Source organism: Methanoregula sp. (assembly GCF_003170075.1).
Taxonomy (GTDB): Archaea; Halobacteriota; Methanomicrobia; order Methanomicrobiales; family Methanospirillaceae; genus Methanoregula.
In genome coordinates this window covers 1-57,671 of sequence record NZ_PMZU01000051.1, presented here as the reverse complement: position 1 = coordinate 57,671, position 57,671 = coordinate 1, and the positions used below count along the sequence as shown (strand labels likewise).

At 53.1% G+C, this 57,671-nt stretch carries 54 protein-coding genes and 1 tRNA gene (1 of these 55 running past the window's edge); 14 read left to right on the top strand and 41 right to left on the bottom strand.

The annotated features are described in order from the left end of the window. The 22 genes from QZN75_RS06600 to QZN75_RS06495 form a co-directional block, all read right to left on the bottom strand. A protein-coding gene (locus tag QZN75_RS06600; protein WP_292426373.1) for a VIT1/CCC1 transporter family protein crosses the window boundary here: on the bottom strand, positions 1 to 193 show its start. It extends 683 nt beyond the left edge of the window; only the first 193 of its 876 coding nucleotides appear in the window; its start codon is at positions 191 to 193; the stop codon falls past the left edge of the window. A gap of 244 nt (positions 194 to 437) precedes the next feature. Continuing rightward, positions 438 to 779 (bottom strand): hypothetical protein, encoded by a 342-nt coding sequence (locus QZN75_RS06595; RefSeq protein ID WP_292426370.1) that lies wholly within the window; start codon positions 777 to 779, stop codon positions 438 to 440. A gap of 109 nt (positions 780 to 888) precedes the next feature. Next, the gene (locus QZN75_RS06590; RefSeq protein ID WP_292426367.1) at positions 889 to 1,644 is read right to left on the bottom strand and encodes an RNA-guided endonuclease TnpB family protein; all 756 of its coding nucleotides are present in this window, start codon (positions 1,642 to 1,644) and stop codon (positions 889 to 891) included. A gap of 461 nt (positions 1,645 to 2,105) precedes the next feature. Then, positions 2,106 to 3,845, bottom strand: a complete 1,740-nt coding sequence (locus tag QZN75_RS06585; protein WP_292426364.1) for a DUF2070 family protein — start codon at positions 3,843 to 3,845, stop codon at positions 2,106 to 2,108. Further along, complete coding sequence (locus QZN75_RS06580) at positions 3,845 to 4,501, bottom strand: diphthine--ammonia ligase (RefSeq protein WP_292426361.1); 657 nt, start codon at positions 4,499 to 4,501, stop codon at positions 3,845 to 3,847. Before QZN75_RS06580 ends, QZN75_RS06585 begins: the two co-directional genes overlap by 1 nt. Positions 4,502 to 4,505: 4 nt before the next feature. Continuing rightward, on the bottom strand, positions 4,506 to 5,402 hold the full coding sequence (locus QZN75_RS06575; protein ID WP_292426358.1) for a carbohydrate kinase family protein: 897 nt from the start codon (positions 5,400 to 5,402) through the stop codon (positions 4,506 to 4,508). Continuing rightward, entirely contained in the window at positions 5,399 to 5,737 is a 339-nt protein-coding gene (locus tag QZN75_RS06570) for a DUF555 domain-containing protein (RefSeq protein ID WP_292426356.1), read from the bottom strand. The genes QZN75_RS06575 and QZN75_RS06570 overlap by 4 nt, the downstream gene beginning before the upstream one ends. A gap of 34 nt (positions 5,738 to 5,771) precedes the next feature. Beyond that, entirely contained in the window at positions 5,772 to 6,299 is a 528-nt protein-coding gene (locus QZN75_RS06565; protein WP_292426353.1) for a nitroreductase family protein, read from the bottom strand. Next, a complete protein-coding gene (locus QZN75_RS06560) occupies positions 6,286 to 6,642 on the bottom strand; it encodes a hypothetical protein (RefSeq protein ID WP_292426350.1) in 357 nt (118 codons plus the stop codon). The genes QZN75_RS06565 and QZN75_RS06560 overlap by 14 nt, the downstream gene beginning before the upstream one ends. Before the next feature lie 168 nt (positions 6,643 to 6,810). Beyond that, on the bottom strand, positions 6,811 to 7,152 hold the full coding sequence (locus QZN75_RS06555; protein ID WP_292426347.1) for a DUF5350 domain-containing protein: 342 nt from the start codon (positions 7,150 to 7,152) through the stop codon (positions 6,811 to 6,813). Between the two features lie 90 nt (positions 7,153 to 7,242). Beyond that, entirely contained in the window at positions 7,243 to 7,971 is a 729-nt protein-coding gene (locus QZN75_RS06550) for a class I SAM-dependent methyltransferase (protein WP_292426343.1), read from the bottom strand. Beyond that, positions 7,968 to 8,990 (bottom strand): AAA family ATPase, encoded by a 1,023-nt coding sequence (locus QZN75_RS06545; protein WP_366652803.1) that lies wholly within the window; start codon positions 8,988 to 8,990, stop codon positions 7,968 to 7,970. Before QZN75_RS06545 ends, QZN75_RS06550 begins: the two co-directional genes overlap by 4 nt. Beyond that, entirely contained in the window at positions 8,953 to 9,684 is a 732-nt protein-coding gene (locus tag QZN75_RS06540; RefSeq protein WP_292426340.1) for a 4-phosphopantoate--beta-alanine ligase, read from the bottom strand. The genes QZN75_RS06545 and QZN75_RS06540 overlap by 38 nt, the downstream gene beginning before the upstream one ends. Beyond that, positions 9,681 to 10,547, bottom strand: coding sequence for a pantoate kinase (locus QZN75_RS06535; protein WP_292426337.1), 867 nt, complete (start codon positions 10,545 to 10,547; stop codon positions 9,681 to 9,683). The genes QZN75_RS06540 and QZN75_RS06535 overlap by 4 nt, the downstream gene beginning before the upstream one ends. 84 nt (positions 10,548 to 10,631) lie before the next feature. Then, positions 10,632 to 11,798: a bifunctional phosphopantothenoylcysteine decarboxylase/phosphopantothenate--cysteine ligase CoaBC gene (gene coaBC / locus QZN75_RS06530; protein ID WP_292426334.1), complete on the bottom strand. Its 1,167-nt coding sequence runs from the start codon at positions 11,796 to 11,798 to the stop codon at positions 10,632 to 10,634. Then, positions 11,795 to 12,673, bottom strand: coding sequence for a class I SAM-dependent methyltransferase family protein (locus tag QZN75_RS06525; RefSeq protein WP_292426331.1), 879 nt, complete (start codon positions 12,671 to 12,673; stop codon positions 11,795 to 11,797). The genes coaBC and QZN75_RS06525 overlap by 4 nt, the downstream gene beginning before the upstream one ends. A gap of 14 nt (positions 12,674 to 12,687) precedes the next feature. Continuing rightward, positions 12,688 to 13,728, bottom strand: a complete 1,041-nt coding sequence (locus tag QZN75_RS06520) for a 60S ribosomal export protein NMD3 (RefSeq protein ID WP_292426328.1) — start codon at positions 13,726 to 13,728, stop codon at positions 12,688 to 12,690. Between the two features lie 3 nt (positions 13,729 to 13,731). Beyond that, positions 13,732 to 14,025, bottom strand: a complete 294-nt coding sequence (locus QZN75_RS06515; RefSeq protein WP_292426326.1) for a DUF424 domain-containing protein — start codon at positions 14,023 to 14,025, stop codon at positions 13,732 to 13,734. 69 nt (positions 14,026 to 14,094) lie between these two features. Continuing rightward, a complete protein-coding gene (locus tag QZN75_RS06510; RefSeq protein ID WP_292426324.1) occupies positions 14,095 to 14,922 on the bottom strand; it encodes a TatD family hydrolase in 828 nt (275 codons plus the stop codon). After that, complete coding sequence (locus tag QZN75_RS06505; protein WP_292426322.1) at positions 14,894 to 15,271, bottom strand: dihydroneopterin aldolase family protein; 378 nt, start codon at positions 15,269 to 15,271, stop codon at positions 14,894 to 14,896. The genes QZN75_RS06510 and QZN75_RS06505 overlap by 29 nt, the downstream gene beginning before the upstream one ends. 13 nt (positions 15,272 to 15,284) lie before the next feature. Then, the gene (locus tag QZN75_RS06500; protein WP_292426319.1) at positions 15,285 to 17,396 is read right to left on the bottom strand and encodes a minichromosome maintenance protein MCM; all 2,112 of its coding nucleotides are present in this window, start codon (positions 17,394 to 17,396) and stop codon (positions 15,285 to 15,287) included. A 7-nt stretch (positions 17,397 to 17,403) separates the two neighbouring features. Further along, the gene (locus QZN75_RS06495; RefSeq protein WP_292426316.1) at positions 17,404 to 18,372 is read right to left on the bottom strand and encodes a replication factor C small subunit; all 969 of its coding nucleotides are present in this window, start codon (positions 18,370 to 18,372) and stop codon (positions 17,404 to 17,406) included. Between the two features lie 169 nt (positions 18,373 to 18,541). On the opposite strand from QZN75_RS06495, the gene QZN75_RS06490 reads away from it, so the two are divergent. From QZN75_RS06490 to QZN75_RS06470, 5 genes are all read left to right on the top strand, one after another. Beyond that, entirely contained in the window at positions 18,542 to 19,558 is a 1,017-nt protein-coding gene (locus QZN75_RS06490) for a DUF3821 domain-containing protein (RefSeq protein ID WP_292426314.1), read from the top strand. Positions 19,559 to 19,583: 25 nt separating this feature from the next. Then, positions 19,584 to 20,117, top strand: coding sequence for a hypothetical protein (locus tag QZN75_RS06485; RefSeq protein ID WP_292426310.1), 534 nt, complete (start codon positions 19,584 to 19,586; stop codon positions 20,115 to 20,117). Positions 20,118 to 20,312: 195 nt separating this feature from the next. After that, positions 20,313 to 21,086 carry a hypothetical protein gene (locus QZN75_RS06480; protein WP_292426309.1) on the top strand — a complete coding sequence of 258 codons (774 nt, stop codon included), beginning with the start codon at positions 20,313 to 20,315 and terminating at the stop codon, positions 21,084 to 21,086. Then, positions 21,083 to 21,871, top strand: a complete 789-nt coding sequence (locus QZN75_RS06475; protein WP_292426307.1) for a metallophosphoesterase — start codon at positions 21,083 to 21,085, stop codon at positions 21,869 to 21,871. The genes QZN75_RS06480 and QZN75_RS06475 overlap by 4 nt, the downstream gene beginning before the upstream one ends. Continuing rightward, positions 21,852 to 24,557, top strand: coding sequence for a DEAD/DEAH box helicase (locus tag QZN75_RS06470; RefSeq protein WP_292426303.1), 2,706 nt, complete (start codon positions 21,852 to 21,854; stop codon positions 24,555 to 24,557). Before QZN75_RS06475 ends, QZN75_RS06470 begins: the two co-directional genes overlap by 20 nt. A 184-nt stretch (positions 24,558 to 24,741) precedes the next feature. Here QZN75_RS06470 and QZN75_RS06465 read toward each other — a convergent pair whose 3' ends face one another. Then, positions 24,742 to 25,296 carry a TATA-box-binding protein gene (locus tag QZN75_RS06465; RefSeq protein WP_292426300.1) on the bottom strand — a complete coding sequence of 185 codons (555 nt, stop codon included), beginning with the start codon at positions 25,294 to 25,296 and terminating at the stop codon, positions 24,742 to 24,744. A 191-nt stretch (positions 25,297 to 25,487) separates the two neighbouring features. On the opposite strand from QZN75_RS06465, the gene QZN75_RS06460 reads away from it, so the two are divergent. The 5 genes from QZN75_RS06460 (at position 25,488) to QZN75_RS06440 (ending at position 32,162) form a co-directional block, all read left to right on the top strand. Next, a complete protein-coding gene (locus QZN75_RS06460; protein ID WP_292426296.1) occupies positions 25,488 to 27,155 on the top strand; it encodes an AMP-binding protein in 1,668 nt (555 codons plus the stop codon). 977 nt (positions 27,156 to 28,132) lie between these two features. Further along, positions 28,133 to 29,962, top strand: a complete 1,830-nt coding sequence (locus QZN75_RS06455; RefSeq protein ID WP_292426293.1) for an AMP-binding protein — start codon at positions 28,133 to 28,135, stop codon at positions 29,960 to 29,962. Between the two features lie 69 nt (positions 29,963 to 30,031). After that, positions 30,032 to 30,116: transfer RNA gene (locus QZN75_RS06450), tRNA-Leu, on the top strand. A gap of 72 nt (positions 30,117 to 30,188) precedes the next feature. Further along, positions 30,189 to 31,475: a tyrosine-type recombinase/integrase gene (locus tag QZN75_RS06445; RefSeq protein WP_292426290.1), complete on the top strand. Its 1,287-nt coding sequence runs from the start codon at positions 30,189 to 30,191 to the stop codon at positions 31,473 to 31,475. A gap of 372 nt (positions 31,476 to 31,847) precedes the next feature. After that, positions 31,848 to 32,162 (top strand): hypothetical protein, encoded by a 315-nt coding sequence (locus QZN75_RS06440; RefSeq protein ID WP_292426287.1) that lies wholly within the window; start codon positions 31,848 to 31,850, stop codon positions 32,160 to 32,162. 544 nt (positions 32,163 to 32,706) lie between these two features. On the opposite strand, the gene QZN75_RS09980 is transcribed toward QZN75_RS06440, so the two are convergent. Next, complete coding sequence (locus QZN75_RS09980) at positions 32,707 to 33,432, bottom strand: hypothetical protein (RefSeq protein WP_366652804.1); 726 nt, start codon at positions 33,430 to 33,432, stop codon at positions 32,707 to 32,709. Positions 33,433 to 33,655: 223 nt separating this feature from the next. Here QZN75_RS09980 and QZN75_RS06430 point away from each other — a divergent pair, with 223 nt between their 5' ends. Next, complete coding sequence (locus tag QZN75_RS06430) at positions 33,656 to 34,843, top strand: archaellin/type IV pilin N-terminal domain-containing protein (RefSeq protein ID WP_292426282.1); 1,188 nt, start codon at positions 33,656 to 33,658, stop codon at positions 34,841 to 34,843. A 140-nt stretch (positions 34,844 to 34,983) separates the two neighbouring features. Here the strand turns inward: QZN75_RS06430 and QZN75_RS06425 are convergent, their stop codons facing one another. Both QZN75_RS06425 and QZN75_RS06420 read right to left on the bottom strand, forming a co-directional pair. Then, positions 34,984 to 37,005 (bottom strand): type II/IV secretion system ATPase subunit, encoded by a 2,022-nt coding sequence (locus QZN75_RS06425; RefSeq protein WP_292426279.1) that lies wholly within the window; start codon positions 37,003 to 37,005, stop codon positions 34,984 to 34,986. Positions 37,006 to 37,157: 152 nt separating this feature from the next. Continuing rightward, positions 37,158 to 38,117 (bottom strand): PKD domain-containing protein, encoded by a 960-nt coding sequence (locus tag QZN75_RS06420; RefSeq protein WP_394339494.1) that lies wholly within the window; start codon positions 38,115 to 38,117, stop codon positions 37,158 to 37,160. A gap of 516 nt (positions 38,118 to 38,633) precedes the next feature. On the opposite strand from QZN75_RS06420, the gene QZN75_RS06415 reads away from it, so the two are divergent. Beyond that, positions 38,634 to 39,269 carry a hypothetical protein gene (locus tag QZN75_RS06415; RefSeq protein WP_292426275.1) on the top strand — a complete coding sequence of 212 codons (636 nt, stop codon included), beginning with the start codon at positions 38,634 to 38,636 and terminating at the stop codon, positions 39,267 to 39,269. Between the two features lie 540 nt (positions 39,270 to 39,809). On the opposite strand, the gene QZN75_RS06410 is transcribed toward QZN75_RS06415, so the two are convergent. The 8 genes from QZN75_RS06410 to QZN75_RS06375 form a co-directional block, all read right to left on the bottom strand. Then, positions 39,810 to 41,870, bottom strand: a complete 2,061-nt coding sequence (locus QZN75_RS06410; RefSeq protein ID WP_292426273.1) for a PKD domain-containing protein — start codon at positions 41,868 to 41,870, stop codon at positions 39,810 to 39,812. A 287-nt stretch (positions 41,871 to 42,157) separates the two neighbouring features. Beyond that, entirely contained in the window at positions 42,158 to 44,866 is a 2,709-nt protein-coding gene (pstA, locus tag QZN75_RS06405; protein WP_292426271.1) for a phosphate ABC transporter permease PstA, read from the bottom strand. Continuing rightward, on the bottom strand, positions 44,863 to 45,780 hold the full coding sequence (gene pstC, locus QZN75_RS06400; RefSeq protein ID WP_292426269.1) for a phosphate ABC transporter permease subunit PstC: 918 nt from the start codon (positions 45,778 to 45,780) through the stop codon (positions 44,863 to 44,865). The genes pstA and pstC overlap by 4 nt, the downstream gene beginning before the upstream one ends. Before the next feature lie 62 nt (positions 45,781 to 45,842). Continuing rightward, entirely contained in the window at positions 45,843 to 46,997 is a 1,155-nt protein-coding gene (locus QZN75_RS06395) for a substrate-binding domain-containing protein (RefSeq protein ID WP_292426266.1), read from the bottom strand. Positions 46,998 to 47,281: 284 nt separating this feature from the next. Further along, positions 47,282 to 48,109, bottom strand: coding sequence for an exodeoxyribonuclease III (locus tag QZN75_RS06390; protein WP_292426262.1), 828 nt, complete (start codon positions 48,107 to 48,109; stop codon positions 47,282 to 47,284). Positions 48,110 to 48,224: 115 nt separating this feature from the next. Further along, entirely contained in the window at positions 48,225 to 48,563 is a 339-nt protein-coding gene (locus QZN75_RS06385; protein WP_292426259.1) for a hypothetical protein, read from the bottom strand. Between the two features lie 99 nt (positions 48,564 to 48,662). Next, on the bottom strand, positions 48,663 to 49,343 hold the full coding sequence (locus tag QZN75_RS06380; RefSeq protein ID WP_292426257.1) for a hypothetical protein: 681 nt from the start codon (positions 49,341 to 49,343) through the stop codon (positions 48,663 to 48,665). A 662-nt stretch (positions 49,344 to 50,005) separates the two neighbouring features. Further along, complete coding sequence (locus QZN75_RS06375) at positions 50,006 to 50,452, bottom strand: hypothetical protein (protein ID WP_292426254.1); 447 nt, start codon at positions 50,450 to 50,452, stop codon at positions 50,006 to 50,008. Between the two features lie 251 nt (positions 50,453 to 50,703). Here QZN75_RS06375 and QZN75_RS06370 point away from each other — a divergent pair, with 251 nt between their 5' ends. Continuing rightward, on the top strand, positions 50,704 to 51,315 hold the full coding sequence (locus QZN75_RS06370) for an RAD55 family ATPase (RefSeq protein WP_292426251.1): 612 nt from the start codon (positions 50,704 to 50,706) through the stop codon (positions 51,313 to 51,315). A 254-nt stretch (positions 51,316 to 51,569) separates the two neighbouring features. Here QZN75_RS06370 and QZN75_RS06365 read toward each other — a convergent pair whose 3' ends face one another. After that, a complete protein-coding gene (locus QZN75_RS06365; RefSeq protein WP_292426248.1) occupies positions 51,570 to 52,058 on the bottom strand; it encodes a sensor histidine kinase KdpD in 489 nt (162 codons plus the stop codon). A 113-nt stretch (positions 52,059 to 52,171) separates the two neighbouring features. Between QZN75_RS06365 and QZN75_RS06360 the strand changes: the two genes are divergently transcribed. Next, positions 52,172 to 52,678 carry a response regulator gene (locus QZN75_RS06360; protein WP_292426246.1) on the top strand — a complete coding sequence of 169 codons (507 nt, stop codon included), beginning with the start codon at positions 52,172 to 52,174 and terminating at the stop codon, positions 52,676 to 52,678. 56 nt (positions 52,679 to 52,734) lie between these two features. On the opposite strand, the gene QZN75_RS06355 is transcribed toward QZN75_RS06360, so the two are convergent. The 6 genes from QZN75_RS06355 to QZN75_RS06330 form a co-directional block, all read right to left on the bottom strand. Continuing rightward, the gene (locus QZN75_RS06355) at positions 52,735 to 53,106 is read right to left on the bottom strand and encodes a hypothetical protein (protein WP_292426244.1); all 372 of its coding nucleotides are present in this window, start codon (positions 53,104 to 53,106) and stop codon (positions 52,735 to 52,737) included. Positions 53,107 to 53,207: 101 nt separating this feature from the next. After that, positions 53,208 to 54,572, bottom strand: a complete 1,365-nt coding sequence (locus QZN75_RS06350; protein ID WP_292426242.1) for a type II secretion system F family protein — start codon at positions 54,570 to 54,572, stop codon at positions 53,208 to 53,210. Positions 54,573 to 54,578: 6 nt separating this feature from the next. Continuing rightward, the gene (locus QZN75_RS06345; protein ID WP_292426241.1) at positions 54,579 to 55,481 is read right to left on the bottom strand and encodes a type II secretion system F family protein; all 903 of its coding nucleotides are present in this window, start codon (positions 55,479 to 55,481) and stop codon (positions 54,579 to 54,581) included. 391 nt (positions 55,482 to 55,872) lie between these two features. Continuing rightward, positions 55,873 to 56,061 carry a hypothetical protein gene (locus QZN75_RS06340; RefSeq protein WP_292426239.1) on the bottom strand — a complete coding sequence of 63 codons (189 nt, stop codon included), beginning with the start codon at positions 56,059 to 56,061 and terminating at the stop codon, positions 55,873 to 55,875. 107 nt (positions 56,062 to 56,168) lie between these two features. After that, positions 56,169 to 56,696 carry a hypothetical protein gene (locus QZN75_RS06335; RefSeq protein ID WP_292426237.1) on the bottom strand — a complete coding sequence of 176 codons (528 nt, stop codon included), beginning with the start codon at positions 56,694 to 56,696 and terminating at the stop codon, positions 56,169 to 56,171. A gap of 432 nt (positions 56,697 to 57,128) precedes the next feature. Further along, entirely contained in the window at positions 57,129 to 57,581 is a 453-nt protein-coding gene (locus QZN75_RS06330; RefSeq protein WP_292426235.1) for an arsenate reductase ArsC, read from the bottom strand. Positions 57,582 to 57,671 lie beyond the last annotated feature (90 nt).

The following is a 57,671-nucleotide window of genomic DNA, read 5'->3' as shown; positions in this document are numbered from 1 at the left end:
GCGCGATCTCTTTTGCCGTATACTGCTTCCAGATAGTATAGTGATTATACTCCTCAGTGGCGATCCGGGTCAGGACCTCACGATTATGGGGTTCCGGTGTAACCTCTGCAATTTTGAGGTATATGTGGTGCTCGGTGATCTCGTTTCTCTGAAGCGCGGATATCTTGTTGAGAATTTCTTCTGTCAGCTGCATTATGTACCTCGCTATGGGTGTACAGAAATTTTGCCGAAGATTACGGGCGCCATACCTTTAAGCACCGGATGATTTGCCACCCGGTTCTCCGTACCTTGGGTATACCTGCCCGTGTCGCAAACAATACCCTGAAGTGTATGCAATATCCGGTCAATAAGTGGATCGTCCGGTCTATTTCGGGGCTTCATTGACATGCATAAATGTCGGGAAGATAATAGGTTGTCCCGTTGATAAAGGTCATTTTTTATGGCTCCCGGTCCAGCTTCTTCTTGATCTCCCGTATAGTGTTGAGCATCTCTTCAGAGTACGGCGTGAACCGGTAGCTGAGGTTGTTCTCGATCTGCCAGAACCCGATCTTCTCATCGTAGTGCCCGATAATGTAGCAGATGAGGATATAACAGGGAACCGCAAGGGCGATGACCATGGGCAGGGTGAGCCCAAGATGGATGTAAAAGAAGTCCTCGAACAGCTTGGCGTTTGCCGTGATGATACCAAAGTTTATGAGAATCTGAGTCCACGATGTCCCCCTGGTGTACCGCTGCTTGAATAATGCAAAATCATAGAGGAATCCTTTTTGTTCGGTCATATAGAGATATTTTAATCGAAAAAACAGAAATGCTTTCTCCACTTCCGGTAAATTCTCCCCCAGGTACCTGACGCTACACCCATCACATAAAAAAGTAGGGTTACCTTCACTATTCTAGCACCGCAAGCAGGTTCCCGGACGGGACCTGTGCCGCGACACCCGGGACACCGGGATGCGGAGTAAATATCTCTTCGCGTGCGCGCCGGCGCATCTGCTTCTTTGAAAGCCGAACCCGTTCTTTCTGCTCTTCCTGTCGGAAATTCAGGACCGCAGACCTGCGGGATGCAAGCGCGATGTTGAACGCGGCATTCACATCAGCATGTGCGACAAACCCGCAGTGCGGGCACTCGAACCGTTTCCTGCTCCGCCGCCCCATGCACCCGCACCGGCTGCATCTTTTCGAGGTATAGGCCGGGTTGACGTAGATGACGGGGATGCCCCGGCGGAGCGCCATCTTTTCCACCAGCCGCTGGAGCGAGAAGAACGATCCGTTCCCAAACGAGAACTCAATAAAACCCGCAGCATCATGGGAGTGCGAGTAACGACTGGAAAAGAGCTTTTCAAACTTGATACCCGAACCGAGCGATTCCGCGAAGGATACGATCTGCCGGGAGATTTTATTCAATGCAGCCTTGAACGCCCTGCGTTCACGGCTCTTGTCTTTTTTTAGTTTCCAGAGTTTTCCTTCCCTGTAGAGTTTCGTGCAGTTTTTGGTAGAGTTGCTGCGGACATAGTGTGTATTTTTCCCCATTTTCAGGATTTTCCCGCTGTCCGGTTCGGCGGCGACTGCCGCGTGGCCGGTCGTGTTGAGGTCAACACCGATCCAGCGGGCAGGTATGTGTGCGAATTGATGAACTTCAATCACCTTTTCCTACCCAAGTTCGCCTGCGGTACAAACTGCCTTTACACGGTAACTGTTTCTCCGGTGTTTTGTTCCTCCTGTCCTTGTTCGTGATTATGCACCCCGTTCCTTTATATCTTGCGGTAGAAAGACCCGGATTTGAAAAAGAGATGATTAATCGTGCGGGATTATGTATAGGGGGAATATTTTGGGGGAATTGGGGGTACCCCCCTCTTTACTCTAGAGAGGGGGTGCCACTCTTTTTTTGGGGGGTACCCCCAAGGGCCGGATTTTTTCCGGAATTGTCAGCCCGTAAGTTGGGTAGCATGCCTCTGGCTTTGGCAGATTTAGAGGATGGAGGCTGACACCCACATCCCCCCGAGAGATGAGTCCTCTCGCACCTCAGGAGGTGCCCGTGCGGCGGGGGTGAAACCCCGAGAGCACGCTTGTCTGAACTATCCAAAACTAGCCCGGGAAAACCCGGGTCACACCATCAGGAGGTAAGCCAGAAGCGAGAGCAAAAACGCCAGCAGCAGCATCGCAAGCGAGAGCGGCGCCACGAAGATCAGCATCGCGTTCACGGTGCTCGCGAGCTGGGAGATCCGGTTGGAGCCAAAGACAACCACATGCTCGCACTGCGCCGTTGTTGCCGCACACTCGGCAGACTCAAGGTCGTCGATGGCTGCCTGCACCGTGCTGATGACCTGAGGGAGGAATATTTCTGAGGGAATTGCTAAGCCCACCGGGTTCTTGCCGGTGATCGTGTTGACCACGTGGGAGTCTGTCGTCATCACTTCTGCGGCATCAACAAGGGTAAGGATCTTCTCAAGCAGGATGTCGCGGACTCCGGTCGCCATGTTGTTGCCATCGAACAGAACGTAGGCGGTCTTCTGGCCGGCTGTCTCCACAACCATCACTTGCATGCCGAGATCACCGAATCCCTCCTCCCGGGAGTAGGGAAGGTGCTGGCAGGCATAGCCGACCGAGAACGGTTTGAGGTCTGCCTTGCGGCAGGCCTCCATCGCCTGAATCGCACCGTGCTGGTACTCAAGGGCCGTCTGGGTTGCCTGGAGCACGGGGGAGGAGAGATCGGTCATGCAGTTGTGGCCGTCGACAAACGCGACATGGGGGAACCAGCGGTGCCCTTCAGCCATAATGCTCATACCGATCGAGAAATCGAGATCCTCGGTCTTCTGCGGCGATCGGGTCGTCACGATCAGCATCGCCTCACCAAAGCGCTGGTAGAGCACCTGCACGGAACCGCACGAGAGCCGGGCGGAACGAGTCGCACCCGGGGTATACGTGCGATCCTTTTTGGTGCGCTCGATCGCGTCGATCACTTTCTCGATCTCGCTCTCGGAGACAAGGTTGAAATCGTGCGTGGCGCACCCGTGGGCAACGAGCGTCTCCTCTTCCATCCGGTCGTGGATGACCCGGGGCAGGTTCCCACCCCCGATCTCGCCCATCGGGCCGGGGTGAAGGTTGGGGACAGTGAAGAGTACGGGTTTTTTGGATGTCCGACGGAAAAAGAGGCAGACCTGAGGGACGAAAATTTCTTCACCAATCTCGCGGAAGAAGTGCTCCATACCCTTTGACGAACCGTCAGTCATATGGGCGATAAATGCGTTGACAAATGCAAGTCCCCGTATATGGAACGCACGGTGCAGCGGCCGCTCGATCAGCCAGATGAGGATCGCAAAACCGAGGCCGAAGACGATATGGAGGACGAACGCAAAACCGGCCCATTCCGGCGAGAAGAGAAAAAATCCCACAAGGACGCCGACAGCGCTCTGGGTAACAGCCGGCAGGATCATCCGGGGCACACGGTAATCCGCAATCGCAACGAGCACAAAGAGACGCAGGCCAAAGACAAAGCCTAGGGAGATCCCGTAAAAGAGCGGGAGGTATTTTATTCCCCCGGCAAGCGAGGCGAACGTAATAATAACCGCAAAGACCGTGCAGGAGAGCGCAAGGAGCGCCGACCGGTTCCAGGTCATCGTCTTCCCGGAGTACTCGATGATCGGTTTTGTCAGGAGAAATGCGGCAATCGCCGGGAGAGTGAAGGCAAGCGTGCCCGAGAACGGGAAGTAGACCCAGGCGCGGGCGCTTGCGCCATCGATGACGAGGCCGAGGATAACGAGGATCAGGAGCGATACCGGCCATGATGGTGCCGTAAACAGGTATTTCGTGAGCTGCCCGAGTTTGACATCGCTTCCGGTCGCCATCAGGCAAAGCCCCCGAGGATCAGTTCCGACCGATCGGTACCCGCACGGATCACCGAGGTCGTGTAGGTCAGGGCACGCGAGTAGAAGGGGGCGTTTAACGTGAGGCTCTCGTATTCCCCGCCCTCCCCGACAAGGTTAATACGGTATTTTACTGCGACGGACTTGAGCCGGCCGATCAAGCACTCGTCAATATGGGCGCCAAGGAAACTCTCGTCAAGCCCCTCTGCTGCCGTCACCACGAGGATCGCATCCATACGCCCGGCCACTTCGTGGAGCAGGGCCTCCGTATCCTGGTGCCAGAGCGGGGTACAAAGGCTAATGCCCAGCCGGTCGGTGATCGCCTTTACCCGGTCGGCCTGGTAGGCTGAGGCAACCGCACCGGCCGTAACGCCTTCAATATCGAGCCCGGCGAGCCCGGCCTCAAGATCGGCGAGCTCCTCCTCCTTTCTCCCGTGGGTCGTGATCTCCACGTACTCCATACCGGCAATCCGGGCGATGACCGGCACCGCGTCGAGATTCGCCGAATGGAACATGTAAGACTCGGAATTCTTCGGCCTGACTGTCACCAGGTACCGGACATCCTTCCCTGCATCGATCGCTTTCTGGCAGGCAAGCATCGAGTCCTTGCCTCCCGAGGTAAGTGATGCCCAGCTCATCGTGTTACACCTTCACCGGCAGCGATTCTGGCGTACCGAAGTTTGCACGGTACCGCTCAAGCATCTGCGTCCATGTGGGCAGGTGCGTCTGGCAGCCGACGTGCTCCACGACATAGGAAGCGGTGACCGTCCCAATCCGGCAGCAGGAAAGGGGCGTATAACCCCGAACATACGCGGAGAGGAACCCGGCCCGGTATGCATCTCCCGCGCCGGTCGGGTCAGAGAGCGTAACCGGCACCACCGGGATGAAATACTCCCTACCGCCTATGTACAGCGTGCTCCCGTCACCGCTCATGGTAAAAATCGCCATAGTGACCTGTTTTGTGAGCACCTCCCTTGTCACCCCGAGCGTCGTGCACATCTGCTGCACCTCGTGCTGGTTGGCAAACAGGATGTCGGTGTTAGAAATAATAGATTTGAGCTGCTCTTTTGTGTACCAGAATACATCCTGCCCCGGGTCAAAGGAGACAAACTCGCTTTTTTCCGCCACCCGACAGTTGAAATCAGGATCGGCTGTCGCCATATGGACAAGGGGCAGCGCCGGGGCCTCCGCCATCGCAAACGCCTTTGAAGCCCCCCATTCAAAGAAGGTCATCTGGCTGCCGGCCTCATCCGTAAACATGAACGCAGTCGGCGTGTGGGTCCCCGGTACCTCAAAGAACTGCCGGTGAATGCCTAAGTTGTCCATCCACTGCTCGTAGTCGCTGCCGGCAAAGTCATCGCCAACGCAGGAGTGGAGCGTGACCGCTTCACCGAGTACGGCAATCCCCGCTGCGATATTTGCCGCCCCGCCGCCGAAAAAGACCTGCCTGTCGGTGATGTGCGTCGACTGGTTGGCCTTGGGAAGGTGGTGCACGCGGGAGATGTGATCGACTGCCGTATGCCCGACGATATGGATCATAGTTCCTGCACGTCCAGCTGTTTTAAGGGAATCTCGTGGAGGGCTTTACCGATCACCGACTTTGCGATCCGTGCGGCATGCTCCTTGGATTCAGCCCTGAATACTTTCATCTCGAGTACGAGGCCGACAAGCGCGGTGTCAGCAATTACGATCGCGCTTGAGAGCGGCTGATCGCAGAACGGGCAGGCGAGCATACCTGCCTCAACTTCCACAAATTTTGCCGACGGGTTGAGCCGTTTTCCCGCTTCGCTGATCGCGATCCCGATGGCATCGTCAAGCGACTTTGCTTCCTTGATGTACCACGCTGATTCCAGTGTCACCAGATAGTCCGGCATTTTTGTATCTCCCTTGTAAGTATTCCCGCCCGGTTTACCATACGTCGCGGTGGACGTGCTCCCCGGTATCCATGCGCTCCGCCAGGTGTCCCGGCGGGTGACCGTGCCCTGTGGCAAGAATCGCAAGCGGCCGGATGTGCGGGGGCAGCCCGAGAACTTCCCGCACTTCATCCTCGTCAAACGCCCCGGTCCAGCAGGAATGGAGGCCACGGGCATGGGTAGCGAGCATCATGTACGTGCAGGCAATGGTTGCATCCTCCACAGCGTAGAGGATGCCCCGTTCGCCGTACTGCGACATTGAGCGCACATAGTTGGCGCAGACCACAAAAAGGGCGGGCGCTTCCCCGACATGCAGCTGGCCGAATGCCGCTTCGGCAAGCGCGAGCCGAACCTCCTCATCCGTCACCACCACGACGTCCCATGCTTCAAGATTGCCGGCGCTTGGCGCAGTGCTCGCACAGGACATGATATAATTGATCTCGTCATCCGCAAGCGGCGTTTCCTCGTATTCCCGCACCGACGACCGGCACGAGAGAAATCCCAGAAAATCAGAGGAGTTCATGATCCGAGAGTACCTGCCATGCTGCCTGCGCCGGGGTGGTGGACGCGCTGATGGCCGCGGCGAGCTTCTCTACGGCCTGTTCGGGCTGGTCGCTCTCGACAAGAGAGATTGCATCATTTAAGAGATTTACCGCCCGCTCGAAATCCCTCTCGCCAGTGCTCTTTACTGCGAAGAGCACTTCGCTCCTGACCTGCTCCATGAGGAGAAGCAGCATTTTCCTGCCGCCGCTCTTCTGGTTTTCGGCAAAACCGGTGAGCGCCATACAGAGCTGGGAGACGACAATCAGTTCGGATTTTGCCCGTTCTCCGAACTGGTAACTTTTCACTGCGGTTGGAAGATCCATACTCACCATAGTCACTGGAGATAAATGATAATTATGATTGGAGCCGCTGAAACAAAAAACACACAGCACATGCTCCGGTAAACGGGTCAAAAAATTGCTTGCGGGGCAGGATCATGCCCCGTTCATTATCCACCGATCACGGGCCAGTCGTAAGGAAATGCTGTCGGGTTACCGTGCGGCCTTTGCCTTCGCGCCAAGCATGGAGACTTTCGCACGGCGCATGCGCCTGCGGATGAGCGGGCTTGCAGTAGATTCATTCAGGCCCGAGCCGCCGGACCGGTCGCCACCGCGTCTTCCACCACGGCCCCGGCTGCCGCCGCGCCGTGCACCACCCCGGCCACCGCGCTGCTCTTCAGCTGCTGCCTGATCGATTTTCTTTAAGTTGATGCTTGATTTGAATCTCTGGTTTGGTCCCGGGCTCTTGCGTTCGCCTTCTTTTTTCGGGACGAGCCGGATCTGGCCCTTGACGCCCTTCACCTGTGACCAGAGGGTTGTACCTGTCTTGCCCATGTGTTAAAACTCCTTATCTAATTCTGCCGTGCGACTGATAAAGGTTGGGGAGGGGGTTCTCCCCCCTTACGCACAAAAAAACGCGCTCAATCACATGGGTTTCCTTGCATCCACACAGATGTTATACGCCAGCTGTGGAAGCCGGCGCTCGATAAAGGGTTCAACCCGCTGCGCGAGATGGAAGAGCGGATCGATCATATCGATATGCGCAAACGAGCACCAGCTGACCCGAACATCGTAAAACCCGGCCTCACAGAAGAGATCATACATCTCATTCTCGTCGTAGTAGTGCTCGCCGAAATCCTTCATCACGACATGCCTGACTCGAATCTTCTCACTGATATGGTAGATGGCCGGGATGCCGGAGGTGAGCAGTTTTTTCCCGAGCGTACAAATCGAGATCGCTCCGCCGGGACGCAGCACCCGGTAGGATTCCCGGAGCATGGCTACTGGATCACGCAGGTAACTGAAGACAAGGATGCTTGAGATCACGTCAAAGGAGTTGTCACGGAACGGGATGGATTCACCGGTTCCGAGAGTGAAATCGCAGCACGCGCAACGGCCCCGTGCCCGCGCTATCATGTTCCTGCTCAGGTCGATACCTACGGCAGTCCCGCCATTATGGAGATATTTCTCGACAAAGAGGCCGGTGCCGCACCCGATATCGAGAAGTGCGCCGCCACTTGACAGGGTGTCCATCACATGACGACTGATATGCGTATGGTAGCACCGCCCGCGCGGGTAATCGTAGTGAGTATCATAGACTTCGGCAATCGCATCGTAGTGCTGCTGGATCTTCTCCTGTTTTGCCGTGCTCATGAGAGGATCTCCTTTACATTGGTTGCAAAGGCATCGATCTGAATATACTCGCTGTTCGCGTGCCCGATGCGGGCATCTGCCTCTGCGAGGGCAAGCGCAAGCTGCGGGTGGTTGTACTCCCGTTGGGCAATAGTCCGGATCTCAAAGAGGACTTCCCGGCCCGAGAGCCCGTAATCGATCATCAGCAACTCGAGCTGGCGAATACCACCCCGCAGGTCTCCTGCCTTCAACAGGTTGAGGGCCGAGGCAGCGACCGTGCCGGTCTCCGACTGTGACAACTCGGCAAGGTTGCTGCACGAGCCGGCTTCAAAAGCGACCTGGAGCATCAGGATTGCCCGTCGCACATCCCCCTGCGCAGCCTCGGCGATCAGCTCGAGGTCGTCGTTTGTGCAGGTGAAATGTGCGCCCTGCTGCTCCCGCTCCCGGATCGCCGCAAGCTGCGCAATAAGCACATCTGATGCAACCGGTGCAAAGAACAGCGGAAGACAGCGCGAGCTGATCGCAGGGATGATCGCACTCTGGTTGGTGGTAGAGAAAACAAAACGGCAGGTGCCGCTGTACTGCTCCATGATCCTACGCAATCCCTGTTGTGCATCGCGGGTGAGGGCATGCGCATCCTCAAAGACCATCAGTTTGAAGTCCGCATCGAGGGAACGCATCGAGGCATACCATTTCAGGATGTACTTAAAGTTCACAATCAGGCTTTGGCCCTTATGGTACAGGTGGGTATACCGCTCGTCCTCTTCAAGCAGTTTTTTCCCCTGTGAAAAAAGGTCGGCGGTCTGGAAGATCGATGTGTTTGCCTCCCAGTTCTCACCATACAGCCGCTCTGCGAAGCACCGGATCGCCGCGCTCTTGCCGGTCCCGTGCGGGCCGGTGAGCATCAGATGCGGGATCGTTCCTGAGGCCGCACATGAGGTAAGAAGCCGAATGACCCGGTCCTGTCCCCGTATATCTTCAAGCCGCGCCGGGCGGTAACGTTCAGTCCAGAGCATGCCAAAGCCTCGCTGCCATCTCATCCCGTGCTTCCTTAAGGAACGAAGGGTTATCCAGCGCCGCGACAAGTGCGCGGCACTCCTCATCCATGAGCGCCTTGCAGGCATCTGCAATCACCGGGAGAGCCCGGGTCACTTCATCCACGACGGTCAGGGTCGCCTTCTTTGCGGTGCGGGAGAGAGGATTGAGATCGATCGAGATCACCTTTTTTCCCATCCCGACAAGCACCTCGCACCGGTCGCCGTCTTCGAGCGGGACGAGCACCACGTCCGCTGAATACATCCCCTCGCGCCGGCAGAAGGCCCGGTCGTGCGAGAGGGGGAGCAGGCGCTCGGCCTCGCCCGAGAAGACATCGGCCCCCGCCTTGCGGAGCAGGGATTCGATCTGCTGCACGCGTTCCGGGGTCCGGTGGAAAAGGTTGACCTCGACAAGTGCACCGCTTGCCTTCTGGAGGAGTGCGATCTCATGCGCTGCAAGAGCGGCGGTGTTGCCGTTCACTGAGATGACCGGGCGACTCGCGGTGCGGAGCAGCGCGGCTGCCGTACGTTCGGCCCTGCGGGCGCTCTCGCTGGTCTTTTCACCGAGCAGGTAATCAAATGCCTCACCGCGCCCGTGAGAGGTAAGACCTTCCCACGAGACGATGCCTTTTCGTGCGCAGTCTGCGAGGTGTTCGCGGGTGACAAGCGACTTGTACCGGGGGTGATCTCTGGGGATCATGCGGTAACCTCCATGATGCGTACACCGGCATCGGCCATGCCCATTTCGTAAACTTCGCCAAACGGACGGAGCACGTCGCGGGCCTGGTTGCCGTATGCAAATACCCCTTCACCAAGCATCGTCATGGCCACCGGAATGTGGTGCCGATCGCATTCGGCAAGCACCTGCTGCACCGCCGGCGTCTCCAGCCCACTTCCAGCCGAAAATTCCCGGCAGCAGGCAAAAAAGTCCGTAAACGTTTCAGGCTGCCGTGCGGGAAATGCCGCTGCCACCCGTGCCATCTGTGGAGGTGAACCGAGCACGTCCGGTGTATGGATCGGGCCGAAACTGACAGCACAGACCGGGGCATCGAGGTCGAAACTGCGAAAGATCGTGCCGTGGATGCCGGGGCCGGTTCTCACCACGCGCCCGCCACCCTGGCACGCGGCGACATCCCCGAGGCCGGTGCGGAAGGTCACCTCTGTCTCGTGGGCCACTTCGGCGATCTCATCGGCCGGCAACCCGAGATCGAGAAGCCGATTTGTAGCAGTGAGCGTGGCAAGCAGCGCTGCTGCCGAGAGGCCAAAGCCGGCGCCGATGGGAAGCCTGCAGACCGTCTCCACCGCGGCGGCGACACCCAGCCGGTCAAGCGCCGAACAGAGTGGGGGGGACGTGCGGGAGACTTCCCGGGGCACTCCTTCCGTAGACCGGATCCGTACAACCACCGATGACCGGCCAGCAGGTCTCACGGTCGCCGTCACCCCCTCGCTTATCACAATACCGGCGCCAATGCTCCCCGTTGTTGCCGGATCGCGCCCGTCAACTCTCCGGAAATACCCGGAGATATGGCCGGGACAGAATGCTGTTACGGATGCAGGTGTCATTGCAGTCTGGTACCTGTCATACATTGTTGGACGTCAGGCTTTTTTAGGAGTTGTGCTCACCGGGGTGTGCGGAGCAGACACCGGTCAGGAGTTATCGGTTTTTCTCATACCCGATAAGATCTCCTGCCAGATCAGAGCAGCAATCTCCTCTTTTGTCCCTGTGACGGGTTTGCCGGTCTTTGTCTTTTTAGTCAGGACCCGGTACGAGCCAGTGGCAGTACCCATACTTTCTGGAGTGTTGGTCACCACCATCCATGCGCCGCGTGCGAGCAGCGCTTTTGCCTCCGGCAGTGGCGTTCTCCCGATCTTAAAAGCGATGACCCTGGTTGTATTTTTCAGGACATTATCGATCAGTTTCGGGAGCGGGAAGAGGTCAAGCGCGACCGGCTTCCCGCTTACGATCTTTCCGTCAACCTTCTTCGGGGCAAAATCCGAGATGGCAGCCGCACTGATATAAATGTCGGGACTCCCTTTTTTCAGATATTTCCTGACAGCTTCGCGCATCTCCCCCGATGTCTCAACCGGCACGTTCTGCACACAGGGAAGGGTATCATTGTGGACAACCGTGACATCGGCACCGAGCCGGTATGCTTCGAGCGCGAGTTCCTGCCCCATCCTGCCGCTCGACCGGGTGGTCAGCACCCGCACGTCGTCCACCGGTTCGCGGCAGGCCCCGCTCGTGACAAGCACCGTTTTCCCGGCAAGCGGTCGGCCGAGAACCACCTGTTCGCACCGGAGTACGATCTCACCGATCTCAGCGATCTTTGCCTTCTCTTCCTCGATCCTCGGGCCGACAAACCCGATACCCCATGATTCAAGGGTTTTGATATTCCGGACAACCGCCGGGTGCCGGTACATGCTGTGGTGCATCGCAGGTACAACAAGTACCGGCATCCCGCTCCCGATCGCCGTAGTCGCAAAGGTCGTGACCGTGGTGTCGTCAATGCCGTACGCGATCTTCCCCATCGTGTTTGCCGTGCAGGGCGCAATGAGCAGGAGCGAAGCGCTCCCGCAATCGCCACAGTAGGTTACATGCTCTACCATGCCCGAAAGCCGGGTGATCGTCCGCCTCCCGCTTGCGTATGTCAGGGCATCGGGATGGATAATCCCCTGCGCCGCTGAACTCATGACCGGTTGGACAATCGCACCTTTCCTGCGCAGCACATGGATCAGTTTTACTGTCTCGACAGCCGCGATGCTCCCGGTCACGCCGATAACGATCTCTTTTCCGGAAAGGGTCTGTACGGTCATGCGAGGGTCACGTCCTGCACGATATGCCATGTGTGCGGGCGGTATTTCTTAACTTTATGTACATGGATGGAGGCAGAAAAACCTGCGCCTTCAATGCAGTTCCGGATCACATCAGTCGCAGCGCCGATGCTATGCACGTGGAGGACACTTCCCGCATGCACGTAAGAAAAGACTGCGGGCAGGATTTTTACGGCATCGAAATGCCCCATGATGACCCGGTCATAGTCGCCGGAAAGGAGCGTGCTGCAGTCCCCGCAGACAGCCTCCACCCGTTCTTCAAGCCCGTTTTCCGCAATGTTGCGTTTCAGGTACTCAAACGCGACCGGGTTTATCTCCATCGCGTGGACCCGGGCCCCGCTTCCCGCCATCGGGATCGTGAAGTAGCCGATACCGGCAAACATGTCTGCCACCCGGCAATCCTTTTGCCCCTCGCGGATGAGCCGGGCCATCCGCATCTTCTCGTCCCGGTTCCCCTGCGCAAACATCACATTTCGGGGATCGAGATGGTAGGTATACCCGCTCTCCCGGTGGCACACCTCCCCGACTTCACCCCAAAGGCACTCCGTTTCCGGGGTGCGTGTCACATCGGTGATCGCTTCGATCCAGAGTATGCCGCGCGGGTGGCGGAAACTAACGATCTCGTCGACTTCCTGCGCAACAGGCCGGGTCCCGTGGATGACCGCCACATCGCCCAGCATGAAAAAACCGCGACCGCTGTACGCGTGCCGGTCCGGAAACTCGCGCTCGAATGAAAATCCTTTCTTCACCGGCACCCATGCCGTTTCCCCTTTCACGTAAGGGCGCCGGGTCACATCGACCCAGTCTGCATCACGGATCGCTGCCAGTTGATCCGTCCTGACTGCCCGCGCTCGCATAATGTCCCGGAATGTTACCTCATCACGACAAGGATGTCCCCGTCGCGGAGTACCTGCACATTCTCCCCGGCAACAATTGTCTGCCACGGCTTTTTTGGGTATTCTTTTGTCACGCCGGTCTCCGGGTCGAGGATGCCCATCATCCCGCCCGCAATATACGCGACAAGCGCCGGTTGTGCATTCCGCGCATTGCCGATCTTCCGGCGGATCTCGTCCTCCTTTATAGAACGGCTCCGGCCCTCGGACAGGTCGAAGACCCGCACATGCCGGGAGTCCGTCTGCTCCACCTCAACGTACACACGGTCAAGTTTGACTACATCATGTCGCTGGTACCGGGGCAGGCGGACAAGGTAGGTGATCCTGAAGATCTGCCGACCGTTTTTCTCGCCGACAAGTTTCGGGTGAGTCGAGTACCGCCCGCCAAACTGCGCGGTTATACCCTGCGCGATTAAGAGGCCGATATGCTGCGAGCCGACCGTGATGTCAAGGCCGTCCCGGTTCTCGGTCATATCGGAGATAAACGAGAGCCGCTCGCCCCCTGCGATGAGGGTGTCCTCAATCTGGGTCGCAATGGTTGCTGCCGACTGCAACTCAAACGGGCTTAAATCGCGCTCGTCCGCACGCACCTGCACGATCCCCTCGTAGTAACTACCGGTGATCCGGTTGCACCGGTCGCACTGCTCCTTGTGCCAGACCAGTTCGACCGTGCAGGTCTTCTCCATGGAAAGCCCGTATAGGGTACCAGTGATCGTGAGGTAGGCCCGGGACCGGTTGGGGCTGATGTTGCGCACTTCCACGGCAATCGAACGTTTCTTCACGTCAGGGTAGAAGTGTACCGCACTCCGTGCAAGGTCGGGCGCAAGCTCCTCCTGATCACGTTCCGTATCCGTCCATGTGTTCACCTGCTTGGTCGCACCGCAGCTGGGGCAGTGGGTGATTGCCACCCGCGTATCGCATACGGCCCACGGGGTATCTGCTGCCCGGCAGCTCATGCAGAGTCCGTCTGTCTCTGAAGGTTTGCCACATTTCGGGCAGAACCGGTCCTGGATTGTCATGGTTTAAAACCTGTAGATCTGGACATGCGGCACACTGCCGACCATAATACAGTCCGCCCGGGCGATAAGTCCCAGTTTTACCGCAACTCCAACCGAGCGTTCACCAATGAGATTGACGTTGTCACCCTTGCTCAGGGCTTCTGTGACTACCGCCTCGTCCACAAGAGTGGTGCCGTAGAAATATTCAGATACGGTTACTTTGAGGTTACCGTCGGTAATGGTCGTATTGAGCAGTTCGCGGTCGCAAACCGCAACCACGTCACCCGTTCCGGGCGACCGGTGGATTTTGAGATACATTGATCAGCTGTTTTGCCGAGCCACCAGATAAAAGATGGGAGCGGGAACAAGGTATGCAGGTGGTGCCGGTTACAGGGTGATCCTGACGCCATACACTTTTTCCGGGGTCTCTGCATGGATGCGCCAGCAGTCCTCCTCGGTGATCTCTCCAGATTCAAGGAGTTTCTTTGTGATCCTCGGGACGGATTTGGGGCCGGTCACGGCACCGGGCCGCGAGTTCTCGTCCATGAAATCGCTCTCCATAGTAAACGGCCGGCGCTCACGCGCAAGGACCGGTACCGCCTCGTGCCGGGCGACAAGCGAGGGGTGGAGCGGTGTCTCGGGCGAACCGTAGTGCTTGACCACGCGCCCGACCGGCATACCGACAGCATCGGCCATCCCCACAACATCGGCGCACGGCCCGCTCTCCGCGTGGATCTGAAGGGCGCACCGGTATCCGGCTGCAAGTTCGAGCGCGTGGGAAAGCACTTCGTTTGATGCCGCAAACACCTCGGGGCTCACCTCGTAATGCGGCCGTCCGCTCTTGAGCGCCACGGCACGGCCGTCCCTGACATAGCCCGCGGCACAGTCAAGCCCGCCTTTCATCACCTCGACCGCTTCGGAAAGCGGCATGCGCTCGGCGAGCCGGCTGATCTCGGCAGGGTGCACGCCGAGAATGGGAAAAACGATAAGCCCGGTTTCCCGGATCATTCCTGCAACCCGGAGCGTCTCGTCAAAGACTTTCACGTAATCGGCACCACAGGTCGGTACGATCCCAAGTGACCACGAAGGTTTCGAGACAAGGAAGATGTGCGTCCCGCCCGCGTGCAGGAAATCCTTTGCCGCTTCGACCCCACGCCCGTTCACCGGATCGAAATGGATATGATCGTCAGTTATCGGAAAGAGGCGCGATCTCATGGCACTCCACGATCCTCATAAGCGGATAACCATTCTCCGGTGCAAGAGCGGCCCGGCAATACGAAAATCCCACCCGGGTCACGATCTCCACATTAAACATCAGACCGGAGAGTTCGCTGTACCCGAATACATTCTTTTTCATTACGGAACGGTCGAGCCTCACCATGATCTCCTCGACAAAAGGCTGGAGGATCACGGCTTTTTCGATGGCCGCTTCCACGCTTCCCGCCGATTCCTGCGAGATGGGTGTCCCGACCCACTGGTGGTAGAGCGCCCCGAGTTTGATCCCGGCTTCGAAGATAGCCTGTTCGCGATCGCTGTACTCACCGTTTCTGTGCCCTTGTTTCATCCCGTTCACCCCGTTAGATCAGCTGGATGATCCCCTGCTTTGGCTCCATGGCCTCGCCATGCCTCAGGAGCATATCGATCCCTTCCCGCACCTTGTCCTGCGCAAAGCCCTTTGAGGCGACTGCCTCGATCACCTGCTCGATGGCAGCGCGCCGTCCCTCGCCGCCGATATCCCGGATCGCATCCTTGATCACCCGGACGATGTCGCGCTTCTCTTTTGATATACCCGTCGCCACCTTGTCGATATCGAAGTTGCCGGTCTTTGCATCGTAGGCAATCTGGCGCAGACAGGCATCCACAATATGAATAACGCGCTCTGCGTCGCCCGCCTCGATCTTGTTCGAAAGCCGGATCCTAGCGCTCGCCTCTGCAAGCCGGACAAGTGCTTCCAGTTGCCGGGCCGTTACCGGGACCGGCTTGTTGGGTTCCGCGATCCCCCTGAGTTTGAGGTAGTAACCGACAAGCGCCTCTTTTGCCTCCGCAGAGAGGATGGGAAAACAGGTGCGCTTGGAGTACGCGACGTACTTCCTGAAAAGCGAGGGTTCGATATCCGGCATGACCGGCTTGAGCTGCTGGTCGATATACTCCTGCGTGACCCCGGGGATCGGCGTCTTTTTGTGCTGGACGATGAGCTCCCCGATGGCGTGCGCCTTGAGGATATGCTCGGCGATTGCCAGGTCCCGTTTCTGCTCCGGCTGGTCGGTCATGATGAATATCAGGTCGAACCGAGAGAGGAGCGACGGGGGCATATTGATCTGGTCGGCGATGTCGCCGTACATGTCGAACCGCCCGTACTTAGGGTTGGCCGCCCCGAGGAGCGCGCACCGGGACTTGAGCGTCGCGGTGATGCCGGCCTTTGCGACGCTGATGGTCTGCTGCTCCATCGCCTCGTGCAGGGCCGAACGGTCTTCCTTCTGCATCTTGTCCATCTCATCGACGGCGGCGATACCCATGTCGGCGAGCACAAGGGCTCCCGCCTCAAGCGTCCAGCGTCCTTCCCCAAACTCATCCTTGACCGCAGTCGCGGTGAGACCGGCGGAGGTCGACGACTGGCCGCTCGTATAGATCGCACGCGGCGAGCACTTTACAACGTAGCGCAACAGCTGGCTCTTTGCGATACCCGGGTCGCCGATCAGGAGCACATGGATATCGCCCCGCAGGTGGGTCCCATCCGGCATCTCCTTTGCGATCCCACCGAAGAGCTGGAGGGTGATTGCCTCTTTGACATCCTCGTTCCCATAGATTGTGGGGGCGATTGAATGGGTGACCATCCGGTAGATCATCGGGTCGCAGGACAGTTTTTTGATCTCATCCTCCGCCTTCTCATCGATCTCGACCTCCTCGAACTCCTTTTCTGCGATCTCGATCGAGTTGCATTCAAGGAAGATATCAAAGACCGTGCTCTTCTCGCCTCTCACGATCCGCTGCATGGAACGGAGAATACCGTTGACGATGACCCGGTCTCCCGGCGCGACCTTGCCCGTGAGATCGTCGGTCACATCGATATCGAGCGTCTGCGGCTGTTCGCCGCCCCGCAGTCCCTCAGGGGATTCCTGCACCCGGAGTTTCTGGGAGTCGACAAAGGTGGAGCGCTTGGGAACCAGATCCAGTTTCTTGAACGTGCAGCCGTCTGTTGCACAGCCCTCCGGTTCGATGAACTTGCCGTACTTCTGGACCTTTCTCGTGAAGTGGCCGGCCGGGCACTTGAAGACCGCGTCCACAATCCGGGGTCGCACCTCGGTGGTCTTCCGCAGGATGCCCTCGACCGAGACAAACATGTTGATATCATCGGAACGGATCTCGCGGATAGCGGTCTTTTTGGGGAGGTTCGTGAACCGGATATTGACGCTCTTTGGCTCTTTTCCGTCCTTCGTGCGGATCAGCTGGTTGTTTTTGATCGCATCCCAGACATCTTCGAGCACCTTGCCGGGGTTCTCCAGCAATTCATCGGCAAGAGTGATACCCGCCTTACCGAACCGCTCGATCTGCCGGTAATCGATTAAAAGCGAGCGCTTGTGCGGGTACAGGCGCGAGATCTCGCCGAGTTCTTTCTTGTACCGGCTTTTGAGAAACCGGCCCCAGTCATCGGTCCGGTCTCCCTGGTGCAGTTCGGGTGCCTTCTCCATATCTGCCTCAACGCTTTTTTGTGCTCGAAAGCACGAACCGGGCGATCAGCGCCTCCATCTGGATGTCGCTGCTTGCCCCCTCAGAGAGCCGGAAATCAGTCTCGCCAAGGGCATCGATCAGTTCTACCTTGAGCGCCCGTTCCATTCCGCGCTTCACGAGCGCCCGGTAGCACTGGTTGATCAGCTCGTTCGGGGCAATCCCCCGCTCATGGAGCAGGTGCATAAGCAAGGATTCGGCCCCGTCAAATTCCCCGGCAAGGGCGAGCCGGAGGAGTTCCTCGATCTCGTCCGGTCGGGCATTGGAAGTGATCGCATAGACCATCGGGGCCTCGATTGTGGTACTAATGATCGCGGCACCCTGCAGGGCGTTGATCGCTTTGCGCATATCTCCCTGCGCGATATAGATCATCGCATCCATCGCATCGGGCGTGACCTTCAGGTGTTCCTTTGCCGCGATCCGGCCAATCTCCTCTTTTACTGCCTGCGGGGCGAGCGGCCGGAACCGGTAGATCGCACACCGGCTCTGGATCGGGTCGATGATCTTCGATGAGTAGTTGCATGAGAGGATGAACCGGCAGGTCTTCGCATAACTCTCCATGGTCCTGCGCAGCGCGGCCTGTGCATCGGTCGTAAGCGCGTCAGCTTCATCCAGGAAAAGGATCTTGAATGTTGCATCCCCGAGGGGAGTCGTGCGGGCGAATTGCTTGATCTGGTTGCGCACCACGTCAATCCCGCGTTCGTCTGATGCATTGAGCTCGCGGAAGTTCATCTGCCAGGACTCGCCAAAGAATTCATGGGCGAGGGTAACAGCTGCGGTTGTCTTTCCCACACCGGCGCTCCCGGTAAAAAGGAGATGAGGGAGGTTACCGGACTTTACGTAGGATGAGAGCCGCTCGACTATCTCGTCCTGCCCGACAATATCCGCAAGTTTTGCCGGCCGGTATTTCTCTATCCAGATGGTGTGGTTTTCGTCCATGCTCAATCATCCCGCTTTGTATTGACTAGATTGTCTTTTGACTATGTTGTTTTTTCCTGCACAAAGTGTCCGGTGCATACGGGGACAATCCTACCCGGCCCGAAAAATGTCCTTTTGCTATCACTAGAATGTAATAATCTTTATCATAAGAGTTTTAAAATTACTTTTCATGATACCGAGCCGAATCCCTCTTGTTTTTCTCCTGCTCCTGTGCCTCATTCTGGTCCCGGCCACGGCAAGCCTGACCAAGGTCGCCAACGATGCTCCGATCTTTATCGGTGAGCGCAACCTAGACCTCACGGCGTGCCTGAACGCGCACACGGTGATCGCATGGTGGCCGGCCGGTTCGGACCGGAGCGGCGAACCGTCAAAGACTTTGACGATCTCCGGAGATGTAACGTCGTTCTATGTTGATCCTGATATTTTCACTGGATATACCGGCACCTGGTATTCCCACGATATCAAACCGGATATCCCGGTCCTTCAGGTATACCAGCCACAGATGGATCTCTCGATCTGGGATGTGGATGCCAATAAGGACATCACCGGCCAGTCAGTTCCGATGTCCGCGAATATCACCTACCATATTGATACGAACCTGTACATGGCGCTTGATTATTCAAAGCGTCCCAACTATAACCCCTCAGACAGTTTCTTTACCGTGAAACTCATGTCTCCCTCCGGGACGAACATTCCCCAGATCTATACCGGGAACCTGGGAGCGTCGACCACCCAGATCATCAACTTTGATAGCAATCCGTTGATCAAGTCCTCACCGTATATCTGGAAAAACGGCCCGGCATGGGATCGAAACGCTAAAAGCACTGACGGGAGCAGCGTTTACCCGACAGGAACCTATACCTTTGAGGTCACGCAGGACCTCAACCATATGAGCAGCAGTTACAATGGCACTGCGGCGTTCGGAACGATCACGAGCGGGGACAAAATAGTCACCTTTATTGCCGACACGTTTACCACCTCCCCGACAGTGCTGCCGTCCCTGACAGCACCGGTTGAAACGGTGGCCACAACAGCAGGAACAACGATGCCGACGCAGCAGGTGACCGTACAACCTAAGGCAACAACCGTCCCGAAAAAGACGACCTATTCCCCGCTGCCCGCGGAAATCGCCCTCATGGGTCTTGGCATCGCGGCACTTGTAATTGCGATGAGACGGAAGTATTAATCATCCAACTCCCTTTTTTTAACAGATGAATCAGAACAGCAGCAAAAGCCGGAAAAATGTGCCGGAGAAAAAAAAGGTCTCGCGAAAAACTGTTGTTGTAATAGGTATCGTGCTTGTCATCTGCATTATAATCGCTGCCGGTGTTGTTCTCCTGCGGCAGGGTCCTCTTGCCCCGGCGACGGCTGCGAATGCCAAGGATCCCTTTACCACGGCGGGTGCATATTATTGTACAAGCGTTGATCTCGCTTATGCCGGGAATTATAATGAGGCACTTCAGAACGCCGATCTTGCTCTTGCACAAAATGTGAGTTCGCTAACTCCAATCATCCAGTCGAACCGTGCGGGGATCCTTGTGGAACTGGGCCGGAACGATGAGGCGATTGACGCGGCAGATGTGGCGATCGATGCGCAGGGGAACCTGACAGCCCTGAAAACTATTGCTTGGTACTGGAAGGCACGCGCACTTCAGGCATTGAACAGGACTGCAGATGCTGCAGCAGCTTTTGCCAATGCATCAGCCCTCGATCCGACACACCAGAATATCCCGGATCATCTATAGATGAACGCAAAACAGTAGTGCTGCATAAACAAATTCATCGGCGTTGAAACAGACACTAAAAATCTATAATGCAATTCTTTTTGAGACCTTCCTCGTTTAAAATTCCTGCGGCATCAGTTGTGTAGTCACAAATCCCGGCCGTTTATCAACGCCTATACCTTGAATACCTCTCTTTTGCAAATAATAATCACAATCATGGAAGGTTCAGCGCGGGTATTTGCCGGAGATTTTTCCGGCTCGACACTTTCAGTGCCGGCTGATGAGGCAGGAAGCCCTGCATGGGTCGTGACCCCGGGTGGGGCGTGGTGCCGGTCGCTGTACCTCTGCGGAGCGCTCACCGAGGTCGTGGAGATCACCGATGTGCTGCACTGCCGGGTGGCCGACCCGACCGGGGCACTCGATATTGTTTCCGGCGGGAGGCGGGCCGCGATCACGGAGCAGATCCGCGCAATCCCGGTGCCCTCCTTTATCGCGGTTACCGGTACCGCCCAGCTGTACCGCAGGAATGGCAGCGATGCGGTCTCGATCCGACCCGAGTTTATTCAGGTGATCGACCGGGCCATCCGCGACCGTTGGATCACGGTCACCGCTGATATGACATTTGCCCGGCTTGAACTGCTGCTTGCCGCACTCGATGGGAGCACCGGAGACACGCGGGCATGCAGTGTCGTCCGGCACTACGGGATCACCCGGGAACGGCTCCGCGGCATGGCCTCAATGATCGAAGGTGCACTTGACAGTGTCCGCACTGCTCCAGCGGCACCCCCGGCTGCAGAGGCCGACATCAGCGCTATTGTCATGGAGATCATCCGCGCAAAAAGCGGCCCCCGGGGTGTGGCCGTGCGGGACGTGATCGATGAGGCGGGCGCCGGGGGATATACAGAAGACGCCGTGCTTGCCGCGGTAAGGACGCTTGTCGCAAACGACGACTGTTACCAGCCCCAGAAAGGATACATCAAACCGCTATGAAACTGGAGTTTGTAAAGGATGGCCCGGCGCTTGTTATCGAGAACACCGAGCGCCTGCTCATCGTTGCCGACCTCCACTTCGGGATCGAAGCCGATCTCGCCGCACACGGTATACATTTCAGGAGCCACACAAAAGAGCGCCTTGCCCGGCTCATGCAGACAATTGACGCGACAGAGCCGGACCGGCTTGTCCTTCTGGGGGACATCAAGCACAGTATCCCTTCGCTCACCAGGCAGGAATGGGCAGAGATCCCGGGCATTCTCGATACGATCCGGCGCCGCATCCCGATCCTTGTCTTCCCGGGAAACCACGACATCGGCATTGAACGGTTCCTCAAGATAGGTGAACTCCAGCAAAAAGAGGGTGCGGTCATCGATGACGTCGCATACTTTCACGGCCACACATACCCGGCCCCGGATCTCGGCGGCCATCTGATTGTCACCGGCCACCACCATCCGCAGGTCAGCCTGCACGATGAGGTGGGCTGTTCCCTTCAGGCACCGGCATACCTGCGGGTGGCCATCGATACAAAGGCGCTCGGCCTCAAAACACCGAGCAGCGCCGGCCCCACACCTGCCCGGGCGCTTTTGGTGCCTGCGTTCAACGAGATTGCCGGCTATGATATCATAAAGATCGCCCGCGACCCGTTCTCTCCGATCTCGCGGTGCATGAAGCAGGACGACGCGGAGATCATCCTTGCCGACGGGACGTACATCGGCCCGCTCGCGATGCTGCTGAATGACGCTGCGGATGAGGTGAAAGGAGGTGGCGGTCGTGGTGTTTGAGCTGCTTGACAACCATGTCCGTGAGTGTATCAAAAAGCGGGGCTTTACCCGGCTCTCCCTTGCGCAGGAACAGGCGATCCCCCTTATCCTTGCTAAGAAAAACCTCATCCTGATCGCGCCAACCGGTACCGGCAAGACCGAGAGCGCGATGTTCCCGGTCTTTGATGCGCTCCTCAAAATGCCAGCCGGGGGAGGATTCAAGGCAATCTATGTTACGCCCTTACGTTCCCTCAACCGGGATATTCTCGCGCGGATGGAATGGTGGTGCCATGAACTGGGCCTGACCGTGGGTGTCCGGCATGGGGATACCCCCATGGGCGAGCGGCGGAAGCAGGCGCTCTCGCCGCCCGACCTGCTCATTACGACCCCGGAAACGCTCCAGGCGCTTTTCATGGGAAAGCGCCTCCGCAAGCATCTCGAGCACGTGCAGTTCGTGATCATCGATGAGATCCATGAGATGGCCGGGAGCAAGCGGGGGGCACAGCTCGCGGTCGCGCTCGAACGCCTTGCGGAGTATGCCGGGGAATTCCAGCGCATCGGGCTCTCTGCGACGGTCGGGAACCCGGAGACGATCGGCCGGTTCCTCTGCGGGGAGCGGCCCTGTGAAATTGTGCAGGTCCCGGTAGCAAAACAACTGGATATTACCGTCAGTTTTGTCGGCGACAACTTCAAGCACCAGGTGCAGGCACTCGAACGTGCGCTCGACCGGGAAGGCTCGACGCTCGTCTTTGTCAACACCCGGGTAACCGCCGAGGCGCTTGGCCATGCCCTGTATGCCCGGGGCGATGTGGAGGTGCACCACGGCTCGCTCTCAAAGGAGATCCGGATCGATGCCGAGGAGCGGTTCAAGAAGGGCGAGATCCGCACCCTCATCTGCACGTCGTCCATGGAACTCGGGATCGATATCGGCAGGGTCGACCACGTGATCCAGTTCGGCTCTCCCCGCGAGGTCGCCCGGCTGGTACAACGGGTCGGCCGGGCCGGTCACCAGCTCAACACCATCTCACGCGGCACGATCCTTGCCACCGGCTTTGACGATCTTTTAGAGTCGCTTGTGATCGCCCGGCGGGCAAAGGCAAACGAGATCGAGCCGGTGGTTCCTGACACGAATGCGGGTGACATACTCGCCAACCAGATCGCGGCAATGGCCGTGGAGTACGGCGAAATCGAACGGTCCCGGATCCGGAAGATCGTGGAGCGCACCTCCCTTTTTGCCGGGTGCGGCACACTCCTTGACGATGTCTGCATCCAGCTCGAAGAGCACCGGCTCATCAGGATCGATGGCAGCCGGATCGTCACGACCGCCCGGGCCCGGCGCTACCTTTCGGGCAACCTCTCGATGATCCACGATGAGCGCAAGATCCCGATCTTCGACATGGTCTCGCGCCGGACCGTGGGGACGCTGGACGAATCGTTTGTTGTCGGCTGGGTGCACACCGGTGCGGTCTTCATCACCAAGGGCCAGCTCTGGCGGGTGCTGGAGATGAGCGACGGCCGGCTCACGGTCGAACCGGCAAAAAAAGCGATCGGCGAACTCCCGTCATGGGAGGGGGAGCAGATCCCGGTCCCATTTGCGGTCGCACGGGAGGTCGGGGCGATCCGGCGTGAACGCACCACGGGGAACTATACAAAAGAGAAAGAGAGCATCGCGTTTGCCGCCCACATCCTTTCCGAGATGGAGAAGAACCGGTGCAGGATCCCGACCGACCGGCTCATCACCTTCGAGAACATCGATGATGGCGTGGTCTGCAATGTCTGCGCCGGCCACAAGGCAAACGAGGCCCTGGGCCGCGTGCTGTCGATCCTGATCTCCGCACGGTATGGGACAACGGTCGGGATCGAACTGGATGCGTACCGGATCCTGCTGCGCCTGCCCTCCGCGATCCGGGCAGCGGATGTCCGGGAGTTCCTGTTGTCCCTTGAACCCGCCCACATGCCCGGCATCCTCAAACTTGCCCTCAAGCGCACGGCGCTTTTCAAATGGAAACTGGTGCAGATCGCAAAGAAATTCGGGGCGATCGACCCGGATGCGGACTACGAGAAGATCAGCATCCAGCGCCTGCTCGACTATTTCGACAACACGGTCGTCCAGCAGGAAGCATACCGCGAGCTGTTGTCCGGTTATATGGACGTAGATGCCGCAGCGCAGATTGTCGGCATGATAAAAGAGGGCACCATCGAAGTCGCCATCGGCCCCCATTCGATCATCGGGGCGGACGGCATCCTCTCCTCCCACGACCAGATCCCGCCGCCGACCGCAGATCAGGCCGTGCTTGCAACCCTGAAACGACGGCTTGAACAGGACGAGGTCGTACTTGCCTGCATGAACTGCCGGAACTGGAAGAGCCGCACGGTCGTCTCGCGGGTGCCAGACTTACCCCAATGCCCGAAGTGCGGCGCCCGACTGATTGCCGCGCTCAAACCGTATGAGGCGGATGCCTACGCGGTCGTTGTTTCAAAAAAGAAGAAAACTGAAGAGGAGCGAGTCATCGAGCAGCGCCTGCTCAGGAATGCCAATATCGTACTTTCAAGCGGGAAAAAAGCAGTGGTAGCACTCTCGGCACGGGGCGTCGGACCTGAGAACGCGTCCCGTATCCTTGCGACGCTCGCGGACGGCGACGCATTCTACCGCGAGATCCTCAAAGCAGAGCGGAACTTCATCCAGACGCACCGGTACTGGGCGTAACTTTTCCCTGCAATTCCCGAAGAAGGCCATGAAAACTTCCCGTTATAAAGAAACGCTTTTATTTGAAATGTGCAGTATAACGGGAGGTCTGCCCAGGATATGGTGCAGGAATGAGGAGCGTGAATTTCTTTGGGTAATAAGTAAAAAAAAAGATCGTGGTGCGGGTACGATACCGACACCCGTATTACATAATGCTTTCAAGTTTCTGTTCGAGGAAATCGAGGCCCTTCTTGATATCTTCGACGGTTTTCCCACCGGTCAGAATGATTTTTCCGGAAGAGAAGAGGAGCGCGACAATCTTTGGATCCTTGATACGGTATACAAGGCCCGGGAACTGCTCGGGTTCGTACTCGATATTTTCGAGATTGAGGGTGACAACGACCTTATTGAGGTTGATGTACTTGCCGATATCATAGGAACAGACGATATTGGTAACCGCAACCCTAGGAACTTTGAGCGTGTCGACACCGGCTTCCTTGAGGGACTTGATAATGATCGCAAGCCCGTCTTTTAATGCCTTGTCGTCACGGATACCGGTGAGCACTACCTTCCCCGACGAAAAGATCAGGGATGCAATTTTCGGTTTCTCGATACGGTAGACCGCCCCGGGGAACCTTTTCGTATTGAGATCGCAGCCCTTGATCTTGCTAGATACATCGTTGAGATCAATGGACTCGGCGATAACTCCGGAAGCCACGATATTCTCAATTTTCAATGAATCGTACCGTTTGTCAGCCATCCTGTATACTATGCAGTCTGTCCAATCATAATACTAATGGAGAATCTTTATGGTCTAATCTGTATCCTCTGACGGGGAATGGTAGGGTGAACGGCAAAAATCGATCGTTGTGCAGAGTGATTTTTGTGTGACTAAAAGACAGATTAAAATGGAAATACCCTCAATATTCTCGCAATAATCAGGCTGATTCTATGGGTGAAGACCAGCATAACATGGAAAATTACGAACAAGTGAAGGCAACATTCTCAATCGAGGTTCCCAAGTACTTCAACTTCGGTTTTGATGTCGTAGATGCCTGGGCAAAAAAAGACCGAAACAAGCTTGCCATGATCTGGGCAAATCAGCAGGGTGAGGAAAAGAAGTTCAGCTTCCTCGACATGTCCAACCTCTCCAACCAGGCAGCAAACGTGCTCCTGAAGTACGGGATCAACAAAGGCGACCGGGTCCTCATCATGCTTCCCCGGATTCCCGAGTGGTGGATCTTCGTTGTCGCGCTCATCAAGCTTGGCGCGGTCTTTTGCCCCTGCCCGACCATGCTCACCCCACGAGACATAAAATACCGGGTCAACAAGGGCAAATTCCGGATGGTCATTACCAATCTTGAAAATTCGAGCAAGGTCAAGGAGATTTGCAACGAGTGCCCGACGCTCACCTGCCGGTTTGTTGTCGATGGTGAACTCGAAGGCTGGGCAAGCTGGCCCTACGAGCTGCTCTACCCGGCGCCGGTTTCGCACCATTCCGTAAGCATCCCGGACCAGCAGCGCACGAAAAACACCGACCCGATGCTGATCTATTTTACCTCCGGCACCGTGGGGGAGCCAAAGATGGTGCTCCACAACCACGCCCACCCGCTCGGCCAGATCGTCACCGCCCGGTTCTGGCAGGACATTCGGCACAACGACCTGCACTTCACGGTCACTGATACCGGCTGGGCAAAATGCGGGTGGGGTAAGATCTTCGGCCAGTGGATCGAAGGCGCCTGCCTCTTTGTGTACAACTTTGTCGGGAAATTCAACGCGACCGAGATACTCCCGCTCCTTGAGAGATACCAGATTACGACGTTCTGCTGCCCGCCTACAATCTACCGGATGCTGATCCTTGCCGATCTCGATAAGTTCGATCTCTCCTCACTGCGCCACTGTACGAGTGCGGGCGAACCCCTCAACCCGGAGGTGATCCGGGTCTGGAAGGCAGGCACCGGCCTTACTATCCACGAAGGCTACGGCCAGAGCGAGACGTGCTGCTGCGTCGCCGCGTTCCCGTGCCTTGAGGTAAAACCCGGCTCAATGGGGAAACCCTCGCCCGGCTGGAATGTTGAAATCCATGACGATGCGGGAAAACCGGTCGGCGTCCGCGAGGAGGGACGAATAGCGATCTCCTGCAACCCCCCGCCACCCGGCCTTCTTGTGGAGTACATTGATAACCCCGAAGAGAACAAAAAATCATTTATGAACGGCTGGTATTACACGGGAGACAAGGCGTACAAGGACGAGGACGGTTACTTCTGGTTCATCGGCCGCGACGATGATGTGATCAAATCGTCCGGCTACCGGATCGGGCCGTTCGAGGTTGAGAGCGCGCTCATCGAACACCCGGCCGTGCAGGAAGCAGCAGTCGTGGGCGCACCGGACCGGATCAGGGGCCTGATCGTCAAGGCATTTGTCGTCTTAAATAAGGGCTACGAGCCGTCAGAAACGTTGGTAAAAGAGATCAAGTCCTACGTGAAACGCACCACGGCGCCGTACAAGTATCCGAGAGAAATCGAATTTGTCACCGAACTCCCAAAGACCCATTCCGGCAAGATACGGAGGGCCGAACTGCGCGAGAAGGAACTGCGGAAGTACCGGGAATTCAAGTAATCCGGTGGCAGGCCGACCAGGGTCAACGCACCCTGATTGGATTATTCACAGAGGCAGGCAGGGAGATTCACGTTCCTGTTTTTCCGGCCCGCATGCGTTTTTTGTCCGGAAATATTTCCGCTGCCTGATTTTTGTTTGCTAAAAATACCGGTCTGCGTTATTCGGCCGAAAAAATTTCGAACAAAAAGATTTCCCGGACAACCTGACACCAGTGATCCACGCCCGACCGTGTTTCCAACGCTAACTGCACCCAGCCCGGACATGCATGTTCTGGCTCCACAGTTTCAAACCCGAAATTTTTGGCCCATAAAAGTTTTAGTTTCAAAAATTTACAGCACAAAAATTTTAACCGCAAAACTTCCCGGTTATAAAAATTTCATGCCGAAGATTTTCCCAGCCGTAAACTTCCAGACCGAAAAAAACCGACCTTATAATTTTTACAGGGTCCGGGTGCCGAAGGGACCGGTCATACAACAACGCGGACTTGTGACAGGTCTCCAACGGTACAATACGGGAAACCCGTGAGATTTTCCGGATTTTGCCATGATCGATCGGAGATTTTCAGGCACGAAAACTTTTGCATCGGAAAATTTTCCGTTTGAACTTTTTTACGGGCAAAATGTCCGGGGCCGTTTCAGATTTCCAGCGCAGGAAAATAACCGACCATGTGCTCAATCGCGAACACGTGCACAACCAATTTTTGCTCCGCGCGATCTGGTGCACCGGTTTCAGGAACGCACACGAACCCACCTGCATGTCAGGACCCTCCCTGCTATTTCCTGCCAAGCACCCAGAGTTGCCTCACTGACATTTTTGTTCGGAGCAAGGCCTGTTGCAGGGTGGTACACTGATCCCTGTATCGTACATTCATGAGAGAAACTGGATGTTAAAATACCTGTTTCATATCAGATGACAAATATACGTGGTGCAGAAAAAGAACAAAATGATGATAAAGTGCACCATCTAACAGATCCGGCATGGTGCGATATTCTGTTTCCATGGATGATACCTTAACGAACAATATTGACAAGATCTGCGAAGAACGGAAGATCTCACGCTCGGACTGGATTGCGGAGGCCTGCACCGGCCATCTTACCCCCAATGCACCAACCCTCGCGTGCACACCCACTGCACCCGGCGCAACCGGGACCAACATGCAGGACTACGATGCGATATACCGGGACTTCCATATTGCTGTCCCCGAGTACTTCAACTTCGGGTTTGACGTAATCGATGCTTGGGCAAAGAAAGACCGGAACAAGATTGCGATGATCTGGACCAACCAGAAGGGTGCGGAGAAGAAATTTACCTTCTGGGACCTGATGCGGCTTTCCAACCAGGTCGTGAACATGCTCATTAAATACGGTCTCAACAAGGGTGACCGGGTCCTCATCATGCTGCCCCGGGTGCCGGAATGGTGGATCGCAACCATCGCTCTCATTAAGCGTGGTGCAATCTACTGCCCGGCCCCGACCATGCTCACGCCCCACGACCTGAAATACCGCATCAATGCCGCAGAGATCAAGATGGTAATCACCACGGAAGATCAGGCCGACAAGATCGATTCCATCATCAGTGAGTGCCCCTCCCTGACCTGCCGGTTTCTGGTGGACGGTAAGCGTGATCACTGGATCAGCTATCAGGTCGAACTCGATTACCCGGCTCCGGTCTCGTCCAAACTGGTCAACCTTCCCGGCATGAAAAAGACGAAAGCCACCGACCCGATGGTGATCTTTTTTACATCAGGAACCACCGGGGAGGCAAAGATGGTAATGCACAGCCAGAGTTACGCGCTTGGCCATATCACCACGTCCCGGTTCTGGCATGATATCCACACAAACGATCTCCACTTCACGTTCTCGGACACCGGGTGGGCAAAGAGTGCATGGGGGAAACTGTACGGGCCCTGGCTTGAGGGTGCTGCAATTTTTGTCTACGATATCCGGGGCCGGTTCAACGCGACCGAACTTTTGCCGCTTATTGAAAAATATGGTATCTCGACATTCTGTGTCCCTCCCACGATCTACCGGATGCTGATCCTCGCCGATCTCGACAAGTTCGACTTCACCGAGCTCCGGCACTGCGTGAGCGCCGGCGAGCCGCTCAACCCCGAGGTGATCAAGGCATGGAAGGATGCAACGGGCCTGACCATCTACGAAGGGTACGGCCAGACCGAAACCGTGCTCTGCATCGGGACATTCCCCTGTATGGAGCCACGGTTCGGGTCGATGGGCAAACCTGCGCCAGGCTGGGTGATCGATCTCCATGATGAGAACGGGAAACCGGTCGGCGTCCATGAAGAGGGCCGGATCGCGATCAAAATTGATCCAAAGCCGGTCGGGATGTTCATGGAGTACTTTGAGAACCCCGAAGAGAACAAAAAATCGTTCATAAACGGGTGGTATTACACCGGTGATAAGGCCTACAAGGATGAGGACGGGTATTTCTGGTTTATCGGCCGCGATGATGATGTAATCAAGGCATCCGGCTACCGGATCGGGCCGTTTGAGGTGGAAAGTGCACTCATCGAGCACCCGGCCGTGCAGGAGGCGGCCGTTGTGGGTTCACCGGATGATATCCGGGGCATGGTCGTCAAAGCGTTTGTGATTCTAAAACCAGGTTTTACCCCATCGGAGGCACTGGTCAAGGATCTCCAGACCTATGTAAAGAAGGTCACGGCACCGTATAAGTACCCGAGATTAATTGAGTTTGTCGATTCCCTCCCAAAAACCATCTCCGGCAAGATCCGTAGGATCGATCTGCGGGAGCGGGAACTTAAGCGGTACGCGAACGGGCAGAAGCAGTAATTATCGCTTCCCACCCTCTGTACCATTTTCCCCTACCTTTATTAAACCGGGAACATAATCTATACAGGCGCGAGGGTAGCCAAGCCAGGTCAACGGCGCCAGGTTCAGGGCCTGGTCTCGCAGGAGTTCTTGGGTTCGAATCCCATCCCTCGCATTCCCACTTCTGGTCAGAAGCCCGAACGTCGGAACCAGAACATTTATAAGTACTCCTCCGACTGGCATAGCCATGCAGAGTACTGTGAAAAACCGACTGCCTGCCGGTAAGGTTCAACGCACGGTTGCCCCGAAGCTCAAGGAGTGCAGCTTCCATCTCATAAAACCGGAGTACGCAGGCAATGCATTATCACGGGCATTACAATCCGGCCTGATATCGAAAGACGATAGCGATCTCATCAACCAGTTTATCCTTGAATCCAAGGGAGAGCATATTTTCGGTGTCGGTCACGCCAACAAGATCACCTACGATCTTATCCGGTGGCGGAATTATCTCGGTGAATACCGGAAGAACACGTACACCGATATCTTGAAGGCAATCGATACCATCCAGAAAGCTCCGGTCAGGACTGCCCCGCATGAAGGCGAGCACTACAAGAAGAACACCTTGAAGGATCTGATCGCGATCTTGAAAAAATTCCTCTTATGGCTCGTCGATAACGAGATCTCCGCGTGCAAGCGCGAGAAGATTCTCAAGATCAAGATACCCCACGGCGATTTGATGACCAAAACCGCCGGGCAATGTTTCTCGGAGACCGAGATCCTGGCCATGATCCAGGCGTGCATCCGGCCCATCGACAAGGCACTGATCGCCGTTCTCTACGAGGGCGGATTACGCATCGGGGAATTGGCCACGCTGACCTGGGGGCAGGTCAAGGTCAACGAGTATACGATAGTGATAAACACCGACGGGAAGACCGGCAAACCCCGTAAAATACCGCTCACCCTTGCCCGGCCCTACCTCCTCCAATGGAAATCTGACTATCCGTTCCTGATCAGTGACGACGCCCTGGTGTTCATGAACCGTGATTGCAAACCCCTCAAGCATGCCGCAGTAACAAAACACATCCGCGAGATCGTGGTGCGTGCCGGCATAACAAAACACGTGACTGCCCATCTCTACCGGCACTCACGGGTAACCGACCTGGCCCGCAAGGGGTACAGCGAGACCACAATCAAGGACATGATGTGGGGAAACCGCGGTTCGAAGATGTTGGAGACGTATAACCACATGAATTTCGAGGATGTCGAACGCGAAGTCATGAAGAAAAACGGTATCAAACCGGCAGCCAAACCGAAGGACCCGCTGCTGGTCCAGCAATGCCGGTACTGTGCGACCGTGAACACCCCTACGTCACATTACTGCGCAAAATGCGGGCATCCGTTGTCTGACGATGAAATGGCGACGATCGAACAGCTCACGTCCGAGATAGAGGCGCACCCTGTGTACAAATACATGGCACAGCAGCTGGAATCTATGAAGAAACAGATCGCCAGCGGTGCGATAACGATCGGTTAACCATTTTTTCTCTTTTTTCAACGACGGAAAACGAATCTATATAGATATTAAAATACAAATAATAAAGTGCATAGCAATAATTCAACGATTTAATCGTTTTTGGCGAGTGTGGTCACGACAGTAATGTCGGGACTGACACGCAATTTGGGGTGTGCTATGTTCGCGCACGAACGTGCTGTGATAACTCCTGACGAAGCGGAGCAAACATTTCCGCGGGACGGGACTATCAATGCACCTGCGAAAAATAACGGAAGAGCAACTCCACCATTTACCGTCGGAGTTGCATAAAACGGTCGCCCAGATCCTTATCGATAAGGGCGAATGGATCATACAAGAGAACACCACCTCCGGCAATTGCACGGAGGTGGCTGCATGAACATCTCCATCCCCGCGCGCCGGGGGGCAGTCTTTCGCGGGGGAGGGCTATATAAAAAGCCCATCCTTGGCAGCCTTATGGAGTGCTTCGGCACGGATACCTTCACGTACCGGGAAGCGTGCAGCAGGATAAGCGGATTTTCCCGCGCGGTCTGCTGGGACCTCCTGGACGCCGGCCTGATCGAAGCAGTGACCACCACCCATCCTTTTTTGTACCGGGTGCATGTGGCACGGCCGACGCATAAGCTTACGGAGAGGGAGAAAATTCTCCGGACGCGCAGCAAATATCAGAACACGGGTGCGGCTGCATGACCGCACCCATTTTTCTCGCGCTGTTCCTGAATGGCAGGAACCGGGCCACAGCAGAGGGACGCCCGTGACGGATGCAGGTTGTCTTACTGTACGGGATGTTCCTCTCTCCCAATGGACTGATGCAAAGCTCGCGGATTGGATCAACAGCTGTCTCAAAGAAAGCGGGAAGTACCAGATTAGGGGCCAGACCCTTTCCGTATGGATAGGGATCTTGCGGGTCTTCGATATATGCGGTACCCCGATGACCGTGCGGCAGGTGTTTTACCAGCTGGAGACCCGGGGGTTTGTGCCGAAGACCGAGAACGGGTACCGGCAGACAGCCAAGCATCTCCTGAAAATGCGGAAGATCGAGGTCATCCCCTACCATTTCATCACGGATAACACGCGCTGGATCCGCAGACCACGGACCTACCAGGACCTCGATGATTTTCTTGCCATCTCCAAGGAAACGTACCGGCGATCAGTCTGGGTGATGCAGCCGGTCTATGTTGAGATCTGGATTGAAAAAGAAGCCCTGATCGGGGTCATTATCGACACCACCAGCTCATACGATGTGCCGCTGGTGCCCTGCAAAGGATACCCCAGTGAGACGCTCCTGTATGAAGCGGCAGAAGAGATCCAGCAGCAGCATAAACCTGCATTCATCTACTACTTCGGGGATTACGACCCGACAGGACAAGACATCCCCCGGCATATTGAGAAGACCCTGCGCAGTTTTGGCGCGGATTTCACCTTCAAGGTTGTGGCCGTAACCGAGGAAGGTAAAGAACGGAATGGCGAGAATAAAACAGATCGCCGCCGCCGTGATCTGGATGATAAGCAATGCGTAGATAGTATTCCCGCTTATCTCGGCAAGTTTTCCGATTGCGACCTGCATAGTATCCGGGAGCGGGTACATCAGTGCATCCCAGATTTTTTCACCGTAGAAAAGGAGCATAGAGAGAAGGAGAAAGAAGATGACGATCTGGAGCCCGAGGAGAACCGGGCTCGATCCCGAGGGGGTGACTGCCTGAAGTAACATCTGTACGATAGTTTGGGGCATGTTGTTCAGCTGTGTTTCCGAGAGTGGGGGGAGGAACGTGGCTAGGCCAGTGTGTCCAAAGCCCCGTGTAAGGGAGGTGGCAATGGTACCGATATACTGGATATTAAAATAGATGACGTTTGCCACCGCAGAGAGGATAAGGAGAACGCCGAGGAGTACCCAAAGAGTAAGAAACGTGGCAGAAGTAGCCGGGCTGACAATTTTTGACAGCCGACGATGAAAGGGCATCAGCGCTACGGCAACGGCGGTGGCCCAGACAACGACGGTCATGAGTGGCAAGAAAGCAATCAGCTCTATGTAGCGATTCGCCCTCCGTGCGAGGCCAAAAAATTCCGGCTCTGGGTCAAGAAGAACTAAATAAATATAGAGATATGGGGATATAGTATAGTCAGATATATAAAAACTAGGTAAGTAATTTATCCGAGAATGATCAATATCCTGATGATATACCATGACCCAGCAGTTGAACGATCAGGGAGTTTCAGTAATCATCGGGACTCTTCTGCTCATACTTATAACCGTAACTGCCGCCGCTGCTCTTGGGCTCATGATCTCGCAAATGCAAAAAACTGCGATGAACCAACAGACACATATTGCAGCGGTAAAAGCCGAGAATGTCCAGTTCGCCAGCGTTAATTTCCAAAACGACCCCGTCGTTTGGAACCAGACCCCGTATAACATTACCAATTCAGAAAATTGGAGTTCAGTCACCATACACTTGGTGAACCTGAATACTGATGATGTTAGAATCGTCGGGATAGCCGTATCAAGCTCCGGATCAAGCAACGCACAATATGTCAGTAATATTTCTGTATTCAACACAACACTCAACGGCCAACCGCAACAACAAAATATTACCCCGTCCTCCCTAGGTACCTTCAATCTGGATATCCCGGGAACCCAGAGCCGGGAAATTCAGATTAATTTTACTGATGGTTTCCCAAATTCCCCGTTGTTCATCGGTACCAACGAGCAGGTCAAGATCGTGATTATGACATCACTCAACAACTTCTTTCAACAAACATTTAAACCCCCCAACCCTGTTATCCAGTCCAGTATCGCAACAGAAAATCTCGGAGTGCTACAACGGGATGTACTGGTACTGGACGGGTCGCAATCCACCTCGGATAATTCCATTAGTACATGGAACTGGAACATCGTGAATGCATCAGGAACCTATCCTTCAGGTTCGGGTAACTGTGGCGACACACAGAACCTTACAGATACAGTTGATCAGTCAGGAAAGATCATCAGGTATAATCCGTTAATCAACGGGCCGTTCTGCGTGAACCTCAGGGTTACCGATAACACTGGTATGATGGCAACATCCAATTATATCAGTATTCCAGTCGACCCGCAGTTTTCGCCACCGGCTAATATTGCTGCCACATTCAATCCACCGTTTGTGAATATCACCATCAAAGATATCAATGGTAAACCCGTACAGAATGCCGTCGTGAACTATATCGCGGAGCAAAGCCAGCAGTTCGGGAACCTGACGCTTGACAACTATGTGGGAACCACCGACGTCAATGGGATGAACAGTACTAACATCACCTGCGGCATAGGCACAGTGAAAGTTGTCTCCGGTCAATTATCTCCCATTGAAGTGGCGGTCAGGGCAAATAATGGATGTTAAGGTAGCACAGAAAGGATTGTCTGTAGCGTACCGCTCTTCATGGGGAACGAAGTAGATCCTCTACTCCACCATTTTGATATTATAAACAGTTCCAAAGAAGCGGTGAAAGGCTCAAAAACGATCACCCGGAAACAAGGGCACTATACTGCAATTACCGATCGATCTTCGACCTGTTTCATCACGGCAGGCTTGTCCCGGTAATAAGCCCGGATCTGTTCAGTCACAGCACTGTACTCCCGGATCCCTGCTTTCTGCATCCAGAGGAGAAATGCTGTCCTGTCCTTGAGTTCCTGGTTGAGAACCTCCTTACTCACACCGTGGGTGTCCTTGATCTTGTCGAAGAGGAAACTCCGGCCCTGATACTGGAACTCGTCGACATCCGGTAGCCATTTAAAGGCCGTGTTGGTGATAAGATCTCCCGAGTCCCGGTCGAGTTCCAGCATTTCGATGATAGTTGCCAGCCGCCGTACGCTCCGCTCCCCCTTCATAATAAGCATGGGGAAGATTACGACATCAAGATTGGAAAAGAGGCTTCGCGGAACGTTCATGGGATTTGATTCCACGCGGGCAAGAAGTTCATCCATGGAGCCGGCATGGATGGTCCCAAGAGCTGCATGCCCCACGGCAATTGCCTGGAAAAGCGTGAACGCCTCGCCGCCCCGCACTTCGCCCACAATGATGAACTCGGGGCGCTGCCGCAATGCCGCGACGAGCAGGTCATAGAGTGAGATATCCCCCGGAGTTTTAGAGGATACACCGCTTATCCCGGATACAGATGACGACGACGACGATTCGGAACTGCCAAACCCGGCCCGGGTAATGGACTGAATCCAGTTGGGGTGCAACAGGTTGAGTTCTGCGGTATCCTCGATTGAAACAATCTTGTATTCGGGTGGGATGAAACAACACAGAACATTTAAGAAGGTGGTCTTACCGGTTGCAGTTCCTCCGGAGACGAGGATCGACCGCTTGTACTCCATGAGGATCCATAGGTATGCCAGTTCCATCGCATCCACTGAATGATAATCCATCATCTCAACCGGTGAGATGGGGTTTGCGCGGAATTTTCTGATGGTAAATGTCGACCCTTTCTTGGTTACTTCACCACCAAGAGTAAGGTTCCCACGGCTCCCGTCCGGGAGCGAAACATCCCGGATCGGCTGGAGGAGAGAGATATGCCTGCCCCCGACCTGCGCGAGTTTTAAAACGAAGTTATTGAGTTCGACCTCACTAAATTTCACATTGGTCCGTATTGAACCATATATACGGTGCTGCACGTACAGGAAGATATCAGAACCGTTGCAGCTGATATCCTCAATGTATTTGTCTTTCATCAGGGTGTCGATCCTGCTGTACCCGAGGTACTGTCGTTTGAGGGTGAAGAACATCCGCTCTTTCTGGTGTTCTGTTAGTTTAAGCCCGAAGATGTTGACCAGAGAATAAAACCGTTCCCTAAGGTATGCAGCCCGCCGATCCCCCTCAATGATCTCAAGGTTAGTGCTCACCAGTTTCTCAAAAGCATTCTCGATAATATCAAGCGCGACTTTCTCATCATCGGAGAGTTGTGGCTCTACTACATCGTAGATGAGACTCCCGTCTTTTTTGCTGTACTCTATATGGACATACTGGTATGGGGGATCGATCAGATACGTGATATTGACATCGCGGAGCGAGCCTTCAAGGGAGGGGATGTCAAGTACCCCGGGATCGAAATCTAGGGTTTGTATATCCTTTTGTACTGGGGATGCAAAAATCGATCGGATCTTCTGCACGAACGAAGGGGTGGCTGCTTTCACATCAGCCGGTTGGCCTGCTTCGGTTGCGGGTGACGCTGATTCCGGTTGAACCGTCAGATCGGGGAATACTTCATTGGATGTTCCCGAGAGCACGGCTGTTTCCACGCCAACTCCCTGTGCTATCTCTTCCTCGAACGGTTCTATGAAAAACGATTTCAGTCTTGGACCAAATGACCTTATGGATGCAACCAGCGCCCGGATCTTGCGTGCGAATGACACCGGGGGCATTTTTTTAGGACGCTCGTTTGCAGGAATTGGTGATGCTTCAACTTTTGTTTCCGGCTCCAAATCCGGTTCGATAAAATAAAGGATGAACTTCTGTATACGCGACGTGGATGCATGGGAATCTGGAGAGAGGGGTGTCATTTCCGTTTCTAGACCATTCTCCGTATGAAAGGAATTTCCGTCACCCGTTTCTCTGAGAGAGCCCTCAGGATCGGTACGGAGATCCTCCGGGGTCGTACCAATATCTCCTTTCCTAAAAAATGATGAAATTCTACCTGCAAAATCTTTCAGTGTCATGATATGGAGATAAAAGCGGTTTTATTCGACCATAGTGTCTCTTGTGAATTCGTTGCAGAATGAGCCACGGTATACAACCCGGGACTGACATACTGGTGCGAAGGATTCTGTTGTGTGCTGTTGTATCCATCGCCAAAGTCCCAGTACCAGGATGTGGGGCTGGGGAAGCCGGTGCTCTGGTCGGTAAAGATTACAGAGGTTCCATTCATCCCGGATGTCGGAGCTGCCATGAGGTTGACTGAAAATGGCGTATATGCTATAATCTGAATAGCAGGGGAACTTATCGGCTCATCGTAACCGTTGAACGCGCTCAGATTTATGGTATAAGTTCCATTTTTCATGTACGTGTGAACCGGGTTTTGGAGATTTGAACTCGTGCCGTCGCCAAACGTCCAGTTCCATGATGTAGGCTGATCGGTCGATTTATCGGTGAACTGTACTATGAGTGGTACAGGTCCTGTTGTCTGGTTGGAGGTAAACGATGCGACCAGCGGTGAAACAGAAATCGTGCTCGTATACCAGCAGGAGCCCAGATTATTTGTTGCATCAAGTCTGACGGTATAAACTCCGGATGTGGTGAACGTGTGAACCGGGTTCTGGGTTCTGTTAGTCACCCCGTCGCCAAAATTCCAGAGCCACGAGACAGGCTGATCGGTCGAAGTGTCGACAAACTGGACAGTCAACGGTACCTGGCCCTGCACAGGAGTTGCCGTAAATGATGCAACAAGCGGACAAATAGAGATTGTCGTTGAATTGCTGGATGTTCCCAGAGTGTTGGTAATGGTACGAGACACTACATAATAACCATAATTATTATAGGTGAGAACAAGGGTGGGGTCACTTACGTAGCTTAAATTCCCGCCAGGATACGACCACATCCAGGAGTATGGGGGATTATTTGTCCCAGTTGCACTGAATTGGACTGCAACAGACGGATTTTCTTTAACATAGGCCATTGTTATATTCGATGAAAATGTGCTTACAGGAGCACTTACTGGGGTATTAACTGCAGTTGCAGCTGTGGTTGACCCATTAGTTGTACCGCTCGTGCAGGATTGCCCCGTGCAGGTAATGGTCACCTCCGTAAGCGTAGCGTTGACCTGAGCACCTTCGATAATTGCCGATGATGTGTTAAGCGGTACCGGTGTTGGAGTCACCGGGGTACTTCCGGAAATCGGAGTTGGTCCCCCGGCAGTGTACGCGTCCGGCAACGTAGGGGTTGCAGAGGCCGCAGTTCCTGCAGATGCATTTGTTCCGAAAAAAGCACCAGTACAGCCGCATGCCCCGACCAGCAAAACGACGAAGAGACATGCGATCATTCCCGGGTTATACATATTATAATTTAAATCACTATAGTCTTAAATGATTCTATTCATTGAAAACAGTATATATGGGTAGTCCCCGGAAAGATTTCAAAATTCCCGGTTAATGTAGGAGAAAGATTGAAGAAAACACCATCCCTATAGTTATTGATGATGGAACGATCCCGGGTAATTCTCCTTCTCCTTCTTATGACAGGGTGCACCCTTTTTTTTGCCGGATGTACCAGCCCGCGGATGGGCAATACCGATAACACGACCCAGATCCTCCAGGACTATAATGTGTGGGCTGATCAGCAGAGAGCATATAACGACCAGGTAAGTTCTGCTCTCACCCGGCTGGGAAATGACCTCGATACCTATAACCACGGAATTGCCCGCGATCCTCCAGATATCGGGCTGCTGCGGGAGAATGTGGAAGCGGACCGGCAGATCCTTGACGCGTGGGGAACCAGTAGTAAGGCACTGGGTTCCGCTACTGATACGTTCACCACAGACACCGCATCTTTTGATTTCGGAAGCGATGGGGAGACCCGCCGTCTCAGCGGTCTGCTGGCGCAGGAGATGAAAATCTATACCATTGATATGAGCAATGCGCAGCAGCATTTCGTTGATTACAACCGCGATATCAGCGGGTATCTGACGCAGGATGATCCTGATTACTGGGATGACTCCCTGCGCATGGCCGCTCTGGATGCGAAGGCCAAGGCAATATCATCTATTGAAGATGGCGATACAGTGCTTTCAAATATTACGGCAACGGCGCACCTTCTCCAGGAGCGCCAATAATCTTTTTTTGGGGTTTTATATCACCCAGCCATGGATAATGTTCTTTTACACTTGGATTTCAGTGGATGTTCAATAATCAGAACCGGTAAAAAAAATGTTGTGTCCGATTTCCTATGAATGATTTCTCGTATGAAACACCCTGCTTACAAAATGTCGCAGTTCGGGCAGACGTCGTTGCACCTTTGGGGCAAGGATGCAGGCAGAGCCCCGAGCACCATCATACCATACTGACTGGTTTGGTTTTACCCGGAGATTTTGGGGACTTCTCCAGGGTTGAAGTTCCAAGTTACCCTTTTTTATTTTGTCCTTTCCTGCAGCGCAATAGTATGACCGTCCTTTTCTTTGCCAAGTGCTTCCGGTGTGTTTGGCTGCTGTCAAAAGTTCACGCATGAACTACATAGTTGGAAGCAGGGATCTGGAGTGCACCGCAGGGAAAAAACCGTATTTCAGGGAAACTTGGGTCTTCGTTTCGAGATCCCTTGCATGGATATTTTTACGGGTTAGTGGTTTCATGCAACCCCCGTACCGGAGTTGCAGATCTCAGTCCGAGTAATTCTGGTCCAAAGCCCAGTCCTGTACCGTCCGGTTTATGGCACCATCAATATATGTTGAATTTGTCCCTGATATTAGGGAAAGCGATCCCTGTTCATTCATACCAAGGTTGTAAAAACGGAGCCAGGCATTGTCCAGATTGGAAAGCATTTTCTGCCCATTGATGACCTCGTAGGTCTGGGCTGATTTTGGCGAGAAGTAATACGTGAGATCCGTATTGAACTGCTCCATGGAAGGGATATAAACACTGTCGATCCTGCCCACCGCGAACAGATCCCCGTTCACATAGACTGCCATGTCCGGGAAATCGAATTTGAGGATCCTGTCGCTGTCGATGGTGATATCTCCCTGCTGGTTGCTGTCAGCAACAATTCGCACGACCGCCCCTTTTGGCAGTTCCCGGTATGCCCCATTGATCGTAATTGTTGCAGGTGTATCTTGGACAACAAACTGTATGCTTGAATCCTTTTCGAGATAACCGGATTTTCCAGTCTTGAGAACAAGATCCTTGTCCGGGATGCTGTATGGCGCAGTCACCACGATATACCGGGATTTGAGTACATCGCTGCTGCCATAGATGTTATTGGCCGCAAGCCAGACATTATAGACTCCTTCTTCGGGGAAGGTGATGAGGGGATTCTGGTCAGATGAGACTGCTAATGGAGAGGTGCCATTACCCATAAAGGACTGGTTGTATGTGACCTCCTGGATTGTCCAGTTCCATGCCGTCGGGAACCCTGTGGATTGATCGGTAAACCTGACTGTGAGAGGCGCCGTTCCTTTGAGCGGCCGGGCCGAGAGGTTGGCTACAACCCGGGGCGGGGTTACTATAACAGCATCCTGTTGTATCGCAGTATCTGTCTGGTCTGTGTTTTTTACCGTGAGTGTAACAGTGTACGTTCCCACAGAGACGTAGGTATGCGTGGGATTTTGTTCCTGTGTTGTTGTGCCATCGCCAAAATCCCATAACCATGCATCGGGGAAACCTGCTGATCGATCCATAAACGAGACATTAAGTGGTGCGTTTCCCCGTGAAAGGGATGTAGTAATAAAACCGGCGATCAAGACGGGCGACAGTGAGAAACTGTTCGCACTTCCCTCGAAGTACCCGGGAAGGTTGATGAGGGTCAGATCGTTGCCTGCACCCGTAGTATCCTGGGTCACCAGAATATAGGAGTTCTCAGGCCCTGCCCGGATTTTACTGCCGTTGATGAGGATCTGGCGGACCTCTCCCAGCGTCGGTACGATGGCGAAGGTGAGATTAGCATGATAATTCCGGACTCCCGGGACAAGGCAGTCCCCGAAACTGCCTCTCGCTACCTGGTTTCCATTCATAAAAAAGGTGGCAGCGGCAAAACTGCAGCTCATTATGTTCCCGTGGCGAAGCGTAACTATCCCGGAGGTATCTGAATCCGCCCGGATCTTTACAAGGGAACCAGCCGGGAGGGGTGTCCTGACACCGTTTACGGTGACCGAGGAGTTGCTGTCTACGGATTCAAATGCCAAAAACGATCCTTTTTTTATGACTCCCTGTCTGATGGTATCAATAAGTACCGATGAGGCAGTATCCTGCCGGGTGTCCAGCACGTCATACGCCGTTGTTGTGCTGCGGGCACCGTCTTCCCGCGTGACCGTGAGGGTAACATTATAGATACCCTGAATGGTATACTCGTGAACCGGGTTCTGGACGTCCGATGTCGTGTTGTCACCGAAATCCCATGACCATGCAGCAGGTCCCCCCCGGCCCATATCGAAGAACTGCACGGAAAGGGGATCGGACCGGTTGGGTGAGGCCAGGCAATCAGCGATAAGGGGTTGTGCAAGGGGCACGGTGAGAGACGCATCTGCGCTCGCGACGGACTGGACCGGGGTTGCGGTCACTTTTGGCACGAACATATGCGCAATATCGCCGGGGCCCGGCACAAGGTGGAAATAGATCCCGAGCAGAAGAAGGAGAATCACGAGCCCGATGATGAACGGGACCCGGATCTGTTTCCGTAAACGGGGAATCCGGATCTGTTTCTGTATGCGGGGGATCTTAATTTTCATGATTGTTCCTCAAAAACAATAGTGCGCTAAGGGCACCGGGACCATAATTCCTGTGCTGTGATCCCCATTGTGACATCCAACTATCCCGTGTTTTTTATGCGGTCCGGTAACACCCTTCATTTCTGCATTCATTACGCAGCCAGTTAAAATATATCTTTTCAATTGAGTCTATAGAGACGTTCATGCAGGATCACGTCATATGCCGGCACTGTGCCCCGGGGTTAAACCGGCTAGCGTCCGGCGGGTTTGCGATATAACCATACATGGACACGGACAGCGACATCCGTTCATTTCCCCAGACGCCACCGGGTCGGGCTGATACTGTTGAACGAGACCTGCACATAGGTATCTTTGAGATCCGCTGCTACGGTGTCGGGGACTTCATAGATCAGGTAGCCGTCAATTGCGTTGCTGCTCCCGGGCATGATGAAGAAGCCCTGGCCGTTGCCGGTGTTGGGACTGGGGGGAGAGGCCGCGCTATTGGCCGTATAATTTGTCACGACCGTGGTGTTCTGCCCGAAGATGTTATAACCTGTCAGGAATGCGTAGTCCCGTTTTTGTTGCCCGATCTCACGGATCCACTGGTAGGGCACACTTTGAGGGTCGGTGCTATAATGCGTGATCTGGCTCTGACTGAAAACCGATAAATCGAAAAACGGGTTATGTGTATAGGTCTGGCCGTTATTCGTAAGGATGAAATCGTCTGCCGCAGGTACGAGCGCAGTCATATGCCCGGTGTCTTCTATGCGGATAAAAACCACAAGGAACGTGTCACCGGTCGATGCCGGTGTCTGCTCGGCAAACCGGTTCCAGTTGAAATCCCACCAGTAGTAGTGTGAAAGGGTGGTTACGTTATAGACCGTTGCCAGGCACGGGCGGGTGTCATCACCGTACCAGTAGGATTCGCCCACATCGAGATAGTACTTGGCCGTGACGATCGGTTGCGAGCCCTTGGGTATTGACGTGACCTGTGCAGCAGATGGTGTTGAGGCGGCAGAAACCGGGGCGGGTGTGGGCGTCGCCGATGATTCGTCGGTATCGCCTAAGGCTCCTGATGCTAATAGTGCAGCAAGTTTTGCGCTCCGGTTGGATGAGTCCGTTACAGTAGCGCCCGTCCCCCCCACAACCGGCCCCGACAGGTGGAGGAAGCCAAGGAGGTTCTGGCCAGGTACAAAGATCAGGTCAAAGAAGCCAAAGCACCCGCTGCCATCCGGCGTTTGAGAGTTGCCTGATGTCACTGTTTCTGTCGACGCAGCCGATCCCACCGGGTGTTCCGGCGGCGTAAAAACATGGGCTGAGAAAAGGAATGCTACGATGAGGATCAGACAGATCCCTGTTATGATTGCGGCATACTCAGCTTGGCGGTTCCCAATCTTCGTCTTTTTATGACGCAGCAGAAAAATCGTGCTGCCCCGTACTAAGAAAAGGGAGAATACCACCCCGATCGCACAAAGAACGAGGGCCATGATGGGCACTGCAAGAGCACCTGCCGGCCCGTTCGATCCAATTGAGGACAGACCGGGCAGCACAAAACTGAGGAGTTCCAGAATTGTTGCAACCAGTGCGAACGGAATGAACGTGAGAAAGAAGGACCGGAGTGAGTCATTGAGTCTGCCACGATTGCCCGGTTTTCCTGCATCAACGGAAGCAGGGTTATCCGTAGTACCATGAACTGTGGTCGCATCTCCAGATGCTCGCTTTTCCCCGATCTTATGTACAAGGATGTTTATTCCCTGACGGATCGCATGGGACAACTGTTTTATGCCGGCTCCCAGCGAATGGGGTTTTTTCGGGGGTTTTGAGGAGGTTCCGGGATCCGGGGAGGGTGTGACGGGAACGGGGGTATCATCCTCAGACCACCATTTTTCGTCATCCGGTGAGTCTAGTACCGATGTAATATGTTCCGGCACAATGGGCGCAGGGTTGAAAGTAGCAGATGATTTTTCTGGTGAGGTGTCTTTCGCCACATCTTTTTGCTTGTTCTTTGAAGGCATGTCGTTCAAACATCCGGCCGGACCGATTGTTGGTGTGTCCATCTTTTTTTTGGGGATAAGCTTATTTTTTACAGAATCCAGAAAAGAATCTTTGTTTGATTTGCCGCTTCCAAAACCGTAGCTGAGGAATGCCTTTCCCGCGATGTTGATGGAAAAGACAACAGCCACAAGGACAAACGCAGCAGCAAATCCGGCTGAGGGCTTGACCAAAGAAGGGTTCTGGACCGCATGGTAAACTGCATAGGGGAGTGTTGCGACCTGATCCTGTAATGGAAATAGTTTAATTCCCCCGGAGGCACCGTTTACGGTGTGGATGCCGACTTCCGGCATATACTGTGTATACCCTGCAGTGAGGATAACTATTGCGGACTCCTCGGCAGCGCGCCCGAAGCCGAGGGTTAATCCGGTAAGGATCCCGCTGAATGCCGTCGGGATCGTGATCCCCCGGATTGTCTGCCATTTATTGGCACCGAGTGCATAGCTCCCTTCCTCAAGTTCCGGGGAAACCCGTTCGATGGCATCTTCGATTGAACGTTCGATAACCGGCATGATCAGGATCGCCAGTGCGATTCCCCCGGCAAGAAGGGAATATCCTCCTGTGACCTGTTTTAAGTAAATAACAAAGATGAGAAAACCAAAAACCCCGATGACGATAGATGGTGTGCCTGAGAGAACTTCGAGCAGGAACCGGAATGATCGGGTGACGCCATTATCCGGTGCATACCTCTTCAGATAGATTGCAGTTCCCAGCCCGAACGGTGCGGCAATAACCGTGGCGAAAAGCGAGAGTATTATCGTACCGACAATCGCATTGGCGATGCCCTGTCCCATCCCCGGTGTCGCGTTTTCCGGTGTTGTGATAAAATACCATGAAAGGGAGGGAATACCGCTGATGAATATCTGGCTCACAATCAGGAATAGTACACCAATGACCACTATTACTGCCAAAAGCGAAAGTGAAATTATGATATTTTCTGTTGCATGCCGTCGCAGGAGAGTCATGACTGCGTTCTCCTCTGCGCCCATGCGCAGATGAGCCGCACTCCTGCCACGGCCAGAATCTCCATGAAGAACAGGACCACTGCAATACCGAAAAGCGCGGCACGGGCCTCCGGATCTGAAACATAGAACATGATGTCGTTTAAGATCTTGGCGGTCATGGTATACCCCGGGTCAAAGAGCGTTACCGGAATTACCGGGCTGTTTCCCATGAGCATAACAACAGCCATCGTTTCCCCCATTGCCCGCATCATCGCGAAGACAACAGCAGTGACAATACCGGGAAATGCAACGGGAATGATTACATTTTTCAGGGTTTCCCACCGGGTTGCCCCGAGTGCCATTGAAGCTTCCCGGTACTCGCACGACACCTCTCTCATGGCATCGTGCGATAGTGCAACGATGGTAGGGATCACCATCACTGCGAGGATGGTAGCGGTGATCAGGAACCCTACGTGGAAATTGGGGTGATTATTCCTGAACAGCGGAATGAATCCAAGAACCGAGTCGATAAACGGATCAAGATAATTCATGAAGAAATTGGAAAGTATCAGTAATCCGAACAGCCCGTAGACAACAGAAGGTATTCCTACGAGCAGTTCTACAATGGGGCGAAGAATGTTTTCCAACCACTTCGGAGCCCATTCTGCAAGGTAGATCGCAGTGAAGATGCTGATCGGTACAGCAATGAGAAGAGTGAGGAGGGTGAGTATAACGGTATCGATCAGGAAGATAAGGACACCGTACTGATGGGTGTCGTAATCCCAGACGGAACCTGTGATAAACCCTATCCCCGATAATTTCAGTACCGGTGCTGCTGCGTAAATTAAAAACCCGATGATCGCCAAAACGAGGAAAGCCGTGATACCGGCAATACCAAAAAAGATCCCTTTATGGATGTCGGTGTGTTGTTTCATGGGGATTCATCGGTCTTACAGATCACAAATAAAAAAAGTTTAAGGGTCGATATCGTCCCTGCTTACGCGAGGTCAGCGATACCGTAGTTGTTGGTTTCCTGGAAGATACCGTACTTCTGTCCGTTGATTGTGTCCATCGGGTTGGACTGGACAAAGCTGATGTAGTTCTGGATCTGAGAGTTGGGTGCGCCGTTCGTGATGTAGTTGAGCGGGCGGATGAGTCCGGCTGGCCAGTTAGTGCTTTGGCTTGCACCAGAGTTACCTTCTACATTCAACTGGTAAAGGCCCTTTGCAGTCGACCGGATATAGTTCCAGTTCTTGGTTGTGCCAGCGCCCAGTGCACCGTCAAAGGTGGCGGGGAGCACGTGGTAGGTTGAATCCAATTGGCTGCCCTGAACGCCAAGGATTACAATGGAGTTTGCACCGTTGATGTTTGCAATTGCATCGCCATAGTCAGCGAATCCGAGTGCATAGTTTGTGGAGCCGACGGTCTGAACCATCATTGGGTTTCCGTTGACTGCCAGGCTGTTTGCCTCATCAGGATTTGAGGTCAGCTTTGCGGTGAATCCGAGGTAGTTCGTAAAGAACGAGTCTGCGGTACCGGAACCGTCAGCGCGGTAGACTGTAACAGTGTTAGCGTTGAGGGTGTTGCCGAGGGTGTGTGGGTTTGCAATTGTTTGGCTCGTGTTTGATAATTTTGTACTTCCGGACGAGAATGCGTTCTGAAGGTCAGCAAAGCTAACGTTGTAGTCGCCGGCTACGGTCGTGTTTGCCGGCTTTGCCTTGTTGGTGATGACGACGATTGCGCCCGAGCCGATCTGGTAGGTCTTGAGGTTCGGGAACTGCTGGAGCTGTGCGGATGACGGGTTCTCAGACATTGCACCAATGTCAGCGATGCCCTGTCCGACTGCCTGGAGGCCGGCGCCACTGCCGGTTGCCTGCGAGACAATCTTTACACCGGGGTTCTGTGCGGTATAGATCTTGCCGGCGAGCTGGGTGATCGGGTCGACGGTGGTTGAACCGGCAATGAGGATCTGGGACTGTGCGGCTGATCCTGCCTGGTTTGCGTTCGCCTGCTTCGATACATCTGATGAGAAGGTACCCATGATGGTACCTACGGCGACTGCACCGATCACAGCGACTACTATAAGGACGAGGGTCGCTACAATCGGTGAGACTGCCATATCATGATTCATGCGTTTCATTGTTGCGTGCATTGCTGTTTCACCTTTTCTTGATGTTGTGGATGGATTTAAGAAAAATTTGTAGAGCTTGTTTAGAGATTGTTTGGAGATTGCTTGATTTGCCACTGAGTTCGTGCCGGTGAAGTTCATTCATCCCCCACAGATGTCAATTCACCAATCAGAGTATCAACCTTAGACTATATATTTCTGGCGTTTTTGATATAGATTTAAGGTTTTTCAATATAGTATCCTCAATAAGGTATAGAGATGTTTGTTCTTCGACGGAAGCGCGTATTGGATACATTTTTTCATATTTGTTAGGTTGTCTGTTCTGAGGGTGCCTTTGGTACCGGCACGATGATTTCTGTCTCCGGCAGGTCAACTTCCAGCATGACCGGGCAATGGTCCGATCCCATATATTGCGGCATGATTGCTGCGTCCAGTACGTTCGATCGCACCGGCTCATTTACGAAGACATAATCCAGACGCCAGCCAAAATTTCGTTTCCTCGCATCGTTCTGGAACGGCCACCGGGTATAATGGCCGGATTCCCGTTGAAACATCCGGAACGTATCGGTAAACCCGAGTTGGATAAGGCAATCGATCTTCTCCCGCTCATCCGGTGAAATGCCGATCTGCCGGACCGGCTTTTTGGGAGGATTGTAGAGATCCTTATCGGTGTGCGCCACATTGAAATCACCGCAGACGATCACCGGCCGGTCCTTTTCTGAGACAAGCTTGATGTAGGTGAGAAATGCATCGTAAAACCGCAGCTTGTGGTCGAGGTTTCCCATTGGTTTGATCCCGAGCGGAAAATAAATATTGAGCAGGAGAAACGTGCCGTAATCTGCAATAAGGACACGCCCCGAATTATCGAAATGGGGGTCACCAAAACCAAATTTCACGGACAACGGTTTTTGACGAGTAAAGAGCCCGACCCCGGCTGTGCTCCCCGGCTGGACTGCAGAGAAATACGTATGGTAGCCGTACATGTCTCTGACTTTTTCCGGGAGTTTTTCCGCCGGTGCTTTTGTTTCCTGCACGCAGACAATCCCCGGGTTGTGCCGGAATACCGGCAGAAAATATTTCCGGTCGTAACACGTGCGCAGCCCGTTCACATTCCATGAGAGAATCGTCAGTGTCATACTAACTTTCCCGGTCGTACGCTCTCTTGTAACACGGTACACTCAGATCCTTATTGCCCCCCAAAACTGCAAGCCCTGACTGAAAATTTTCCGTGGAGAGAACATGGTACCATATTCATTTTTTCTGTTCTTTTCGCTCATCCCGGAGTTCCTGGAGGATCTGCCGGATTTCAGTTGTATCCCGAATGTACATCCTCCGCAGAATCTGCACCTGCCGGTCCTGCCAGAGACTAAATCCAAAGAACAGTACAAAGAACCCGAGTGCAATGGCGAGGGCTCCCCATTTGACCGTATACGGCCACGTGAGAAGATAGAACCCATAGTACATGAAGAGCGGGCCGGCAATCATGAAAATGATCGAAGCGATTACATTTACCAGGTTCTGCTGCCTGAAGTCGTCATCACTTATCGTGCTGTCATCGATAAGCAGTTTTCTTATGTCCGGTACTTTCATACGCGCTTCACCTCAAGGCGTTGAACTGTTTTCCCTGATAGGATGTGTGGATTTACGGTCATCTGAATTACCTCTCTCATACGCGGCATTCTTTGTCTTTTATGTGAAATCATTGCTCAGTACCTGGAGCTCAGGATAGATCCGCCGCATCTCCTGCACGGAGTTTTCAACATCTTTGAGGTTCCGGGAAAATTCCTCAGGATTATGATTGTGATCGGCCAGCACCGCCTTCATACAGGACTGGTCAGCCGCATCAGAACTTGCAAGAATCTCATCAACCCGCTCGAGAACCATGGCAATTGTAAAACCGGATGCCGTCGCTGGCGATGCACTTGCCTTTGCGGCAAGAAAATATGATTCTGACTGGTTGATCTCCTCTTCCCCGCTTGAAAATTTATCGCACGCGGCCATTTTTTCCGCGTTCGTTTTTAATGTCGGAACCGTTAGGAGATCCAGCAGTGCCTCCGTACTTTTTGTATACCCCGAGATAAATGTCGATACACCGGCCTGCCACGCAGTGGCGTATGTCTGATCTTCTGTACTCGTACTAACGAGGTCATGGGAATAACCGCTTACACCTGCCTGCACGTACTCGTTTCCCGGCTGCGCGGCCTCCTTGTAAAATATCTGCGATCCAAAGGCAAAGATCGATTGTGCATCTAACCCGTTTGTAGTCCCGGCTGCAGATGAAGAAGATGTATGAAGATCGGCACCGACAAAGGCAGTGGTCGTAAGCATCGCTCCGATAAGGATACAGAATTTTAAGATAAACGCGTTCATGGCCTCAAAGACCCCGGACGTTCCTGGTGGGAATGATCACCGGGATGCCCGGCCTCTGGTAATTATGTAATATCCCTATAGTTATTAAGATTTTGAATTGATGGATATATATTTTTGAGTCCTGTGAACTTATGGGGTTGCGAGCAGGAGACCATCATGAGCGCACCTGGAATTGCGCGATCAGTCCAGGTCAAGATATTCAACATATATCGGAAGATGACGCAGGAAAGCTGTGATGTAACAAGATGTCATCCAAAAAAGAGGTATATTTATGGTAGATTGCGTCACGATCCCGCCCTTTTGGGGACGGCAATCATGAACACTAAAGAAAGTGTGCAAATGATAATGATGGACACGATGATCGGGAGAAAGTCATGACTCCCATACAACGAAACGCTTCCTGCTGTGAGAAGCATGAGACAGGCAGCAGCGGGAATAATTCTAATACTACATTTGCTCGGTTCTGTGTATGTTCTGCTCATGGGTCGATTCACTTCCATTCAGTACGGGTTCTCCCCCATTTAAGCCCGCACTACCTGCTCAATTCAGTAATTAGTCATGAGCAAGATATATTCTTTTTGAATTTAAAATATAGTTATCTCTGATTGATATAGAGATTATTGTGGGATGGATCCTGCCATACTTTCCCAAGCATAAATCTTTCATGTGGACGAATGCTTCTGTCGGATCAGACTGTACCCAAAAAGACAAAATGCAATAATAACGGATGAAAACGAGAGAATNNGAACGCTGTCAGAGTACCATACATTCCTGAATTGCCATGACAACCCGCCCAGCACATGAATAACGCTCACGAGCAGAACAAGGGCGACGCCATATGGGTAATAACAGGTGGGCTGGAGAATACGAAGGACTGCATATGCAGCACCATAATAGAATAAAACGATCGCAAACAGGTAGATCGCCATAATATTGTGAGCGAGAGCAATCCGTACGAGCGGACTTGCTTCCCACTGAAGGATCATTCCGGTATCCGCAGCGAGAAAAAACGTAAGGGTATAATCGATTATCACTGCCAGAGAGGGGACGATGGCGACATATACCGGCGCATCATAGAAGCGCCTGAACAATGCTGGGATGGTCTGCATGATGATCGCATCCCGGAGACTCGCCTTTTTTGAGTGGATCTCTGTGGGGGATAATCATACTTACGCTGCTATTACTATATATACTTTCTATAGAACAATAAACACTTTTAACGGTCAATTATCGTATACCCTACGGGAATATCACAGATCTTTCGCCATTCTCTGGATTGCGCCGGTTTTTTTACCGGGCACAAAGAAATCCTTCCGCGGCCTCAAAGCACTTATGAGATGGGACATTCAAACGATACATAATGGCATCTCTTCATGGCATGGAAGATTTTCCGGAAAGGAGCGTAATCCTGATCGAAGAAGAGACAGGACTTGCCAAATCAATCTATGCACAATACATTGCCGCAGAGACGGCAACTGCCGGAAAGACTGTGTTTTATGTGACGAACCGGGACTCTGAGGATATCCGCAATCAGATGAACCGCCTCCGGATTTTACCAGAGACTGGATTCCATATTGGAGAGATGCACGGCACAGACCCGGATGCGCTTCTTGATCTGCTCACCAGCCTTAGTAAAGAAGATCTTGTCATCGTTGACCCGTTTTCGTTTTATTTCCTCGAAACACCCCTCGCCGGATTCCGCGATGCTATTTCCCGCCTTGTGACTGCGGCAAAAACCGGTAGGATTTTTCTCCTGCTCATAGACCGGGGATTTCTGCCAGAGCGGCATGAAGTGCTGCTGCGTGCAATGGCAGACGGGGTTATCCAGATCACTACTGTTGCCGAAGGGGACAAAATAAAAAGATATCTCAATATCCCCAAGATGCAGGGAGCACGGCTTCCTGAAAAGATGCTGCCGTTCACTGTCACTGATGAAGGATTTTTGATTGATACCCGTGAACGGCATGGATGATGGCCAGTCTGTTCTTGGATTTCGAAGAACCGGCAACGTAAAAACGGAGCGGTTTATCAGGCAAGAAAATCATCATCATTTATAGTTCCGCTCTTTTTTGCTCAATGACGAACGAACCCGTTTGAAAGGAGTGGTCAGGAAAAACATCCCACTACCAAAACCAAACCAAAAGGAAAGTTTTGCATGGCGTGAATTTCTGGTGGGAAACACGAGAGAAGAAATACCACTATACACCAAAAAAGGGAACTATCCAGTTATTCAGCTAAATGAAGCGTGAAGCGTATCGCAGCACCGGATGCCAGTTCTCCGTGTATACGATTATCCGCCCATACATTCCCCCCGTATCCTTCAACCAGCATCTTGACGATATGAAGGCCAAAGCCATAACTGCTTCGTGTATTAGAGTCCTGTGCGAAACGGTCGAAAACCTTCGGTTTCATCACATCGGGAATTCCCGGCCTGTTATCGGCAACAGTTATCTCAAGCATCTCCTCTCCGATATCCCGTGTGGAGACTTCGATTCTGACACCGGATCCGCCAAACTTGAGACAGTTTGAAAAAAGGTTATCAAAGATTACGCCCATCATGTCGTTAGCGAGTACGGTGTGGTTACACCCTTCAAGTACGATACTGACATTCGGATGAAGTGCAATTTCTTTTTTCAGGACCTCTGCGAGATCAAGAGAGACGACACCCGGTTTCATCTTGTAAATCCGGCTGATCGTTTCTATATTGCGGATCACATTGCTGCTTTTTTGTGCAAGGTCGCTGATCTTTTTGAGAAAAATCTTCTCTTTCTCGCTTGCTGTAGGTTCAAGAAAATCAGCATAACCCCGCTGAAAAACGAATCCTTCTTGTGGAGGATGAAGGGCTTGTTGCCATGACACTGGAGGAAACTCTCAAACGGATTGGGTACACAGTTGTCGGAATCGCCATGAGTGGCGAAGAAGCGATCGCCATGGCAGGAGAACCGCTACCAGATGTTCTCCTCATGGATATCCACATCCAGGGAGAAATTGATGGGATCGAGGCCGCCAAGAAGATCAAAGGGTTATATGGTACGCCAATCATTTTCCTGACCGCCTACAGCGATGATGAGACGATCAGACGTGTTGTCATGGCCGAAGCCCACGGTTACATGGTCAAACCAATAAATACCCGTGAGCTGTTCGCCAGCATAGAAAGTGCCCTTTATAAGAAACGCAAGATTGATTTTTTCATGGAACAGCAGGCCGCTGCGAATAGGCCGATCTGCCCGTGCAGCACCCCCATGATCCAGGCATTTTCTACAACAAAAAACGGGGAGATGATACCAGTTGGCTGGGTCTGTCCCAGCTGCCATCATTTTGTACAGGGATTATAAATAAGGAACCAGTATTTTCCGAACACTCTATTCAGAGAAAATAGGTCACTTCATAATTAAGACCAGGGAATTGACCAGACCTTCCATTCCCCGTGTTCGAACAATTCGATAAAGTTAAAATACAACGGAATTGTCTCTGACTGCGTAGAATTTGCAGAAGTATTTTTGTGCAGGAGCAGAATCACTTTGAGGTTTGCAACAGTGGCATTACCGGTTTTATTCATGACACTGTCGAAAGTAAAAGTTTCATCTGGACGCAGAAATTCGTTATTCTCATTTGCTGCAGTGAAATTTTCCCACGACATTTGAGTCTTAATCTCATCGGGCGAAAGATCATAGAGCCGTCCAAGATCCTTGTTGTTTACTGCAGCGACCCATTCCTGAATCCCGGTTTCAGGATCGGAAGAAGAGATGGTTGTCCTGTTCATTGATGAATCATGCTGATATGACGTACATCCGGAAATAATCACAAGTACCAGAATACACACCACTGCACACAGAGCGTGCAATATTAATTTTGACATTTTAATCACTCACCAGATTTTGCTATTACTGTTGCCTTGGCAGAAGCCCCGTTTGCCGTCGCGGTGACAATGTACGTTCCAGGATCTGTTCCAAGGACTACCTTTGTTTGTACAAGCCCATTCTGATCAGATGTATCCGACACCGGGTTTACCGTTCCTCCCGGTACTATACTGAATGCAACGGATGTGCTGTTCATTGGATTACCGGTCGCATCCGTAAGTTTGAAAACAATGGGATCCTTGAGCGGCAATGCGGCAATGCTTTCCTGTTGATCCCCGGATATAACCGTAATATTGACCTGTGGTCCGGCCTGTGCCGCGGGGGGAGGCAGGATGAAAAGCGTACATGCAATGTACCCCACCGCCACAAGCACCACGACATGCTTAAGGCCGTACCGTGCCTCACCCTCACTGATCTTTCCGATGATGAGACCGCCGAAGATGGAGTTCAGGATGATCATATGGAAAAATCCGCGGGCAAAATCAATTTCCCCTATATCCGTTTTACCAAACATATTTGAGACGCCGAGTTGCTGCACAAACGGGAGCAGGCTTGTGGACAGAATATAGACGATAAATATGATAATTGCCTGTGCGAAGTAAAAGATCATCACGTACTGGTGCAGGTTCCCCTCTTTTTCCCGCTCGATGGAGATAATGCTCCGCATGTCTTCGGATGCCTTGAGGATCAGATCAGCAACCGCTCCTCCTGAGTAAGAGGCTTGGACGACAAGCAGGGTGTACCGTGTGATCAGTTCCGAATGGAGCGACTTGGCCATTGCTTTCATTGATTCTTCAAAGGATTTGCCAAAGGTCATGGAGGTCGATGCAATACGGATATTGGGAGTAAGAATGCCAAGATCAGTCTTGGACAGCTCCTTTACTGCCTTGACCGGATCGAGCCCGCCCCTCATCAGTTCTGAGAGTTTGAAGAGAAATTCGGTATAGAGTTCTTCCTTTTTACGGACCGCCCGTTTCTGGAGCGTGATATCGATAGAGTACGGGAGGATGGCGATTATAAGGGCAAACACCATTATCTCGTCAAGTCCCATGGTCGGGGCGGCCGGTGTTGATGTCGTTGCAGGAACAGCTCCTCCGGTTGTATTACCGTTTTCGGCATTCATCTGTGCCAGGTATGCCTGCAGTGCTTTTTCCTTGTCACTAATGGTAGAAGCTTGCTGCTTTTCTGTGGTGTGCAGGGTATACCCCATCAGGAATGCGGTCAGTACGACCAGCAATGCTACTGCAATCGGAACCGCGATCGTGAACAGTTCCCGTGGCGGGTTGTACTTGATCCGGATCCTCTCGATAACCTCGCTGAATTCTTCCATCTTTTTATGGACCGAGGAGTCCTTGGCAGGCGTTTTCATAGCGGATCAGGGAGTTGTGGAATATTTCACGGCCAGCATCTGGAGAAAGATCACATTGACGAGCGGAATTAGCAGGTAGATCAGATAGTTAAACATATCATGTGCAGAAAACGGCCCCAGCTGGATTCCCAATGCACCGGATATCACGACACCTAATACGGCAAGGGTGATTGTCATGACGACCCCCCCGAGGTAACCTTCCCCATAAACAGCAAGCGACTCTACAAATTCCTTGTAAGTCTGGCGCCTGATTGTCATGAGTTCTTTTGACTTGGTCTCAAGATAAGATTTCAGTCCGCCACCGCCGTATATAATGTTGGTCATATCGATACAGATATCCCGGAACATATCAGACGGCGTGTTTTGCACCAGACCATTCATAGCGGTAACTACATCCTCTCCAAGAACATCCACCCGGAAGAGAACCTTACGAAATTCATTGGATATTTGTCCGTATTCCTCCCGTGCGATCCTCCTGATAATATCAAGCGGCGTCGCACCGGAACTGGCAAGAATCGACATAAATGCAAGAGCATACGGGATCTGGGTATCAATATCCCTTTTTTTGTTTTCAATCTGGTTTTGCAGATAAAAAGGAAATCCAATAGCAATCGCAGCAGATCCAATCAGCGCAAAGAGCAGTATAAAAGGCGCGGGATCTGGTATCGAAAAAGGGCTCTGGGGAAGCAGGAAGAGAACTGCCGCAATAATGACCATCAGAAACCCGACAAGAACAGTAGTGCCGATCCACAGGGACGTAAACATTCCTGGCGTCATTTCAAGATCGGCCTGATAGATCAGTTTGATAATATCCCGGTTCGGATTACGATCAAAAGAACGGCCAAATGTATAGCAGAAACGTTTATACCATTCAAACAAATTCCCAAAACTATCCGTTTCTGTAACCATGATTATCGAAACTTATTTATAGAGTTCATTGGTAAATTATAGAGTATCAAGAGGAATTATCTTCTTGACGCGTTTCATTGATTTGCACAAAGCAAATCCCCCACAGATGTTTTTTTTGGAAATAACTTCGGTAGGTATATCCCCTCAAAACCTTCCGTTACCCTACCCGCCATGGAGCGGAATAGATCTGCCTGTTTTTTTCTTCTGGAGTTATTTCACAAATCCGTTTTGCAGTAACCCATTCACGAAGTCCCTTGAGATCCTCCGGGTCAGGCACCGTTAAAGTACTGTCTTTGGAAAGAGTGCCTGCAAGTGCAATTATCAGGGTGTTTTGCCTGGTTAATTTCTCAAGCGTTCTGATCTGGCATTGCATAGAGATCTTCACTCCATGTCACTTTGTACTGAACCGTTCGAAGTCACTATTTCTGACTGCTACATATGTCAAACCAAGGTTGTCCGTCATAAGATCGGATTCCCCTGATGCCCGCTCCGGTTCTGCCTTTTCGACATTTCCTGCAGGAACTAGTTCATCAAGGCAACGGATCGTGTTGTCCCGGTAGGGCTTAACGCATAAACACATAGTTTGTACTTGTAGTATATACTTAAAATAATTTCTATATAGTGTTCCATCAATAGCAAACTCCAGTGCCCACTTCACACAATGATCTAATTTATTAAAAGTTCCTCCTATGCAATTTGGGGGGACGCCCGGTCTTTCGATTGTAATTTGAATAAATAGAAAATATATGAACCAAAACCTGAGAGAATTCCTCCTAAAATTGCAAAAATAATTAAGATGCCTATTGTAAGGAGGGTATTACCATAGCCCGCAGAAAGACTGGAATACTGATTCAATTGGTGCGCAATCATGCTGAAGATCTGGGCAATCCACATTACCTCAAGAAGAATTCCGATCATGATACCGGAAATAAATCCGGTTAGTAAAGCATCAGTTCTGTTTTTCAATTCGGATGTACCCAGCCATGCAGCAAATACTCCCCATCCTTCAAAGATCACGATAATGAGAAACGGGTAGATGGTGTTCCAGACAATTACCTTTGGATCACTGATCGGGAGATTCTCCTGGGCAAAGGCTTTGAGAAGAAGAGTATTAACTAAAACAAGAAGAACGATGGATTCTCCCCCAAGAGCACCTGCAACAAGTCCGCATTGGTTTATCGGTTTTGTCGTTAATTTTGCCGTTAAGCGGATCATTCTTTTCCCCCGGGGATCGTAATTTTTGGACTGGTTCCAGCCATATGGGTACAATGCTATGTAAATAACCCCATAAACTTACTACATAGTTTGTTTGTAAATTTATATATTTATTTGAAATGCTCTATTGTCAATTCCTGCTGCTTCAATTTCCTGCCAAGAAGATCATAGCAAGTGCTACGAGAACACAGGCAACCAAGAACAGGAGATAGGATACCTGCGAGAATTCCGGTGCGCTGATCATGAGAACGCACCCGATAATAGCCAGCAGAAATCCTAAAAATATCTGGATGAGCGGACCATCTAGATTGATCATATTCGATGACGATGTATATGTCATTCCTGTCTCCGTTATTCCCACCATCTCATTCAGGTGTTTTTTTTTCAGATTGTCCAGACCCAGATATGAGCAGGAATATACCACATTCCCTGCTATCCCTCACTATGAATCATCTCTTGATCATAAGAGATTGCCGGAAAAATTTCAGTGAGCCACAACGCGATCTCATCCCTCAATTCCCGGAAGTCTGTGAGTATCTCATCTCGCTCTCTGCCGATTTCCGAAGGGCTGACAAAATTCCTGTGAAGAAACCTGCCCCCATCCGGCAGTACCCTTTCTGCCATAGTACGGACATTATCGCAGAGCGTGATAACATAATCAAAGTTCTCGTTCCGGTACTGGTAGATTGACGCAGGTTTATGGCCAGATATATCGATTCTCTCTTCCTGCATTATCCTCACTGCGTAGGGGTTTACCCGCACCGGTGCCACACCAGCAGACATAACCGTATACTGTTCATTTCCCCTCTGCCGGAGAAGCCCTTCTGCTATGGGTGACCTAACCGAGTTAAAGGAGCATATAAAAACCACACGCTCTTTTTTCATATCCGCTCCTACGAATCCATTACTTTATTTGATCTCGATTCTCTCGCCGGTCTCCAAGTATAGGACGTTCTCGGCGATCTTGCAGGCATG

Excerpts from the sequence above, each read along its gene's own strand:
- QZN75_RS06595 (WP_292426370.1), bottom strand. The coding sequence starts at position 779 with ATGACCGAACAAAAAGGATTCCTCTATGATTTTGCATTATTCAAGCAG.
- QZN75_RS06585 (WP_292426364.1), bottom strand. The coding sequence starts at position 3,845 with ATGGCGACCGGAAGCGATGTCAAACTCGGGCAGCTCACGAAATACCTG.
- QZN75_RS06580 (WP_292426361.1), bottom strand. The coding sequence starts at position 4,501 with ATGAGCTGGGCATCACTTACCTCGGGAGGCAAGGACTCGATGCTTGCC.
- QZN75_RS06575 (WP_292426358.1), bottom strand. The coding sequence starts at position 5,402 with ATGATCCATATCGTCGGGCATACGGCAGTCGATCACATCTCCCGCGTG.
- QZN75_RS06570 (WP_292426356.1), bottom strand. The coding sequence starts at position 5,737 with ATGCCGGACTATCTGGTGACACTGGAATCAGCGTGGTACATCAAGGAA.
- QZN75_RS06565 (WP_292426353.1), bottom strand. The coding sequence starts at position 6,299 with ATGAACTCCTCTGATTTTCTGGGATTTCTCTCGTGCCGGTCGTCGGTG.
- QZN75_RS06560 (WP_292426350.1), bottom strand. The coding sequence starts at position 6,642 with ATGGATCTTCCAACCGCAGTGAAAAGTTACCAGTTCGGAGAACGGGCA.
- QZN75_RS06555 (WP_292426347.1), bottom strand. The coding sequence starts at position 7,152 with ATGGGCAAGACAGGTACAACCCTCTGGTCACAGGTGAAGGGCGTCAAG.
- QZN75_RS06550 (WP_292426343.1), bottom strand. The coding sequence starts at position 7,971 with ATGAGCACGGCAAAACAGGAGAAGATCCAGCAGCACTACGATGCGATT.
- QZN75_RS06545 (WP_366652803.1), bottom strand. The coding sequence starts at position 8,990 with ATGAGATGGCAGCGAGGCTTTGGCATGCTCTGGACTGAACGTTACCGC.
- QZN75_RS06540 (WP_292426340.1), bottom strand. The coding sequence starts at position 9,684 with ATGATCCCCAGAGATCACCCCCGGTACAAGTCGCTTGTCACCCGCGAA.
- QZN75_RS06535 (WP_292426337.1), bottom strand. The coding sequence starts at position 10,547 with ATGACACCTGCATCCGTAACAGCATTCTGTCCCGGCCATATCTCCGGG.
- coaBC (WP_292426334.1), bottom strand. The coding sequence starts at position 11,798 with ATGACCGTACAGACCCTTTCCGGAAAAGAGATCGTTATCGGCGTGACC.
- QZN75_RS06525 (WP_292426331.1), bottom strand. The coding sequence starts at position 12,673 with ATGCGAGCGCGGGCAGTCAGGACGGATCAACTGGCAGCGATCCGTGAT.
- QZN75_RS06520 (WP_292426328.1), bottom strand. The coding sequence starts at position 13,728 with ATGACAATCCAGGACCGGTTCTGCCCGAAATGTGGCAAACCTTCAGAG.
- QZN75_RS06515 (WP_292426326.1), bottom strand. The coding sequence starts at position 14,025 with ATGTATCTCAAAATCCACCGGTCGCCCGGAACGGGTGACGTGGTTGCG.
- QZN75_RS06510 (WP_292426324.1), bottom strand. The coding sequence starts at position 14,922 with ATGAGATCGCGCCTCTTTCCGATAACTGACGATCATATCCATTTCGAT.
- QZN75_RS06505 (WP_292426322.1), bottom strand. The coding sequence starts at position 15,271 with ATGAAACAAGGGCACAGAAACGGTGAGTACAGCGATCGCGAACAGGCT.
- QZN75_RS06500 (WP_292426319.1), bottom strand. The coding sequence starts at position 17,396 with ATGGAGAAGGCACCCGAACTGCACCAGGGAGACCGGACCGATGACTGG.
- QZN75_RS06495 (WP_292426316.1), bottom strand. The coding sequence starts at position 18,372 with ATGGACGAAAACCACACCATCTGGATAGAGAAATACCGGCCGGCAAAA.
- QZN75_RS06490 (WP_292426314.1), top strand. The coding sequence starts at position 18,542 with ATGATACCGAGCCGAATCCCTCTTGTTTTTCTCCTGCTCCTGTGCCTC.
- QZN75_RS06485 (WP_292426310.1), top strand. The coding sequence starts at position 19,584 with ATGAATCAGAACAGCAGCAAAAGCCGGAAAAATGTGCCGGAGAAAAAA.
- QZN75_RS06480 (WP_292426309.1), top strand. The coding sequence starts at position 20,313 with ATGGAAGGTTCAGCGCGGGTATTTGCCGGAGATTTTTCCGGCTCGACA.
- QZN75_RS06475 (WP_292426307.1), top strand. The coding sequence starts at position 21,083 with ATGAAACTGGAGTTTGTAAAGGATGGCCCGGCGCTTGTTATCGAGAAC.
- QZN75_RS06465 (WP_292426300.1), bottom strand. The coding sequence starts at position 25,296 with ATGGCTGACAAACGGTACGATTCATTGAAAATTGAGAATATCGTGGCT.
- QZN75_RS06460 (WP_292426296.1), top strand. The coding sequence starts at position 25,488 with ATGGGTGAAGACCAGCATAACATGGAAAATTACGAACAAGTGAAGGCA.
- QZN75_RS06455 (WP_292426293.1), top strand. The coding sequence starts at position 28,133 with ATGGTGCGATATTCTGTTTCCATGGATGATACCTTAACGAACAATATT.
- QZN75_RS06445 (WP_292426290.1), top strand. The coding sequence starts at position 30,189 with ATGCAGAGTACTGTGAAAAACCGACTGCCTGCCGGTAAGGTTCAACGC.
- QZN75_RS06440 (WP_292426287.1), top strand. The coding sequence starts at position 31,848 with ATGAACATCTCCATCCCCGCGCGCCGGGGGGCAGTCTTTCGCGGGGGA.
- QZN75_RS09980 (WP_366652804.1), bottom strand. The coding sequence starts at position 33,432 with ATGCCCTTTCATCGTCGGCTGTCAAAAATTGTCAGCCCGGCTACTTCT.
- QZN75_RS06430 (WP_292426282.1), top strand. The coding sequence starts at position 33,656 with ATGACCCAGCAGTTGAACGATCAGGGAGTTTCAGTAATCATCGGGACT.
- QZN75_RS06425 (WP_292426279.1), bottom strand. The coding sequence starts at position 37,005 with ATGACACCCCTCTCTCCAGATTCCCATGCATCCACGTCGCGTATACAG.
- QZN75_RS06420 (WP_394339494.1), bottom strand. The coding sequence starts at position 38,117 with ATGGCCTATGTTAAAGAAAATCCGTCTGTTGCAGTCCAATTCAGTGCA.
- QZN75_RS06415 (WP_292426275.1), top strand. The coding sequence starts at position 38,634 with ATGATGGAACGATCCCGGGTAATTCTCCTTCTCCTTCTTATGACAGGG.
- QZN75_RS06410 (WP_292426273.1), bottom strand. The coding sequence starts at position 41,870 with ATGAAAATTAAGATCCCCCGCATACAGAAACAGATCCGGATTCCCCGT.
- pstA (WP_292426271.1), bottom strand. The coding sequence starts at position 44,866 with ATGACTCTCCTGCGACGGCATGCAACAGAAAATATCATAATTTCACTT.
- pstC (WP_292426269.1), bottom strand. The coding sequence starts at position 45,780 with ATGAAACAACACACCGACATCCATAAAGGGATCTTTTTTGGTATTGCC.
- QZN75_RS06395 (WP_292426266.1), bottom strand. The coding sequence starts at position 46,997 with ATGCACGCAACAATGAAACGCATGAATCATGATATGGCAGTCTCACCG.
- QZN75_RS06390 (WP_292426262.1), bottom strand. The coding sequence starts at position 48,109 with ATGACACTGACGATTCTCTCATGGAATGTGAACGGGCTGCGCACGTGT.
- QZN75_RS06385 (WP_292426259.1), bottom strand. The coding sequence starts at position 48,563 with ATGAAAGTACCGGACATAAGAAAACTGCTTATCGATGACAGCACGATA.
- QZN75_RS06380 (WP_292426257.1), bottom strand. The coding sequence starts at position 49,343 with ATGAACGCGTTTATCTTAAAATTCTGTATCCTTATCGGAGCGATGCTT.
- QZN75_RS06370 (WP_292426251.1), top strand. The coding sequence starts at position 50,704 with ATGGCATCTCTTCATGGCATGGAAGATTTTCCGGAAAGGAGCGTAATC.
- QZN75_RS06355 (WP_292426244.1), bottom strand. The coding sequence starts at position 53,106 with ATGAACAGGACAACCATCTCTTCTTCCGATCCTGAAACCGGGATTCAG.
- QZN75_RS06350 (WP_292426242.1), bottom strand. The coding sequence starts at position 54,572 with ATGAAAACGCCTGCCAAGGACTCCTCGGTCCATAAAAAGATGGAAGAA.
- QZN75_RS06345 (WP_292426241.1), bottom strand. The coding sequence starts at position 55,481 with ATGGTTACAGAAACGGATAGTTTTGGGAATTTGTTTGAATGGTATAAA.
- QZN75_RS06340 (WP_292426239.1), bottom strand. The coding sequence starts at position 56,061 with ATGTGTTTATGCGTTAAGCCCTACCGGGACAACACGATCCGTTGCCTT.
- QZN75_RS06335 (WP_292426237.1), bottom strand. The coding sequence starts at position 56,696 with ATGATCCGCTTAACGGCAAAATTAACGACAAAACCGATAAACCAATGC.
- QZN75_RS06330 (WP_292426235.1), bottom strand. The coding sequence starts at position 57,581 with ATGAAAAAAGAGCGTGTGGTTTTTATATGCTCCTTTAACTCGGTTAGG.